The sequence below is a fragment of the Hymenobacter sp. YC55 genome, assembly GCF_029433095.1.
GTDB lineage: Bacteria > Bacteroidota > Bacteroidia > Cytophagales > Hymenobacteraceae > Hymenobacter.
On sequence record NZ_JARNTX010000003.1, the window covers coordinates 287824 to 342021 of the forward strand.

The following is a 54198-nucleotide window of genomic DNA, read 5'->3' on the forward strand; positions in this document are numbered from 1 at the left end:
AAACTGCGGACAGTTGCCCCCTGAAATGAGTACAGAGTCTTATTGACGCAACGGGTAGTAGTGCCTCTTGCTCAGCGTGCTGAATTAGGTGGGGAAGACTGTGCTAGCAGTAGCCATCAGCTGCCATGGATTTCTATTTCCTATTTTCATCTTTGGCCTTTTCTCCAACAAATTCCGCTTCGGCTACTTAGTTTTCGGTGAGAGAAACAGCTTGGTTTGTTTCTTTGCCACCCCGCCCAACACCAGCTTACCCGTTAATTGGAATGACGTTCAGCTTTTCAGCGACTCCCGACTTCGATTTTATCACGCAGTTTGCCCGGTACATCCAAGCGCCAGCGCATAACGACTTGGTAGTCATTCCAGAGCACTTAGGGCAAGGGTATGTACGCAAGCTGCGGTTCGGGCCCGACTTCAAGTTGGTTGTCCACCACTATATTCTTCGTGAAGACCTCATTATTAAACGGCAGGCAGCCGACGATGACAACGGGCTGATTACCATCTTCTTTTACAACAATGAGCAGCCGCTCGACATTGCCTACGCCAACCATCCGCGGGTCCGGTTTTCCCAGCGCGACGATTCAGCCATCCAACTGACGTCCAACGATCTAAGCTCCACTATCTGCTTTCCGGCGCACCGCGCTATTCACTACATGGTGGTGGGCATCCGAGCCCCTCGGTTGAAGGCGCTCTTAGCCGGTAGTGAACCCCACGCGGTGCTGGCTACCCTGACGGCGGAGGGCAGTTCCTTCCTGTTTTTCGAGAACATGACGGCCGAAACCAAGCTGCTGCTGCGCAATATCACGGAAGTGAACCAGCAGGACAGTTTAAGTCATTTCTATACCCAGATCAAGGTGCAGGAGCTGCTGTACCTGCTGTTTCGGAAGTTGGTGCAGCGCGAATCTGCCCCGCACCAGCCCCTCAACAGCGCCGACGCGGAGCGGCTGCTACTCGTGCGCAATCAGTTGCTCGACGACCTAGGCACGCCGCCCGTGTTGCGGGAACTGGCCCTACAGGCCGCCATGAGCGAAACCAAGCTCAAGCAACTCTTCAAGCAAACCTTCGGCAGCTCGGTGTACACCTACTACCAGCAGGCCCGCATGAAGGAAGCCGCCTTCCTGCTCAAGCAGGGCCAGCACTCGGTGGCCGAGGTAGGCTACGAGCTGGGCTTTTCCAATCTAAGCCATTTCAGTCGGCTGTTTGAAAAGCACTACGGCCTCCACCCCAAGCGCTACTCGCAGTCGTAGGGGCATTAATCGAGAAAATTGGGTGGAAACACTTGCTGCCCGTGCTTTTGAGCCAGGGCTTGAATGCGCTGGATGGCGGTTGCATCGAGCACGGGTGGCGGCAGAAACTGACCGGCGACCACCGGCTGGCCAATCTCCTGGAAAAAGGTTTCCAGGCCCGCCGGCACCACGGTGCACAGCAGCCGGGCCGGCTGGGCGCTTTTGTTTTTGAAGCTGTGCACGACGCCCCCCTTCGGAATGCGGATATACGAGCCAGCGGCGGCCACGTACGTGCCGAACTCGGATTTCACTTCCACTTCGCCTTCCACTACAAAAAAGGTTTCTTCGATGTCGGCGTGGGCGTGGGGACCGGGGCCGCCGCCGGGCGGCACCACCATGTCGATGGTGGCGTAGGCGCCCGCCGTGTCGTGGCCGGTGGCCAGGATGCGGTAATTGCTGCCCATTACGGCCAAGGTTTCGCCTTGTTGGGGCCCCAGCGTGACGGGGGATTGTTTGTGCGTTTCCATACGACAATTCGATTTGTATGGAGCAAAGGTGGGGCTGGCGCGGCCCTAGGGCTACTCCAAAAAGGCAGAAAATCAGCTCAATCGGACAAGCGCGGCAGTGCTGTCGTATCGGACTGTTTTTGCGCCGTTTAGCGCTACCATTTGGGGTGGCCGCCGGTCCACCTTTGCAGGGCAAGAGCTACCCCGCGGCAGCCAAGAGCCGGTTGCCTGGTCGCACCGGACGCGGGCCTGGCTTATTGCGGCCCACTAAAACTAGCAACCCCATGCGTAAAGTAGTGTATGACCAGTTCGGCGACGAGCAGGTCCTGGCGGTTCGGGAGCAGCCCACCCCCGCCATCGAGAAAAATCAGCTATTGATTGAAGTAAAGGCCGTTTCCCTCAACCCCCTGGATTGGAAGGTTTACCGGGGCGAGATGAAGCTCATGTCGGGGTCGAAGTTTCCGAAGGGCGTCGGTATCGATTTCTCGGGTGTCGTAGCTCAGGCAGGCCCCGGCGTCACGCGCTTCCGGGTGGGCGACGCCGTGTTTGGTTTGCTGGAGGTCTTCAAGGGTGGCGCCCTGGCCGATTATGTGGCAGTCACCGAGGCTAACCTGGCCTTAAAACCAGCTAGCATCTCGTTTGAGCAAGCGGCGGCCCTGCCCGTAACCGGACTGGCCGCTTTGCAGATTGTCGACCAGCTAGCCGCCGTTGGCAAAGGCGACGAGGTGCTGATCAACGGCGCTACGGGTGGCGTAGGAATGTTCGCGGTGCAACTAGCCAAGCGGCGTGGCGCCCAGGTGACGGCCGTAACCGGTCCGGCAGGAGCTACGGCCGCCGCGGCCTGGGGCGCCGACACGGTGCTCGATTATACCCGGCAGGATGTTGCGCAGCTGCCCCAGCGCTTCAATACCATCATCGACTTGTCAGACAAACTATCCTTCGCCGCCGCCAAAAAGCTGCTTAAGCCCCGCGCCACCTTTGTGAGTACGCTGCCTTCGCCACTGGGCTTGGTGCTGTCGTTTCTGCGTAACCTGTTCTCCACCAAAAAGCACCGGATTCTTATCCTGAAACCCACCACAGAGGGGCTCAACACGCTGGCCACGCTGGCCCAGGACCAGTTGCAAATTCCGGTGGAGAAGGTGTATCCCCTGGTCAACGTCAGGCAGGCTTACCAGGAAACAAGTCAGGGCAAAGTGAAAGGCAAAGCTGTGGTGGTACTTAGCTAAAAGGGGGCGGTGCCGAACAAGGTTTATCCCAAGCTACTCGTTCCGGGCAGCTTGGCGCTCAGCCTTCTTCACCGAAGCTTTATCGGGCTCCATGCACAACTCATTAACACGGCGGGTTTCTTTAAGCTACTATACATAGGTGCTTAGACTGTGCATAACAGTCACTGAGCCACTGCTTGAACTTGTGGTTTCCACCGTAGTTGTGGTCCTGGCTTCCCGAGTGAAGTTGCGGGCCGATTGCTTGAACTACTCGCCGAAATTTATTTCACAACGGTTGCCTCTAATTCCACCTTCAGCGTTTCAAACAAACCCTTCACTTCCAGTAGGGTAGCCGCCGTCTGTATTCCATGGCGAGCTACCCACTCCTGGAAAACCCCGAAGCAGGCGAACAGCTCGGCCGAGGACGTGGTATAAAGGGTTAGCCTGACGATGTTCTGGCATTCGTAGCCTGCCGTACGGATTACCTGCTCGACGTTTTGCTGGGCCTGCCGTAGCTGCGTTTCCATATCGGCGGTGCTGGAGTTGCCCTGCGCGTCGACGGCGGCTTGCCCGGCACAATACAGGGTGCCCATCACGTGCTGCACTTCCACGGCTTGCACGTAGCTGCGCTGCTGCTGCCATTGCCAAGGGTTGATTACTTGCTTTTCCATGTTTGCTGCGTTTTAAAGTACTGCCCCAGATGGTTGGCCGGTGCGGGTAGGAGGGCGTTGCCTTTAGAGGTTAGGCTTGCCGCAGCAAAAGTGCCAACGCACGCCCAAGACTAGGTGTGATTTACATCACTAGTTTCTATTGGGCTCAGCAAAGTGCGCTAGGAAAGTCGGCTCAACGTTTCTCGCGAGACCCCTAGGTAGGAGGCGAGCAGGGTTTTGGAAATTCGCTGCACCAGCCGCGGGTAGTGTTGTAGCAGTTGGTCGTAGCGCTGCTGAACGTTGGTGGTCAGCAGGGAAAGCACGCGTTGCTGGGCAGCAATAGATCCAAACGTCGCTTTTTGCAAGAAGAAGCGTTCCATCTTGGGCAGCCGAGCGCAAAGCGCGTGGTAGTGTTCCAGCGACAAGCAGAACACGACCGTATCCTCCACGCATTGCAACGACAGGGTCGCGGGCGTTTGGGTGTAGTAGGCGCGGAAGTCACTTTCCCACCAGTCCTCCATAGCAAACGATAGAATGTGCTGTTTTCCCGCGTCATCAGTGTAAACCAGCTTCAACAAACCCGACACCACGAAGTAAGCGTACTCGACCGTTTGGTCTTCCTGAATCAGAAACTCGCGTTTTTTGCACTGTTTTTCAGTCAGGTGCGCCAGCACACTCGCAAACTCCCCATCCGTCAGCGAGACGCTCCTTTCTATGTGGGCGCGGAGTTGCTGCTGCATAACTTGCAAGAAATGAGCACTAGAAACTAAACTGGGGAGGGGGTGCGTGGCAAGACTAGCTTCATCAGAATGTCGGTCTGCTCGTCGTCTCCTAGGGTGAACACGTGCTGGCCGAAGGCAACAAAGCCGTTCTTCTCGTAGAAGCGAATGGCGCGCACGTTTTCTTCCCACACGCCCAGCCATAGGTACTCAGCCTGCGCCTGTTGGGCCAAGGCTAGGGCGTGTTCGTAGAGCACCTGCCCGACCCGGTGGCCGTGAAACTCCTGCAAGACGTAGATGCGCTCAATTTCTAGTGTGTGAGCGACTTGCTGCTCTGTTTGGGCCGGGCCAGTGTTGACTTTGAGGTACCCGATGACCCGGCCTGCCATTTCGGCAAAGTAGAAGGCGGAATGCGGCTCCAACAGCGCCGCCGTCAGTTTTTCCTTGGAAAATCCTTCGGCCAAGTACGTTTGCATGTTCTGCTCGGAGTTGCTGGCAGCAAATGTCTCGAAAAACGTTTGGCGGCCGATCTGTTGCAGGCGGTCAAGGTCAGAGAGCCCGACGGGGGTAATGGTGATAGGGGGCATAGCGCTAGTGGTGTGGTGTGCAATAATAGGATTTTAGTTGCTTTGAACTAGCAAGCGGGGGCTTCGCCGATGTGGATCAGCCTCTTGTCGTTAGCCAACTGCCCATGAGCTTACCCGAGCTGTTGCACGCGACGTGCCCCCTGCCCCCGGCCTCGCGGGCGAAGCTACTGGCGCTGGCCGAGTATGTTACGCTCTCGAAAGGCCCGTGCTTGTTTCAGGATGATATCTTGGCCCACTCGGTTTACGTCTTGCAGCACAGCTTAGCGCGGGCCTACGCTCGGCGCGCGGACCGAGAAGTCACGTTTTGGTTTTCGAAAGCCGGGTCCGTGTTGGAGTCATGCGGGGCTACACCGAGCAGGCTGTATGCTGCGAGACAATTGAGCTGCTGGAGGACAGCAGAACGATGTTAAAAATGGGAGGCAAAAAGAAACAGCTTGCCGTCCTTTTACGTCATCTTCGCCTGCATAGCTGCCGTTCTGAGGGCGTAGTCTTAATAACGAAACCAGGGGTCGCCCTTGCTAGCTAACTAGGCCAACCAGCAGGTTCGCTGCCCGGATGTTTGGCCCCGGGAATGGTTAGCTGCATTTTCCACTCTGCTCGCTATTACCGCGGCTGACATAGACAAGCAAAACTCACCACCCGACCCACGCCTACTCTAGTTTATTAGATACTAATCAGGGATATCCGAGTATCGTTTTCAACCAACTGTGGCGCCTAGTTGGAAAGACAGCAGCCTTTATCTACTTAACTCATTTAAGCCAATCCATAAATCACCTATTACCAGGGCCAGCCCCGTGCGCAAAGTGGCTTCCCCTTCTTCGTGCGAAATGTAGTCTCCGTCCGGAGTTACGTAGCCTGGCACAGCATCCTCGGTGTTGCGCGCCCGGTCAGGCAAGTCGAGCGGGAGAGAAGCAAGTGAAAGTACGGGAGCAAAGGCGCAACAGAGCAACATACAAGGTGTGAACTAGAGATAGGGAAGAGCGAGCTTTGTAGTGCTGCAAAGCTCGCTCGCCGATGAGTAAGTAGCCAGGACAGAGAATACGATTTCTTGACTTGTACTTTATAGGTATAATATGATTGTATTTATAAGTAGTTTTTTAGAAAAGGACTTTGGTTACTTCTCCGGTTGACACGAATTGAAGCTGAACAGTACAGTAAGCCCTGTATTGTGACAAAGGCGCTGGCACAATTTCAAAAAGAACGCAATCTGCGTTAGGCTTGGGTCTCGTACTTTCGAAATTGATTACGGACGAGCTTTATGAACCGCGACGAAGCCAGTAGGCTGACTTTATTGTATTTAACTGAAAAAGACGATTGTAGTAGCCCCGCCCTGGATTATCCGCGGATGCTGACTTCGTTGACCGAGTACGCCTCGTGCTGGTATGTGGATTTTCACTACCGACGCGTGACTAGGCCGCCAGCGCACGAAGCTAGTGAAGCGCCAGGCTTTACCATCGATAAGAACACCAAGCAGACGCGCATCATTTCCTGGGAGGAGCTGTTCGAGCTTAATTGTGAACGACATCCTTTTTAAGAGTTTTCACAGCTAGAAACCCACCACAGGTGTTCCGGCTGTGTCAGAAGTAGCGCGGCACAAGGCAAAGCGCACCAGCCCTGTGGTTCCTGCATCAGGAGCAGAGGCCAGCGTTTAGGGGTCCGAATTGAGGTATTCAGAGTCGTAACGCGACTTTAGTACTTTCAACTTACGTTTTCAGCACACCGCATTCGTAGAGCTGACGCACGGACATCTAGGCTTCAGTGAGTAAGCTACCGTTAACTAGTATCTGCTGCAGGATGCGGCCCGCTAGGATCCGCAAGGTTTTGTGGGCTACCGATTTCTAGGTAGCCCAGCGGCTAGTTCACCTATTCGAGAAACAACCTTTTCTACCCCCGGCGCTGCTGTTCAAGCAGCCAGCTTACGGCAGCCGATTCCTGCTCGAAGTGGCGATACTGCAAAGGCAAAGCGCGCACACCCGTTACCACTGCGGCCATTGCCAAGCGGGCAAATACATCCTCGGCCACTATGACGGCGCCATAGCGGTAGCCGCCTTCCTGCACCGTGCGCGGCAGCCACTGTTCTATCATATAGGCTTGTTCTTCGGGCGTGAACGAGGCCATCCGGCGCTGATCGACCAGCAGACAGCCATCCCCGCGCCGGGCTAGCAAGCGGGTCACGTGTCCGAGCAAGGCCTGAAAGGCATCGCGCGGTCGCGACCCAGTGTGATAAGTAAGACGCGCGAAGCCCAGCGGATCGTCGACCGCCCGGCCAACTGCGTTTTCATAATAAACCCGATAACTAGTAGACATAAAAGCAAAGCAACTACTTTAAGTACAACTCGCCAAAATGGCGCCAGTTTTCGTCTGGTTCCGTGTCCCTCCGGATTATGCGGGTGGGGTTGCTGGCTTCTGTCACTCAGCACAATTTAGCGGCCAAGTATTCGATGAACTACTGGTTTTCAACTAGGAGGGCTCACTTTTCTCGTATTGTGGGAGTAAAAGCCTGCCAACTGGCTTTCAGTTAAGGGGCAGGCTAGTAAGAGTTGTAACAGCAGCGCATTCATCGTTGCTGGTCTACTGAGGAAGAACCCTGTTAAGGCGAACCGTGGTGTGCTGTAGACGGCAAGAGAGCCGGAATAGCGTACTTTGGGTTATGGCTGACCTCTTTTCCCCGCCTTCTTCCTTTCCCGTTGACTTGCTGGCCGCTTATCCGCAAGCGGACTTGCTGTGGAGCGTGTTGGAAACTTCGCTGACCGGCCTAGCCCTTTACTCCCCGATATGGGATGCCGAAAACCAACTCGTGGATTTTCGCATTGACTTGTTTAACCCGGCGGCGCAACGTATGCTGCAGCAGCCGGCTCGGCCTAGCGGTACGTATCTACAACATTTTCCCCACACGCTCGAAACGGGGGTGTTTGCTTTTCACTGTAGCGCTTTTCTCTCTGGGCAACCTGCCCGGCTCCAGGTCAATTACCAGGGCGACGGGCTCGATAACTACTTCGACCTGGCCGCTCGCCGCTGTGGCAACGGCCTGCTGGTGAGTTTCACCGATACGGCCAATCAGCCCCGTACAGCAGTCGAGGCAGCGCTGCGTGAAAGCCAAGCCCGGGAGCAAGCCGCCCGCGCCACCGTTGAAACCCAGCGCCAACAACTAACGCAGGTGCTGCAGCAGGCCCCCGTTGCCATTGCCTTGTTGGAGGGGCCCACCTACCGCATTGCCTTGGCCAACCCCGCCGTTCGCCAGATCTGGGCCCGCACCGAGGCGCAGTTGCTCGAGCAGCCCCTGCTCGTGGCCTTACCCGAGCTAGACGGCCAAGGGGTGGACACCCTCCTGGACGGTGTACTGCACTCCGGTCAGCCTTATGTAGGTACGGAACTACCCTTTCAGCTTCAGCGTCAAGGGCGCCTTGATACGGTGTACTTCAACTTTGTTTACCAGCCCCAGCGTAATGCACAGGGCGAGACAACCGGCGTGCTGGTGGTGGCCAGCGACGTGACGGAGACCGTTGCGGCCCGGCACCTCGTCGAAGCGCAGGAACGGGAAACAGCGCAGCTCAACGAAGAGCTGGCGGCCGTAAATGAGGAATTGGCTGCTACCAACGAAGAACTTCAGGCAGCCAACGAGGAATACTTGGCAACCAACGCGAGGTTGGCGCAAACCGAGCAGCAACTGCGCCATCTCAACCAGCACTTAGAGGAGCGGGTGCAGGAACGCACTACGCAGCTACGCCGCCAGCAGGACCGGCTCGCACAGATTCTCGGGCAGGTGCCCGCCGCCCTGGCTACGCTCGAGGGCCCGGCCTTGCGCTACACCTTTTTCAACAATGCCTACCGCAGCCTGACTGGTGGGCGAGCTCAGCTCGGCCTTCCCTTCGCCGAGGTCATGCCCGAGCTGCGAGACCAGGGGGTGCTTGGCTTGCTCGAACAGGTGTACGCCAGCGGCCAGTCCGTAGCCGCCGACGAAGCGCCCATCCGCTTCTATAACCCGACGAGTGGTGAGTTGGTGTTGCAGTATCTGGACTTTCTGTACCAGCCCTTAACCAACGAGGAAGGGCAGACCACTAGTGTCCTGGTGTACAGCGTCGACGTCACCGAACGGGTGCGGGTCCGCCAGCAGGCCCAGGACCTGCAGGCCGAGCTACTGGCCGCGGCCAAGCGCCAGGCCGCCGAGCGCGAAACCTTTTACCAAGTGTTTGCCCATACCCCGGCCAGTATCGCCCTGTTGCGCGGGGCCAACCACCGCTTCGAGTACGTCAACGCGGCTTACCAGCAGCTTTTCCCCGACCGCCAGCTTACCGGCCGAACGGTGGCCGAAGCTTTACCCGAAACCGAAGAAGCGGGCTTTCTGACCCAGCTCGATAATGTATACCGCAGCGGCGATACCTTTTTCGGGCTGGAGCTTCCCATGCACCTTCAACCGCGCGAGGGGCACCCCGACCAGCCAGTGTACTACACCTTCACGTACCAGGCCTACCGCGAAAACGACCAGATTGCCGGCATTTCCATCTTTGCCTACGACGTCACCGACCAAGTACGGACCCGCGAGCAGGGCGAGCAGGAGCGGCGGCAACTGCACCGGTTGTTTATGGAAGCTCCTGCCCCCATTGTCATTATGGCTGGCCCTGACCTGGTGCTTCAATTAGTTAATCCGGCCTACCAGCGCATTTTTCCTGGCCGTGCGCTACTCGGGAAGCCCGTGCTGGAAGCCCTGCCTGAAATCGATGGAACACCCATTCACGAGTATTTGCGGGGCGTGTACGACACCGGCCAAACCTTCGTGGCCCAGGAACTGCCCTTGCAACTGGCCCGCACCGAGGGTGGCCCCTTGGAAGAGCTGTACTTCACCTTCACCTACCAGGCTCGCCGCACCACGCAGGGCAAGGTCGATGGCGTGCTGGTTTTTGCCCACGAAGTCACCGACCAAGTGCAGGCCCGGCGCATAGTAGAGGAAAGCGGTCAGCACGCCTTGGCCCTGGCCCAGGAACTTAGTACCGCCAACGAGCAGTTGCGGCGCACCAACGTGGACCTAGATAACTTCATTTACACGGCCTCCCACGATTTAAAAGCTCCCATCTCCAACATCGAGGGCTTGTTGTATTTGCTGCAGGACGAGCTGCCCGCCGCCGTGTTTGAAGAGGAATACGTGGGTTCCACCCTGACCCGGATGCTGGAAGCGGTGGAGCGCTTCAAACGCACCATCGAGCACCTCACCGACGTGTCTAAACTGCAGAAAGAGTACGCGGCCCCTACCACCTTGGTGAACCTGGCGGCGGTCTTGGCGGACGTGCACCAGGACCTAGCGCCCCTGTTGCAGGAAACAGGCGCAGTGCTGGTGCTCGAAGTGGGCGCGGTGCCCCCAGTCCCGTTTTCTGAAAAGAACCTGCGGTCGGTGGTGTATAACTTGCTTAGCAATGCGCTCAAGTATCGCTCCCCGAATCGAAAGCCCCAGGTGGACGTCCGAGGCTACGAGCGGGCCGGGTACGTTGTGCTGGAAGTCCACGACAATGGCTTGGGCATCGACGCGGACCACGTGCCGCGTTTGTTCGACATGTTTCAGCGCTTTCACAGCCATGTCGAGGGCAGCGGCATCGGGTTGTTCATGGTTAAACGCATGGTTGAAAACGCCGGTGGCCGCATCGAGGTACACAGCCAGCCCGGCGTTGGCACTACCTTTTTGGTGTACTTGCCCCACGCCGTCGGGGCTGCTGCCTAGCAGGGCCCTGCTGAGTAACTTGCCCTTCACGATATGGGCAAACTTGTAGCAAAGAACCTCAAGTAGTTCGGCGCTGATGTGAGCGGGCTGCTTCTCCACGACCAGGCCCACTACCGGCAGCGCGTGGTCCCCGATGGCGTACTTGTCTTAAAAGAAGCTTCCGGAGTCTACTGGTTAGCTTGTTTTAAAGCAGGATTTGACTGTCGGGCAACTACTTTGATTTCCACCAGCAACGACGGCAAATTCAGGGCGGCTACCCCAATCATGGTGCTGGGCACCTGCATCGGGTCAGGGTACACCTCCCGGCCTAGCTTCTGCCGCGCGGCATACCCCGTACTGTTATCGAGTACGAATAGGGTTTCGTCCACCACATCGTTCATGGTCAGGTTGAAGCCCGCCAGCAATTTGCGGGTATTAGCATAGGCTTGACGCATTTGCGTCTCCATGTCGTTGGCCACGAGGCCGTGTTCGTCGTGGCCTACTTGGCCGGATAGCCACACGGTGCCGTCCTGTTTCAAGCCTTGGGCGTAGCCGTACTCCGCTTCCCAGGGCATGCCAAGCGCTTGCGTTTCTTTTGCTTGCGAGTCCATAGTGTTTGTGCTTGCGTTTCGAGTTAAGGCAACTCTCTCTGTGAGCAAAGAGAGAAGCAAAACCGGTGCAGGGTTTCTGCTGCAGGCCGGTTGTAGTTGCCTTCGCAAAATTCCGAGGCGTCGTTTAGGGCTTTGCGTGACCTACCTCACTATTTTCGGCGCCGTAGGTGCTAATTCGACAACCGACTCAAGGTTTCGCGCGCCACGCCCAGATAAGAAGCCAGCAGCGTTTTTGAAATCCGTTGCTTGAGCGGGGGTATTTTTCCAGCAACTGCTCGTAGCGCTCTTGGGTTGAACAAGTAAGCAGTGACACAAGGCGTTGCTGGGCGGCAATGGAATGAAGGGCCAGCTTATGCAGAAAAAAGGTGGCCATTTGCGGAAGCTCAACGCAAAGCGCCTGATAATCTGTTAGCGTCAGGCAGTAGACTGTTGTATCCTCTAGGCACTGCAGAGAAAGGATGGCCGGCGTTTGGGTGTAATAAGCTTGAAAGTCGGTTTCCCACCAGTCTTCCATGGCAAACGAAAGAAAGTGCTGTTTGCCAGCCTCGTCGGTATGCACCAGCTTTAGCAAGCCCGCCACAACCAAGTAATTATGCAGAACTACCTTGCCTTCCTGGACGAGAAATTGGTGCTTTTTAAACTGTTTGCAGGTGAAGCGGGCGAGTACCAGCGCAAATTCTGCGTCGGTGAGCGGGAGCAGTCTTTCGAGGTGGGCTCGTAACAGGTGCTGCATGGTTTTAAAGAAAGTATTACCATTTGGGCTATCTAGGTGAAGTCCCGTGGCCCACTAAGTTGCCTATTCTGCCCAGGTCTACCATATCCGAGCTTACTCGAACGCTCGTGGCAGTCCAAGCCCAGGGTTAGAGCGCAGCCGGGCGTAAACCGCCCCGGATTAAAGAGGAAAAGGCTTCTGCCGCTTGCTGCTCAGTGCAGTGCCCGCCGAGCATCATCACCGAAAGCGCTTCGCCGGCCCCAACCAACCCAACGCAACACCGATGCAGCTCGGCGGGGGGGAGCGGGCTGTGCGGACCGAGCGTGGCCATGAATAATTGAACGTAGCCATCGAGCAACTCTTGGTGGACCGCCCCCATTTCCTCGCTGCCCGATAGCGCCGCCCCTACCGCGTGCCATTCGCCTCCCGTGTCCACCGAGCAATGAATGTAGGCGGTGGCGAGAACGGCAACCGTGTCTTTTAAATTGTGGTGGACGCTCTTAAGAGCCTCCTGCAAGGCATTTACCTGCTGCTCGTCGAGCAATTTATACAAGGCAATAAGCAAGCCTGCCCGGGTGCCAAAGTGTTCGTACGTGATGGGCTTGGAAACGCCAGCTCGTGCTGCCAAGTGACCTAGGGTTAGGCGGTCGGCGCCTTCTTCGCGGATGATAACCAGGGCCATGTCAAGCAATTGGCGGCGGCGGTCGGGTTTCGAGAGCCGGCCGGCAGCTCGCTTAGGTTGCTCTGGGTCCGGAGAGTGATGCATAAGGTAAGGGGGTCGGGGAAGCGCGCAATAAAATAACCTACTTAACGTAAGTTACCAATAGTAACCTACTATTGGTAACTTACGTTAAGTAGGTTAGCTTTGTTAAAAGTAACAAACAAGCACAAGCTATATGATGTCATTAGCCCCCATTCTTTTAATTGGCGGTTCCGGCGCAATTGGTCGGCAGACCGCCCGGTTCCTACGCGCCACTCATCCCGAGGTGCCCCTGCTAATCGGTGGCCGCGACCAAGTGAAGGTTGAACAAGCCGCGGCCGAGATTGGCCACGCACAGGGCGTCGTGCTCGACCTGAAGGCGGAGGACTTAGGGTTGGGCCCGCGCCCCGTTAGCGCCGTCGCCATCTTCTACATGGACCATACCCTCGCTGGGCTGCGTTTTGCGCAAGCGCGTGGGGTGCCGTTTCTAAGTATCTCGACGGGGGTCTTCGAAATTGCTCCCGAAATTGCCACGTATATGCACAAGCCCAACGCCGCCCCGGTGGTGCTCGGCTACGAATGGCTGGTCGGCGCTACCACGGTACCCACGCTTGAACTCGCCACCGCGTTTAGCCGAATTCACGACATCAGCATTGGCGCCCTGGTCGATGAGCACGATACGGGCGGTCCGGCCGTGGCCGCCGACTTCGAGCACCTACACAAGCTGATGCCCGCCGCCCTCACCCGGCGCGAAAACGAGTATATCTGGCGCGCCGACGACGAGGCAAAAGTTGAGTTCCAAGCCATTGACGGCACCCACGTGGCGGCCACCGGCTTCTCTTCTATCGATGTTGTGGGCTTGGCGGCGGCAACCAACGCCCCGAACGTGCAGTTCAACCTGGCGACGGGGGTAAGCTCAACGCGCCGCCGCGGCGAACCGCTGTCAACCGAAATCATCATCGAGCTAACGGGCGAAGACCATGCGGGTCATTCCTTGCGCACCCGGCATGCCGTGATGCATCAAGAAGGGGCGGCGCCGCTTACCGGGCTTGGGGTTGCCATGCTGCTCGAACGGCTTACCGGACTCGATGGAGAACCGCCAACCCCGGCCGGACTTTATTTCCCTTATCAATTGCTGAAACCCGCAACCTATTTAGCTCGCTTCAAGCAGAGTGGCGGCCAGGTCGTGTCCTTGGAAGTGCCCTGACGCAGTGCAAGTACCACCAGCTACAGACAGATGCTTAGTCGTCTAGCTCCGTGGAGAAGGCCACCGCCTGTTGGGCGTCCAGCTCAGTTAGGCGCTCCAGCAAGGCCGCCCGGATTTGGGTGTAGGCTCCCCGCCCGAGCGTGAGCCGCCGCGGGGCCGGGCTCTGGTCCGCGGAAGCCAGCATGGCGTCCACCATTTTCACTGGGTCGCCGGTCACGGCAAAGCTGCCGTCGCTAATGCCGCGTCGTACGTCGCCAGCGGGCGTAGCCTCGTACTCTGCCATGGGGGTTGCGTGCACCAATCCGCCCCCAAAGTTGGTCCGCGCCGGGCCGGGCTCGACCAGTGTAAACTCGATGCCAAACGGCTTGACTTCCTGGGCCACCGCCTCCACAAACCCCTCGATGCCCCACTTGGTAGCGTGGTAATAGCTGAAGTTGGGGTAGGCAATCTGCCCGCCCTCGGAGGAGAGCTGGAGAATGCGCCCGCCGCCCTGGGCCCGCAAATGAGGCAGCACGGCGCGAATCACTTGAATCGAGCCAGTTAGATTGGTCTCAATTTGCTGCCGAATCTGGTCGTCGTCGGCTTCTTCGCCCGCGCCAAACAGGGCGTAAGCGGCGTTGTTGACCACCACGTCGATCCGGTCGAAGTCCGCGAAAGCCTGGTTGATTACCCGTCGCACGGCCGCCGTATCGGTTACGTCGAGGGCAGCAATCCAGAGCTGCTCGCCATACTGCGTTTTCAAGTCATCGAGGGCGTCGGGTTTGCGCAACGTAGCGGCTACCCGCTCGCCGCGAGCTAAGAGCTTTTCGGTCAGCAGGCGGCCGAAGCCGGCTGAAGTCCCGGTGATAAACCATGTTTTCATGTAAAGCAGATGTTGGGCTGTTGGGAAAAGAAGATGTTCCGTTGGTTTTACAAAAGTATCCTGGCCTGCCGCTGGCCGGATAATGTCAATCAAACCAATGCCGACGCCAATCAAACCTGCCGCAGCGAGGAGGGCGTGCAGCCGGCCACTTTGCGAAACATTTGGGCGAAGTGCGTGGGCTCGTCAAAGCCCATGCAGTAGCTGATGCGGCTCACGGGCCAGTCGGTGTGAAGCAGCAACGTGCGGGCCTCCTGCACCAGGCGCTCGGCCAGCAGTTGCGACGTGGGTTTGCCGGTGGCAGCTTTTAGCACCCGATTAAGATAGTTGACGTGCACGGCCAAGTGGTCGGCAAAGTCGGCCGGGGTGCGCAAGGCCAAGCGCCGGGCCGGGGTGACAATGGGGTACTGGCGGGCCAGCAGGGCGTGGAACGCAGCCACTAAGCGTTCGGGGCCGCTGGTAGCGGGCAATTCTTCAATAGGAGTTAGTTTCAGCGCCCCGTGGATGCACGTCATCAAGTAGTGATACAGCAGCTCGTCTTTTGCGGAGTAGTCGGAGTCTTGTTCGGCCAGCATTTGCTCGAACAAGCGCGCAAAGTCGGCGTGTTGCGCGGCCGTAAGGCGGAAAAAGCTGGGCTGGTCGGGCCTGAAAACGGGCCAATCAGCTGGCCGCACAAGCGTGAGAGTGGGCACGAAGGCTTCGGTAAAAACGCAGCAGTAGCCCTGGCAGGTGGCTCCTTCGGGCAGTTCCCAGGCGTAAGGAATTTGCGTGTTGGTAAACACCAGCGCGGGTTCGTTGGGGGCTAGCCCCAGGCGCTGGTGGGCGTAGTGGTAGGTGGAGGGCCCAGTACTGAGCGTGATTTTGAAAAAGTCTTTGCGGCTATAAACGCCCATTAACTCGAAATCGGCGAGGAAGTCTTCCAACCGCCACGCCCGAAAGTGTCCGCCCTTCAACCAATCTGCGCTGGGCGCCTGCAAAACCGAATGGGCATAATAGTCGGCCAACTTCTGCTGGTGAATCATCCGTAATGGCTTCTTGACTTAGGTGCAACTAAGTGGTTGTGATACAAACTACTGCTGGTTGTACGAAAGAGTTGGCGCTTCAGCACAGCTAGCGCAGCCTGGCGGTAGTTAATTTCCTAGTGGCTGCCACCGAGTTTGTCGGGTGTAAAAGCCAATGCCGCTATGCCGCCCATTGAAGCGCCACGCAGCCGAGGGGGCGGCTCGCCGTGTAGCCGGGGTATGCGCTACCCGTCCGATGCCGAAGAGGAAGCTTGGGCCCCGGCGTAAAGCCAGCTGTTAAACACCTTCGTCAACAACGGCATAATTAGCCACGTCATCAGCCCCATCACCGAACTTGTGACAACCAGATTGCCGAGCCACGGTGGCCAGGCCCCAATTAGCGGTTCGAGTAGCTTTGGCACCACCATAATCAGCGGATAAATACCGAGCAGGGTAACCAGGGCAATTTTCCATTTAGGTGGGCCCGATTTTTTTACGCGGGCCGGATCAACAAACCAGCCTTCGAAACCGCTGATGCGTTCTACCCGCGCCGCGCCCACCGTCAGCGCGTCACTCCGGGCTTTCCAGGCCCGACAGAGGGCCGAGGTTTGCCACGCTCGCAACTGCTCGGGGGTAGCAAATTGCAGCACCAGTTGCCACTCCCCATTCGTCGAGTCTGGCGCGGGCCGCAATAGATTGCCGCCCGTAAAGCCCGAAAAAGTGCTGGCAGCCAGCAGAGTGCCCTGGGCAACTTCTATTAAGGCTTGCTCGGCACCCGGTTTAACGTGCCACTTTACCTCGGCGGCGGCTTGCGACGATACTAGTGGAGAGGTCATACGCTTTTCTAAGTACGCGGTAAGCTGATACACTAGGTCGCCAACACAGCCCGAGGGCATTGACCGGTTAATATGCTTGCCTAGGTTGGTGGTTGTGATTTAGTGAAAAGGTGGCGGTGAGCAGGACGGTATGTTGCCAGCGCACGCGCCGCGGTTCATAGCCCGCCCACCAGTTCCAGTACAGCGCCTGCGCCGTAATGCCCGCCCTCGGGGCAAGCTGCACGCCGACCTGGGAGCGGACCTCGTGCAGCCAGCTGCTGGTGCGGTACACAAAGGGCTCGGTGTTGAGCACCAAACTCAGGCGAGAACTGAGCGGGGGCACGATGCCCGCCAAGGTGCGCACCCGGTAGATAGGCTCCCGTTGCTGGTTTTCATAGCGCGTCGGCGTAAACCAGAGACGGTCCAAAGAAAGCTGCCAGCGGGGGTGCAGGCGGCGAGTGGTCAGCTCCTGGCTTACTTGAAACTGCGCAAGCTGCGCGGTGCCCTGCCGGTCGGCGGCCCCCACCACGTACACTAAAAACAGGGTCAGCTGCTGCCGGGGGAAAGCATAACTGACCCGGCCCAGGCCCACCCGCAAAAATGTGCGCGTCAGGTTTTGGTAAGCTACGTAGTTAGGCACCGCCTCCAGCGCCCAGCGGCTGCTATCCGGCTGCCATTTCACGCTCACCCAATTCCAGCTTACTAAGTCTGAATGCTGTTGAGCCCGGCCAGTCCTTGGCAGGAGCGTTAAGCTAAACAAGCTGCTCGTAAGCAAGAAGCGGCGCATATGGCGTTAGCTGGCGAATACTTGGAAGGAACTGAGTTAAACCTACCGGCAACCTGCATGGTGCTGGCATCGGGCCAGCGCATAGGGTTGCCCGGCCGCACGGGTTATAGGCGACAAACCGGCGCCGCAGGTCCAGGTCCGTTAAGAGCAGAGAGACTAGGGGTTGCTTGCAGGCGCCGCCGACTGTGGTAGCGGGGTGCCGAGCAGCTTGTCGAGCGTGATGGGTAGGGAGGTAATGCGCTGGCCGGTGGCGTGGAAAATGGCATTGGCGATGGCCGCTGCCACGCCCGTTATGCCCAGTTCGCCCAGGCCCTTCACCCCCAGGGGGTGGCCGCGGCTGTCGTCTTCTTCTATCAGGATTATGTCGATATCGGCCACGTCGGCGTTGGTGGGCACTAGGGCCTCGCCCAGGCTGTCGTTGAGCCAGTGGCCGGTGCGTTCGTCCATCGCCGTTTGCTCCAGGAGCGCCTGACCCAGGCCCCACACCATACTGCCCATCAGCTGGCTGCGCACCAGCAAGGGGTTAAGGATGCGCCCGCCGGCAAAGGCACCAACCAAGCGTTCCACCTGCACGTGCAGGGTATCGGGGTCGACGCTTACCACGGCAAATTCGGCCCCGAACGCCTCCCGGCCGTAGCGGCTGTGGCCCATGGTGCGCCCGGTAGTCGCTTCTTCCGTAATTGGCGATTCGGGCTGGCGGGCCATGGCGGCGGCCACCGTTTCGCTGGCGCCCCCCGGCCCCATAATACGGCCGTTTTCTACGCGTAGGGTTGCCGGGGCCAGGTTATAAAGTGGGGAGGCTTGGTCGGCTACTACGCGCTTGAGTAGCGTTTTCAGCACTTGCTGGGCGGCTTCCTGAATGGCTGCCCCCCCGCTGAGGGTGGTCATCGAGCCCACGGTCATGCCGCCGTAGGGCAGGCGAGTGTCGCCCCACTCCAGGCGCACCTGTTCCAGGGGCAGCCCCAGGGTTTCGGCCGCCAGCTGGGTGAAGGTCGTAATCATGCCTTGGCCGATTTCGTGGTTGGCCGTCTGCACCACCGCCCGGCCGTCAGCTCCGAGCACGATGCGGGCGCGGGCGGGTAGCTGAAGGGTGGGGTAGATGGCCGTGGCCATGCCGTAGCCGAGTAGCCGGCCGTTTTCGCCGCGCATGCTGCCAACCTGCGGGTTGCGCTGGTGCCACCCCACGCGCTCGGCTCCCTGGGCGTAGCACTCCCGGAGCGCTTTACTCGACCATTCTTTGCCGGTGTCCGGCTCGGTGTCGGCGTAGTTGCGCAGGCGGATTTCCAACGGGTCGAGGCCTACCTGGTAGGCCAAGGTATCGAGCGCGCTTTCGAGGGCAAACTGCCCGTTGGGCGCGCCGGGGCCGCGCATCCAGCCGGGAGCATTGGTGTCGAGCGCCGCAGCTTGCACGTGCAGACCCAGGTTGGGCGTAGCGTATACCTTGGTGGTTGCTTCGCCGATGGGCGCCACAAACTGCCCGGCCGTGCCCTTTGCTAGCAGCGCGTCGTGCAGCACGGCTTGCAGGCGGCCCTCGGCATCGGCCCCCAGCCGGATGCGCTGGTGCATCTCGCCCCGAAAAGGCATCATAGAAAACGTCTGGGCGCGGTCGAGCACCAGCTTCACCGGCCGACCGGTGAGCTTGGCAGCCATGGGAGCCAGCAGCAGGTGCACATTGGCGTTCTTGCTGCCGAAGGCCCCGCCCGTCATCGTCGACACGACCCGCACTTTGTGGTGAAACTCGATGCCGCCCAGCACCTGCGCCACAATGTTGGGCAGTCGTTCCTTCAGCCCGAAGCCGAAGGCCTCGCCGAGAATCACGGCGTCGCCATAACTGAATTGAGTGGGCAGGTGCACGGTGAGGCCTCCGTCTGCCTCCCAGGCCGCTACAATGGCGCCCGGCTCCATGGCATTGTGGTGGTGGGGGGCCGTGTCAAACGTCAGGTCTACTTGGTGCGGCGCGGCGGCAAACGCCTTGTCGGGGTGACCAACCTGCACTTGGCCGGGGTCGCCGGCCCCGACTTTCTTCACGTCTTGGGAGCGGCTGCGGCCTTGCGCTAGCGTAAAGGCGGCGTCCGGGGCCGGCGCGGAATACGTGACGTGCACCAGCGCGGCCGCGTCGCGGGCCGCGGCCAGCGTATCGGCCACCACTACGGCCACCGCCTGTCCGTAGTAGTGCAGCTTGTCGTCCTGCAACGGCAGTAAGTCGCCAATTTCCGCCCCGTTGGTGGCTAGTACCGCGTGCAGGCGGGGCGCATTTTCATGGGTCAGGACGAGGCGCACGCCGGGCACCTTGTTTGCCGCGCTGGCGTCGATGGTCAGAATGCGCCCCGTGGCTTGGGTGCTCGTCACGACCACGGCCGCGTCGAGCACCCCACCCGTTAGGTGGGAAGTGAAATCGCCGGCGTACTGGGCGCGCCCAGTGAGCTTGTCGCGGCCTTCTAGGCGGCGCGGGCTGCCGGGGGCCGGGACTGGGGGCAACTCAAGGCTGGCGGGCACGGGGGAGTTAGATACCATGGAAGAGAAGAGCTTAGCGGATGTGTTTGTCGGATTGCGACTGCGGAGTGCCCGCGGCGGCCTGTTGGCAGGCCCGCACGATGGCGCGGCGGGCCAACGCCAGCTTGAAATTGTTTTCGCCCTGCCCTACGGCCCCGGCCAGCAACTCATCGGCCGCCGCGCCGAATACTTCGGCAGTAGGCAGCTGACCCGCCAGCACGGCCTCGGCCCTAGGTTCGCGCCAGGGCTTGTGCGCCACGCCCCCTAGCGCCACGCGGGCCTCCTGTATGTGCCCGGCTTTGTCTAAGCGCATACCTACCGCCACCGAGACCAGCGCGAAGGCGTAGGAGAGCCGGTCGCGGATTTTGAGGTAGGTGTAGTGTTGCCCGAAGTGGGCCGGAGGTAGGTCGATGGCCGTTACCAACTCGCCGGGTAATAGGTTGTTGTCGCGCCACGGCTCGGCGCCGGGCAAGCGGTGATACTCGGCCATGGGCACTACCCGCTCACCGGCCGGCCCTAGCAGGCGCACCTCGGCGTCGAGCACCCGCAGCGCCACGCCCATATCGGAGGGAAAAGTGGCGATGCAGCTCTCACTGGTGCCCAAAATGGCTAGGCCCCGGTTGTGCCCCCCGATGGCGGCGCAACCGCTGCCGGGCTGGCGTTTGTTGCAGGCGGCGGCCACATCGTAGAAATACGGGCAGCGCGTGCGCTGGTTGAGGTTGCCGCCGTTGGTGGCGGCGTTGCGCAACTGCGCGCTGGCCCCAGCCAGAATAGCGCTGCTCAGCAGCGGGTAGCGCGTTTGCACCCGTGCATCGTACGCCGTGGCAGCATTGGTAACGAGGGCTCCCAGCCGCAGCCCTTGGTCGGGCAGTTCTTCGATGTGTTGATAGGGCAGGCGGTTGATGTCAAGTAGCGCCGCGGGCTGCTCGACGCGGTATTTTAACAGGTCAACCAAATTAGTGCCGCCGGCCAGAAACTGCACTTGCGGGGCGGCACCAGCCTGCACGGCCTCAGCGGCCGAGGCTGCACGTAAGTAGCCGAAGTTTCTCATGGGGTGGGCTGCTGGGTGAGGAGGACGGACAGGATAGCATCGGTGATGTGGGGATAAGCGCCGCAGCGGCACAGGTTGCCACTCATCAATTCGCGCACTTCGTCGCGGGTGCGGGCGTGGCCCTCGTGCAACAGGCCCTGCGCCGAGCACAATTGACCGGGCGTGCAGTAGCCACACTGGTAAGCATCGTACTCCAGAAAGGCTTGCTGTAAAGGGCTGAGCTCGTCGCCCGTCGCTAGGCCCTCCACCGTGGTAACGGTGGCCTCGTCGTGGCTCACGGCCAGCGTCAGGCAACTGACGCGCCGCTCGCCGTTGAGCAGCACGGTGCAGGCGCCGCACTGGCCATGGTCGCACCCTTTCTTGGTACCCATCAGCCCGAGGTGCTCGCGCAGCACGTCGAGCAGGGTGGTGCGCGGCTCGATGGCCAATTGGTGCAGCTGTCCGTTGATAGTTAGATCCACGGGCACCGGCGCGTTACTGTAAGGGAGAGTTTCAAGCATAGACCACTAGGAAAAAAGGTGAGAGAAACCAGCTAACTATTGCCGCGCCAGCGGGTGGCCTAGGTACAGCACTAGCAGCGCCAGCAACAGAAAGGGCACCTCAGCCCCGGCACCCGGCAGGTTGTGGTGCGCGAGCTGCAAGCTGATAATGAGCAGAATACAGGCCGCCGAGGTATAGCCGCCCAGCCAGAACGTGGCCGGTAGCAGCGTAAGCGCGGCCCCGAGCAACACGGCGGCGCCAAGCGCTAGTTGCCCCGGCCGGCTTACGCCTAGCGGTTGCAGCAATTCCACCGCGGCCGAGCGGCCGTGCAGTATGGCCCAGCCCTGCCGGGCACTTAAGGCGGCACTGACTAGCAGCAGCGCGCCAGCCAATAGTTTTAGATACAGAGGCATTGGCGACAGAAAAGCAGGAATGCGGTAGAGAAGGCTTCTTGTACTCTGACTAAGGCACACCTTGGCCACTTTCCTCACCACAATCGAGTACGGCCAGGGCATAGTTGCCTAGTTCCAGTAGCCTTTTTAGGGCGCAGTGGAGCTTATGCAAAACTCTTTTCGATGAGACTGAACACAAGGCAGCGAACCGCTACCCTTTATACTCGCTGGCGTAACCTAGGCATTGGAAGCAAGCCAAAGTACTGGCTATTTAACTGCTTATACCACAGCTGGTTTAGCGGCTTATTGCGCTTTGCTGTTGCGTTATTGCGCTTCTGCAAGCTGAGCGCTAGCCGGGGCCCTATGCCGGGCGTTTGCGGGTAATGTCAACCGGTAGCTGGCCCGTGTGGCGGGCGTAGAGCTGCGTGAAATGAGCATGACTACTGTACCCGACAGCGGCGGCTACCTGCTTCACGCTCAAGTCGGAATTGCGAAGTAGTTCGGTGGCCCGTACCATGCGCTCATTTATTAAAAACTGGCTGGGCGTGAGGCCACTGGTGCGCTTGAAAACGCGGCAAAAGTGGTAAGGACTCAGAAACACCAGCGCGGCTAATTCCTCTAGGCGAACCACGTCCCCGAGATGCGCCTGCACGTAGTCGCGCACCCGCTGTAGCTGAGCGGCCGTGAGCTTGCCCCGGCGGTCGGGCAGCTCATGCGAAAAGGCGCAGTGGCGACGCAGCAGCTGCGCGGCTAGGAGCTGCGTGGCGCTTTCCACAAACAAGCGGTCCAGCCCAGGAGCAGTAGCAACTTCTTGCGCCAGCGTATAACTGAGGTGGTAGAGCAGTCCGTCGGGAATGTTGCAGCCCTCCGCCAACTCCACCCGGGAGGGGTCGAGGCCAGCCGTCTCGGCCGTTCGGGCGAGCAATGTTGGCGGCAGATACAGATGGGCAGTGCGAATGGGGTCGGCGGTGAGGGTCGACCAGTGCATTTCGTACGGCTGGTGGTGCGGGGTGGTGAGCTTTACGGTGCCGGGTCGCGAGGTATAGGTTAGCGTCCGGCCCTGGCTACGCACCTGCATCCGGGTGGAACCCGAGAGCAGCAGCATCAGGCGCAACTGGCTAGGCGGCAGCAGGTTCGAGGGCTCGATGTAGGCCGGTTCGGCAAACAGCTGTACGGCTAGTTGGGGCCAGCGCTGCTCGTGCAGTAAGCTGGTTTGTCGAGGACTGGTTTCAGCGGTAGCATGGTGGGCTTGACGGTGCGACTTGGCCGCTTGGTCGTCGTAGCGAAGCGTGTTGGCATTGCCCGAGAAAGTCATAATACGCTGAATTGCAAAATTTTGTAGTAAGGTTGGGGCTTGCTGGGCAGTGGCCGCTTGTTCTCGCAAGAGTATTCTTCGTTAGCGGGTCTGCTACCCGCAGGTGGTGCGCGTTACAACGAGCAGTATACCAATCGTTTTTCTTAAGCCACGGGATGCGGGCTTCCATATGGCTAGCAACTTCGGCTTTAAAGTAAAGGTTTAGGCTGAATGGGACCGGCAGACGGCGGCAGACGAAAGGTACAAGGGAGCCGGGCAAGGCAGAAAAAACCTCAGCTAGTGCTTGGGTTTGCTTGCTAGTTAAGGGCGGAATAAACCACGTTTGCCACCCGAAACCCTAAATCCCAGAACGAGCGGGGCAGGTATTCCTGGGCATACACCAGGCCGATGAGGCGCTCCTGCGGGTCAACCCAATAGAAGGTATTGAACGCCCCGCTCCAAAAAAAGGAACCCGCGTTGAAGGGAACGGTGCCTTTGTTGCGGGCCGTAATCAGTTGGACCCCCAGACCGAATTGAAAGTTTTCGCCCTCGAAATTAATCGGTAGGTTATCGGCTATCTGGTTGGTAAGCAGGAGTTCAACCGTCTTTTTGCCTATTAGTTGTCGGCCTTCATACCGGCCTTTGTCTAAGAGCAACTGCAGAAAACGGGCGTAATCTTTGGTTGTCGAGGTAAGTCCGGCCCCACCCGACAGACTGGTGTCAGGCCGGGTAGGATAGGCTACGTCATTGCCCTCAAACAGCGGGGCGGCGCGCTTTTGCAGGCCTGCGGGCGTACGCTCGTGTAGGGCCACCAAGCGGCTGGCCTGGGCCGCTGGCACCCGAAAAAAGGTGTCTTGCATGCCCAAGGGCGTAAAAATACGGCGTTGGAAAAAGGCATCCAGCGGCATTCCGCTCCAAATTTCCACTAAGTGGCCGAGTACATCCACGCTTAGCCCATAGGTAAAAGCTTCGCCGGGCTGATGCAGTAGGGGCAGGCGGGCGAGTCGCAGCACGTTTTCGGCCACTACACCCGCGCTGCCTATACCTGTGGCGATGCCCGCCTGGGCGTAAATGGCGTTCAATCGGGCATCGGGAGCGAAGAGGGGATAAGCCAGGCCGGAGGTGTGGCGAAACAGGTCGCGAACTAGAATTTCCCGCTTGGCAGGTATGGTCGTGTACTTGCCCGTCGCTGCGTCAAACTGGTCGAGCACCTGCGGGTTGGCGAAGGCCGGCAGATAGCGCGAAAGGGGTTCATCAAGTAAAAACTTGCCTTCTTCCCACAGCATCAGGGCAGCCAGGCTTGTCACGGCCTTGGTCTGGGAAGCCACTCGAAAGAGGCTATCTGTACGCAAAGGCTGGTGCGTTTCTACATCGGCATAGCCAAAGGCCTTGTTGTAGACCGTTTGACCATCGTGCAACAATAAAATGGTGACGCCTGCTAGTTCGTGGGCGGCCAATAGGTTTTGCACTACCTTATCAACTTGGGGCAAGCGCTCGGGGGCTAAGCCGGACGAGCGTGTAACGGTAGGGGAGGGAGTTAGTTCGGTACTGGTCATCTTCGTGGGGTTAGAAAAAATCAACGCCACAAAAGAAGCGGGCTATCTTTATTTTTGTAGGATGCACCACTAGTTGTATGGTACTAACAAAAATGTAAGTAATGGCCCGAATTAAAGAGAGTTCCACCAATAATGCGAACCGACGCAGCCTCGAGGAATGCAATTTGATATACGCGGCCTCCCTGGTTGGTGGTCGCTGGAAACTGGTCATTATCAATCAGCTGCAAACCGGAAGTATGCGCTTCAGCGCACTGCGCCGGCAGATGCCGGCCATCACGGAGCGCATGCTCACGTTGCAACTGCGCGAACTGGAAGCCGATGGCCTCGTTACCCGCACCGTCTTCGCCGAAGTGCCGCCGCGAGTGGAATACGCCTTGACCAGGAGCGGCACCGAACTGCTGCCCATCTGGCTGCAACTGCACGACTGGGGCGGCCGGCACCGCGCCCTGCGCGAGCAGGAAGTCGAACAGGTAGCTGCAGACCAGTAGCCTTCGCTAAAAAGTCGGTCTTAAAGTTGGAAGGGTGGGCGTGAAAAAGGAATGGCAGCTGGCAGAAAACGATGACCAACGAAAAGAGGCACGCGCTGGCTACTAAGTTCACACGAGGCCTAGTAAGCCATGCTGCATCTTGCGGTTAAGCGAAGCCGCCGTTGACCCCGATGTTCTGGCCCGTTACCCAGCTGCTCTCGTCGCTGGCCAGCAGCAGTGCCACGCGGGCAATGTCGGCGGGCTCCCCGATGCGGTTGAAGGCCGCCATGGCGCCCAAACGGTCAATCACTTCCTGCGGCTTGCCTTTGGTAAAGAGCTCGGTGTTCACGGGTCCGGGAGAGAGGCTATTGACGCGGATGCCCCGCGGGCCCATCTCCTTGGCAAACACGCGCGTCAGCTGCTCCACTGCGCCCTTGCTGGCGCAATAGGTCGCGTAAGTCGGCAGCAGCAGCCGGGTCACGGAGCTAGAGAAATTGATGATGCTACCCCCATCGGCAAGCTGCGTGGCGGCCTCGCGCAGGGTGTTGAAAACGCCTGTTACGTTGATAGCCAGCGTGCGCTGCCAGTCTTCGTCAGGGGTGTCCTGCAGCAAGCTCAGATGCATGATGCCGGCGTTGTTGACCAGCACGTCCACGCGGCCGAAGCGGGCGATGGCGGCGGCAAACAGGCGGCGCACGTCGGCCGCTTGGCTCACGTCGGCTTGCACGGCCAGGGCCTGGCCGCCCGCCTGCTCGATGGCCGCTACTACGGCGGCGGCATCGGCTTGGCTTCCCGCATAATTGACAATGACGTGGGCCCCGGCCCGGGCCGCCGCCTGAGCAATGGCGGCGCCAATGCCGCGCGAAGAGCCGGTGACAAGTACTACTTTATTTGCTAAGTCGGGCACAGAAAATTAGGTTAAGAAGTAAAGAGAATGAACTTGTTGCTAGAACGGGGCCGTAAAGAGGGCGTTTTTCGGGTTCTTGCGATTCATTGTCGGCTTCTTGCGCATTTTCACTTTCTGTGTGTTGCGTAGCCCGTAGGCAACTCGCCGTCCGGGTGCGACAGCAAGTCAGCAAGGAACTCAGGCAGACCAGCCGCCGTCGACGTTCAGGGTGGCACCCGTGATGTAGCCGGCGGCCTCGCTGGCCAGAAAGGCAACCACTTCGCCTACCTCCTGCGCGGTGCCAAAGCGGCCCAGCATGATGGGCTGCAGCAGGCTGGCCCGCGTCGCGGAGTCGGTGGGGGTCATGTCGGTTTCAATCAGGCCGGGCTGAATGATGTTGACCGTAATATGGCGTGGGGCAAGGTCGCGGGCCCACCCGCGGGTGTAAGCCGCCAGCGCCCCCTTCGAGGCCGCGTAGTCGCTGGTGCCGGCGTACGGGGTGCGGATATTCGACCCCGACCCGATGTTGATGATGCGCCCGCCTGCCGATAAATGCTCGACGGCCGCCCGCACGGTCTGGGCAGTGCCGTAGGTATTTACCTGCCACAGATGGGCCAGGGCCTCCTCGTCGGGCGCTACCTCATCGACTGGGCTGTGCACAAACACGCCGGCATTGTTGACCAGAATATCTAACTGCCCAAAGTGGGCTACCACGGCACTGACGGCTTGCCTTATTTCGGTGGGCTTGGCCGTATCGGCTTGCAGCGCAAGTACTTCACCGCCCTCCTGCTCTAGGGCTGTTACCAGTGCTTGCGCTGGTTCCACACCCCGCACATACGTGAACGCCACGCGCACGCCTTCGGCGGCCAAGGCTCGCACCACGCCGGCCCCAATGCCCCGGCTACCACCCGTTACCAGGGCTACTCTGTTCGTTAAACCTCTCATTGTTTTGCAATTAGTATGTGCTGCCTAGGCTCTATTCAACCGGCGCAACAAAGGTCTGGAGGTGGGGTAGGGCAGGCAAGTCCGGAAAAGTTATTCGCGTACCGATAACTTTAGCGCATGGGGCTGTTTTCTTCCCTGTGCCGCACCGGCACCGGTGCCGGTGGCCAACCTACTGCGATGTATCAGAAAAAAATAGAACGCACCCTGGATTGTGGCGTGGTCCTGACCAAGGAAGTGCTGCACGGAAAGTGGAAGTCGACGCTGCTGCACTTTATTGCCCGCGGCGTGCAGCGCCCAAGCGACTTGCAGCGGGCCATACCCAGCGCTACCCGGCGGGTGCTCAACATCCAGCTCAATGAGATGGAGCAGCACGGCCTTATTAGCAAAACCATCTTTCTGCAGCTGCCGCCCAAAGTGGAGTACACCCTCACCAGCCTAGGAGAATCACTGCTACCGGTGATTGACGCCATGGAGCAGTGGGGCAACGACCACCGAAGCATCCTGGAAACGCTGCTTGCGGCCACACCCGGTGCCCCATCCAGCAAAGCTTCTTAGGATTTGCCACTCAAGCTGCCCGGCGGTAAGCCAATGGGGTGAAGCCGGTTTGCTTCTTGAAAAAGTTATTGAAGTAGGTGGAGTAGGCAAAACCTAGGCAGTACGCAATTTCCGCCACGCTCCAATCGGTATGGTGTAGCAACGCTTTGGCTTCGTCGGTAATGCGGTGGGTGATGTGCGCGCTCGTCGGTTTGCCGGTAACTTCTTTCACGGCTTTGTTGAGGTGGTTGACGTGCACGGCCAGCCGGTCGGCAAACTCCTGCGCCGTTTTCAACGCCAGTGTGTGCTCGGGATTTTCAACCGGGAACTGCTGCTCTAGCGTTTCCAAAAACCGGGCAGCTAGGCGGGCTGCCGCGTTGTGATGCGAAAGAAAGGTTGCTGATGGCTGCAGGTGCAGCGCCTCGTGAATGGCGAGTTGCAGATAGTTGCGAATCAGCTCGTCCTTGAACGGGTAGTCAGCTTCCTGCTCGGCCAGCATCTTCTCGAAAATGCTGGTCATAAAGGGGACCTGCGCTTCTGGAAGGCGACACACCGGCGCACTGCCGATTTTAAACAAGGGCGACTGCTGCAGGCTTTCCGAGCGGTCGAGCGAGGCAATAAATTCCTCGGTGAAAAGACTAATGAAGCCGTGGCGGAAGGTCCCCACCATTTCCATGGAGTAGGGAATATGCGGATTGAAAAACAGCAGGTAAGTGCCGTCGAGCTCCCAACTCTGGTGGCCGTAGTGCAGCCGCGCCTTGGTCGTGAGCAGAATGACTTTGTAGCAGTCGCGCCGAGTAAAGCGGGGCTTCGTCAGGCACGGCTGGTCCACCGCATATATCTTGAAGCCTTTCAGCTTCAGGTCCTGGGTGGTCCACCTAACGGGTGAGTTAGCAGTTAACTGTACCATAACCCAAAAGTACGAAAATCAAGTAATGCAAAGCGTTGCCCCCGGCTACTGCCTGGCTGGAGGCAACGCTACGCTGGGTTCTCGCTCACCCGCCGAATAGGGAGCACCTGCATGGGCGTGGCCAGCAGCGGCCGTATACGCTCGACCAATTGGGACTGGGAGGGGGTTGGGTGAGCTGCTACGGCCTCGTCGTTGAACCAAGCAGCCGCTAGCACGAATGCTGCCGGGTCTTCGGCTTGCTGAAAAAGGTGATAATACAAGCAGCCAGGTTCTAGGCGCACCATGTCCACGAGTTCGAGCAAGAGTTGCTGCACGAGCGAGCGGTGTTCGGGCTGGCTTTGGATGGTAACGAGCAGGTGACGTACGGCAGATTTGTCGGAGGCGGGTAGTGGAGCAGGCGGCATTGAAGGAGGTGTTGGTTTGGAAAGAGCAAATAGCCTACCACCCCAAGGCGGGCAAACTCCCGCCGTAGAGTGGTAGGCTAAGGCGTAAATACTTGCGCCTACACAACGGTGAGCACAATTTTGCCCTGAATGTGCCCATGGGCGGCGCGTTCGTGCGCTTGGCGCGCCTGTGCGAGCGGAAATGTGCTGTCGATGACGACGCGCACGGTCCCGGCCGCGAGCAAGCGTCCAAGCTCGGCGAGCTGCGAGCCGTTCGAGCGCACCTGCGTCATCGAAACCGTAATGCCCCGCTGGGCGGCTTCTTCGGCATCAGCGAAGCCTAAAAACACCGGGAACAGTGCCCCGCCCCGCTTGAGCGTGCGCAGAAAACGACCCGTGGAGGGGCCACCAAGGGTATCGAGCACTAGGTCTACCTCCTGCACCACCTCCTCGGCCGGGGTTTTGGTATAATCAATAAACTCGTCGGTCCCTAGCTCGCGCAGCAATGCTTCCTGCCTACCCGAGGCCACCGCAATGACGTACGCCCCTTGCCATTTGGCCACCTGCACCGCCAAGTGGCCCACGCCGCCCGCGGCCCCATTGACAAGTACGCGCTTGCCGCCGAGCGGCACCGGACGATGCGGCTCCGGTTGAAACGGATTAACTTCCGCGTGCCCCAACTCAATAAGATATTGCCATACCGTGAGTCCCGACATCGGAGCTCCCGCCGCTTGCACGTGGGAGATGCCGGCTGGCTTGTGGGCGAGGTCTGTGGCGGGCGCGGCCACATACTCGGCATATGCCCGGCTCTCCTCGAGGCTCGGAAAGCGCACCATACCAAATACTTCCTCGCCGACGGTGAAACCTTGCACATCCGGGGCTACGGCCTCGACAACGCCTGACACATCCGTGCCTAGAATAAGTGGCATGGTCACTGATGGTCGCCACTCCGGCGGCAACGACTTGTACCCGTCGCGCAAATACCAGTCGGGTGGATTAATTCCCACCGCGTGCACACGCACAAGCACTTCCCCCGCCTTGATTTCGGGCTTCGGCGCTTCTTCGTAGCGCAGTACCTCCGGCCCCCCGAATGCGTGCAGACGAACCGCCTTCATAGTGATGGGTGGCGTTGCTGCCTGGGAAAGGTCGGGAATTGAATTGCCTTGCGTTTTTTCTGCTCTTGTTGCCATGGTAATCATGATCGAATGAAGCGTAACGTTGCACTTCTAGGTTGTCGGCGCTGGCCGCTTCAGTCCAGGGCGGCGTGCCCCGGAAATTAGCCTGCCAGCGGCGCATGTAGCTTGGTGCAATTGACTCTACAAAGGTCCTTGTTACCAGTAGAGTCAGAAAATACGATTCAATCCAAAAAGTATGAATATCACGCAAGCGGTACTTTCCCCATTACCAGCAAACAACAACGGTTTTGGATCCGAGGGAGCTTGATTCGGGACATGAGCAGGCAGACTATGGTTAGGGGCACTTGCTTGCTTCCGCAAAACCACTAGGGCGGTTGTCATTCTTTTGGTCCGGGCTACCCATAGTTGCCTTTTCATGTTCTGCAAAAGCTCGGCAAGACCCTCGCTGGCCTAATGCTACCCATCAGCGGCGTTGGGCGGACACCCCCGATGCCGGCGTCTGCTTCTTATTCTCTTGTACTGCTAGCTTTCCGCTAAAGCTGTATCAGCTGGGACATTTGCTATCCCACAATCATTTGCTGGATTTCTTTTCTGAAACCTTCGTCGCCCAAGGCGAGGCGTTGGGCATACAGGGCCTTAGCATCTTCCCCGCACACGTAGCGCAAGGTGTCGGTACCATCGGTGGCCGCTTCGTACACCACTTCCGCAATCTGCTCGGGAGTGGAAACGATGCTGTCGGGATTGTTGATGAGGGCAAAGAATTTCCCCGCCAGTGTGTCGTACGCCGGGTGCGAAACGATAACTGAGCGGTCGGCCATTTCCGTGGAAATAAGGCCGGGTTCGATGTTTTTGATGCCGATACCAAACTCCTTTAATTCAAAAGATAAACTTTCGCTCCAGCCCTCCAGGGCCCATTTGCTGGCATCGTACATAGAGCTTACCGGAAATGCCATCAGCCCGGCCGAGGAAGAGGAAGTGATGAACAGGCCGGCTTTCCTGGCCCGGAAGGCGGGAATAAAGGCTTGGGTAACCCGAACTACGCCCAGGAAGTTGGTTTCCATCTGGCGCACCAGTTGCTCGTCGGTTGTGGCTTCTAAAGCCCCTAGCAGGCTGTAACCGGCATTGTTGAACACCACATCGACGGGGCCCAGGGTCAGTGCTAGTTGGGTGGTGGCTTTAATTTGCTCTAGGTTGGTTACATCCAGGGGCAGCACCCGAACGTTGTCTAGTTCCTGAAGTTCGTTTTCAAGTTCGGGCTTGCGCATCGTGGCAAATACCTGCCAGCCGCGGGCGGCAAACAGTTTGGCAGTGGCTTTACCTAGGCCCGAGGAGGCTCCGGTGATAAAAATGGTCTTGTTCATTTGGCTTATGTTGTTGGTAAGCCAAAAGTGACGGGTAGTCGCTATACATTTGCTATCCGTTTCCTTTAAGAAAGTAACTATATTATGTTTCCCCCCGAAAAGTGCGAACAAGCTCCGGAGCAACACAAAGAAAGAATCTTGGCCCTTAAGGATTCCCTCGAGCTGTTGAGCGGTAAGTGGAAGTTTTGTATCCTGCTGAATTTGTACAATTACGGTACTCTGCGCTTCAAGGACTTGCAGCAAACGTCGGTGGGCATTACGCCCAAGGTGCTGTCGAAAGAGCTGCAGGAATTAGAAGAAAATCAGCTTGTTACGCGCACGGTCAATGCCACCAAGCCCGTTACGGTGTCATACGCCCTCACGCCCCACGCCATCGAAATCCAGCCCGTCATCAATGCCTTAATAGAATTTGGCTTGAAACATCGCACGAAAATTAAGAACAACTGGAGCCAGTTAGCCAACCAGTAGCGCTGCTGGAACGGCCACCCCGTCGATTTTCGTTGAGGCAGGGCCGATAGGCTAGCCACCGATTAGGGCTTGTGCTGCAAGGTGGTTTCACGGCCCCAATCTGAAAGCTGGGCCCGTGAAACGGGTTGGGCGGCTGTTAGGCTTTGATATGCAGTGCCTCAATCTTACTGGTGGCTACGTCAGTTAACATTTTGCAGGCAGTAGATAATACTGCTGCTTGTATTGCGCCAGGGTTACACCGTTATTTCCACGGGGTTGCCGTCGGGGTCGGCCACTATGCTTTCGTAGTACCCGTCGCCGGTGGTGCGTGGCTCGCCGAGTACGGTATAGCCGGCCGCGCGCAGGCGTTCCGTCAGGTGGTCGACAGCTGCTTGGTCGCCGGTGGCGAAAGCTAGGTGCGCGTATCCCGCGCGTAGCTCGTTTTGCGTGGTTGGGGCAACCAAGAGCTCCGGCCGGTGCATGAGCTCGAGCCGGGCTCCGGATACAAAGCGCAGAAAATAAGAGGTGAAGCGTCGGGTGGGGTTGTGGTAGCGGTTCGAGGCCGTAGCCCCAAAGTACGTGGTGTAGAAGTGGCGGGATTGTTCTAAGTCGGTGGTCCAAAGGGCTACGTGTTCGATGGTCATGCGGAACTTGCTGAAAAACGGAGGGAAGATGAAACGACGGCAAGTTGGCTTCATCGGCCCCGGTACCGCTACCCCGCTATTGCCTCATTTCGGCTCTGGATTACCCGAATTCACTACCTTCATCTGTTGCTTGGCCGCTCTTCTTCGCAAAGCATCCGCGCATGATCAAACGGGCAACCTTAGAAGCAGTAGAGCCGACTCCGGGTAGCTCCTTGGCTGCTTTCCGCCACGACGTGGCCAACCCCTGCCCGGTGCATTGGCATTATCATCCCGAATACGAGTTGGTATACGTGCCCCACGGCAGCGGGCAACGGCAAGTGGGTCGTCATGTCGGCCGCTACGACCAGGGCGAGTTGTTGCTGCTTGGGCCCCACGTACCGCACCTAAGTTACGGCTTCGGTCAACGCGCTCCTTTCCGCGAGGTAGTGGTGCAGTTCCGCGCTGACTTGCTTGGCCCCGGGTGGTTGGAAGCGCCCGAACTCGGCCCGGTGCGCAGCTTGCTTCAGCAGGCGCAGGGTGGGCTGGTGTTTGCCGACGCCGTGCGCCGCAGCGTGGGCCCGCAAGTAGAGCAACTACCAGAGTTGCCGCCTTGGGAGCGTCTATTAAGCCTGCTGGCGATTCTGGGGCAGTTAGTTGGCGCCCCCAGCCTGGGCCTCGAAGCGAGTGTACCAGCCCCACCACCCTTGGCTCAGCAGCGACTCAACCGCGTATTGACGCTGCTGGATCAGCGCTTACCCAAACCGGTGTCGGTGGTAGAACTAGCCGACGCGGCGGCTTTGTCGGTGCCCGCGTTCTGCCGGTTTTTCAAAAAGATGACGCAGCGCACGGTAACCGAGTTTATCAACGAGTGGCGGGTGCAGCATGCTTGCCTGCTGCTGCGGGAAGACGTTTCGATAACGGAAGTGGGTTACGCGAGTGGCTTTTTGCACCTCTCCCACTTCAACCGCCTGTTCCGCCGCTCTACCGGCCTGACCCCTTCGGCCTACCGCGCTAGATTAGCTGTGTAAGCAAGTGCCCGTTAGCCATAAAGGTGGCACGCAAAGGCTGACTACGTATAAACCACAATACGTACGGTAGCGCTTGCGTGATAACTACGTATAATCGACCTTTGTAGTCCGTACTTATACTAGCTATCCGTGCTTAATCCTTACGCTTCTTTATCTGTTGAGCAGGCCCGCCGTCTGGCGGTCTATTTTGCGTTGCGTGCTCCAACGCACCTCTTTCTTGCTTCTACTCCTCATCAGCAATTATTGCTGGAAACGTTTCTGCGCGGGGAACTGACAATGGACCAGGTGCTGGTGCATTTAGAAGCGCACGAATACGAGCGGGAGCGGCCGCCAGTCATTGGGCAGGCTTAAGTAAGTTGAGCGACGCTCATAAGCTAGGCAACTGACTAACAACCGAGTACGTGATTGCAAGCGCAGGTTTTTTACTCCCGGTAGGGGTTAGGGCCTTGCTCTCAGCACGTGGCAGCTAACCAAGAATGCCAGTTGTCATCTAGGCGTGCGTGTACTTACAGGTCTTGTCTTTGCCGCGCTATCAAAGGGGAGGCGCGCCGACTTGGACTTTAGCGAGGCTAGTTGATTTTTGGGCACCTGCTCCCACCGGATTAAGTTTCACCGGCGCAACTCGTTGTGTGGCTGGGCGGTGGGAAGGCTAAATACTAGCCGGCCTAGGTTGGTGCTTGCCCTCAGGTTCCTTGATTGTGCGAGTTTTCTTTTCTAGTAGTTGGCTTAAAAGGCTATCGGTTCTTCTTGTTATCTTTATCTCGCAACGGCGAAATGCCTAAGTAGTGGAGGTAGCGATAAATAGTGGCCCGACCAACCCCGAGCATCCGGCTGATTTGAGCTACCGTTCTGTTTTTCTTGACATACAGAATTTCTGCGGCCTGCGCTTTCGAGAGGGCTTCTACCGTTAACCCTTTCGGTCGCCCCGGTGCCCCCACAACCGAGACGGAGACGGTTGCGCGTTCGCGCTGCCGATCCTGCTCGAACTCGGTTAGCACGGCAACCAGGGCAAACAGTCCTTGTCCGGCCGAAGTGGTGGTGTCGAGTTGGTCTTGCAGGCTCACAAAGTGCACGCCTTGCTGGGCAAAACCTTGCAGAAGTTCCAGCACGTCTTTGAGCGTACGCGCCAGCCGGTCCAGCTTACAAACCACTAGGGTATCACCGGCCTGCAAAAGGGCAAGCAGTTGCCGTAAGGCCAGCCGCTCTTTGCCGGTACCCTCGTCCTCTTCTGTTATGTGGGCGCAGCCGTAGGTTCGCAAGGCCTCAAGCTGCGGGGCCAGGGGCTGGTGGGAAGTCGGACGGGCATAACCATACACCATATGGCGGGAGAGAAAAGGAGGGGAACAAGCAATGGGCGGACCTAAAATTCTAGCCTTCCGCCATTCTGATGGGTTTGGCCGAGGTTAATTACCCTGGTCGGTGGCTGTGCTTACCTGCTTTAGCTGCGGACTAGGCGGGGCTTTTGCGCTTTACACGCGGTTAACAGCATAACCTGCACCTCCTGCCTGGGCCATTTCAACCATGGGCTACTTACCAACGGAGCCGGGCAGGTGGAGACGGGCGGCTTTTACTTAGCCATAACAAGGTCGCTGAGTGGTTCTCGATACCTGATGATGCCTCGCTAAGCAAGCACGCAGGCAACTACCGCCGCTATTAAGCTAGCAGGGCGCCAACAACACTCTCTGCTCTTTCGACAGTAAGCAATGAGGTAGCAACCGCTGGCCGAGGGGTAGGACGCCATACTTTCCAAGGAGCTTGGCCCGTTTGCCAAAGCTCCTCGAGCAGGGTGCGGTCACGCAACGTATCCATGGGCTGCCAGAAGCCCGTGTGCCGATACGCGTGCAGTTGCCCCTGCGCGGTTAGCTGCTCGAGCGGCTCTTTTTCCCATACTGTCTGCTCATCGGCAATGTAGTCGAGCACGGCGGGCTCGAGCACAAAGAAGCCGCCGTTGATCCAAGGGGTTTCGCCTCCAAGCGGCTTCTCAGTGAAGTTCTGCACCCGGCTCGACTCGTCGCTCAGGTTGAAGACCCCGAAGCGGCCGGGCTGGCGTACGGCCGTGAGCGTGGCCAGCGCCCCGTGGGCGCGGTGGTGTTTAATGGAAGCCGAGATGTCGACATCGCCCACACCGTCGCCATACGTGAGGCAGAACGTGCTGTCGCCGATGTACTCGCGCACGCGGCGCAGCCGGCCCCCAGTCATGGTTTCCTGGCCGGTGTCAACGAGCGTGACGGTCCAGGGCTCGGCATGCGCGCGGTGTACGTGCAGCTCGTTGTGCTCAAAGCGGAACGTAACGTCGGCCTGGTGCAGGAAGTAGTCGGCAAAGTACTGCTTAATAAGGTGGCCTTTGTAGCCGCAGCAGATTACAAAGTCGGTGATGCCGTGGTGGGCGTAGGTCTTGAGGATGTGCCAGAGGATGGGCTGGCCGCCAATCTCGACCAAAGGCTTGGGGCGCACGGCACTCTCCTCACTAATGCGGGTGCCATAGCCCCCGGCAAAAATAACGGCCTTCATGATGCAAATACGTGTGGTGTGGTAAGCAGAAACAGAACGGAGCAACACACCTTTCTAGCGTAATGATGGCTAGAGAGGCAAAACTAAGTATGGTAGCAATAAAAGAATGATTGTAAATATTCAAGTAATATTCCTTCTAAACAACAAATAGATCAGGAAAAGATAAAATTTAATGTCTGCTTGCCATACAAGGATACCTAGCAAGTAGTACCCACTGCGAGATTGTTCTCGCTTATAGTTTAGGTTGAAACTACTTCTTGACTACCGTGCCACAACGCAATTAAAGCGAGATCTGCTGCGGCTGTTGTCCAAAGCCCCTGCTCCCTGAACTAATTCTAGTCGTTGCAGCCCACTGGCTTCGCATCCAGCATAGCTGGCACAGAAACCAATTCTACATCGGTAAATGTGCGTAAGTACGCTTCGATGAAGGGCTTATGTGCCGCCCCAACAATTAAGAGGGCCCGCCCCCCCGCAATCGGGGCCGTGGCCTCCCGAATAGCCACGGCCATGCGTAAGTTCTGGGCTTCCCAGGCGGCAACCCGTTGGCGTCCTACGCGGCCGATTTTCTCGCTCCCAAGCATCGATAGCCACTGCGCTTCGGCGTCCAACTCGGCAAAGCGCGTTGAATTTTTCCACTTCATCACCGGCATCACTTCGGCAGCGCTGGCCAGCTTCAGGGCTTCTTCTGGTACCGCCCGGAATTCGGGCGTGTTGTGGTTGAACCGATCCACTTGGCTCGGCTCGGCGGCGACTGCTGTTTTGAAGGCAGTGAAATCGGGCTGGGCCACGTCGCTTAGATGGTCTCCGGCCCCGTACACCCGCTCCAATCCGAGGTCCGCCGCCAGGCGAGCAGCCAGCGAAGACATTTCGTTGCGCATAGTGGCAAAAAGGTTGACCTGTTTGGCAAGTGCAGGGGAAATGCCATCAGCCCCGATGCGCTCTGCCACAGGCAACCGTAGCCATTGGACGGCCGCCGACAACGGCTCGGCAGCCGCTACGAACAAGCCGGCTAGACGTCGCCGTTCGGCAGGCGTTAAGTTGCCTTTTTTGCTTAGTTCATGGGCTTGCACCAGGGCCTGAGCCGCCGAAAGATGAAGGTCGGATTGGGCCGTTTTGGCCATTTCCAAGGTCGGACCGGCGTACTGGCTAGCCGTGCCGTGATAGGCCGCGTACGCATCCAGGCCCATGATTTGCTCCCCCGACATAGCCTCGGTTAGAATAAGGTCGGGCTTATAGGCGCGCAGCCGACAAAGGACCGGCTCCAGCCAAGCAACCTGGAAAGACGCCGGGGCCGTGTCGAGATGGCCGAGGCCAAAAATCATTACCTGGGTAGGCGCAATAGCTAGTTTTTGCTTCGCCCCAGCTGGATTAACTGGCTGTTCGCCTTTGGCGGGCAGGTACTGAGAGGAAGAGGTGTTCGGAGGCGTTGTTTTACAGGCAGACACTACCACTAGTACCCCCACTAGTATTCGACTCAAAGAAGCTGCTCTGCCTAAGCACCATCGACCTAGATCAACTGCTTTAAAGAAGCGTAACCGGCTGCGAAGTTGCGTGTTATCTGCACAGGCGACAGAGGGGGAGGGCGTACTATGAAAGTGAGACATCAACACAAGACCTAGGAACAATTTAGAAAGCTTGAACTGCCTTTTTCCCTCAGGACGAGGAAGTAAGCTTGGTGACGCCAAGTGCAGCAAAGCTCCGGGCTAGCAATTAAGCCTTGAAAAGGCATTAATACACTAAGCATATCATCGGGCAGACAGGTTAAACCTGCCGTTTTCTTGCCGGTATACCCAATACAGCAGTTTTCTTTAAGCTAACGACATTGTTATGCACGCCCCCAGTGGACCTCGTCTAGAAGCGTGACTGAAAAGGGCCCGTTAATCATTTGCCGCTGAGCATTCAACGACGTTTTACCTCTCAACGAGCCAACCTACTTTTGCGGGCAGGGCGTTGCCAGGGTGCGAGGGGACGCTAGGTCTAGTGGGGCAAGTGTAGGGCCGCGCCAATCAAGGCTACCATGGCGAGCGTGAGCGCGCAGGCCCGCAGACCGATGACGCTGTCCCAGCGCGTTTGCAGGGCGCGGGCATCGGGCGGGGTGTAGCCCTGGCGCGCTGCCGCAGTTTGGCGCTTATTTACGGGCTGGGCCACAAGTACGTAGGCCGCCAGCTGCGTCAGCAACCCGAGCAGGGCCAGCAGCGCCAAGCAGCCGGGCTGGGTTGCCCATCCGCCAGCAGCAAAAAAGAGTCCTCCGGTACTGAGCAGGGCCGTGCCCCCAATGATGGGCATGCGGGCATCGGCCACGGCGTGCAACTGGCCTAGCACCTGCGTGAGGCTGGCCGCGTCGGCCCGGCGCAGGGCCGGGCGGGCAATAAGGGCAAAGAAAACATCGACGCCGTACACGACGCCGCTACTGAGCAAGGCCAGCGCCACCAGCCCCTGCGGCCATAACGGACTCATAATGCGGGCCGGGCAAGCAGCGCCGGTTGCTGGGTGCCGGCCGGAGTCGTCGGGCGGACGGTGAAAAGGGAAAAGGCCAAGGGCAGCAACAAGCCTATGGCCACGAAATGGGGCATGGCGAGAGCCAGCGAAGCGGTAGGCTGGCTCAGCACGATGGCGGCATCCACACAGGGAACCAGGGCGCCGAGCAGCAACACCCAGGCCAAGGGCCGGTCGTAGCCTAGCGAGGCGAAGACAACCAGCAGCAGGCCCGAGAAGATGTCGCGAATGCCTTTGGCGTAGTGAAAGGCGTAGTGCGTGTCGGTGGCTGGCAGGAACACGCCGAAGCCTTCGGCCCCCAGGCGTGGGGCCAACAGGAAGCGAAGACCGAGGAAAATCATTCCCAGGCCGATGAGCAGACTTAGGCTGCGAGAAAGCGAGCGACGCATACTTGATTGATGATTGGTACGACCCAAAGGTGGGGCCGCGCAGTCCACTCAGTCATTCACCTAAGTGCATAAATGCACAAGGCTACGATTGGCCCGCCAACCAGCTCGCCGTTAGCTTCGGAAAATAGGCTACCAACGCCGTGCTACTGGCCGCACCCCACCCCCCGCGGCTGCACTCGAAGTAGCTGAACTTGCTGCCCATGCGCTGGTCGGAAGCGCTTATTCGAACACGAAGACCGTGGAAAAGGCAGTAATCAATTCAGAAACTGCAATAGACCGTACCCGGCATTGTTAACAACCACATCGAGGGAGCCGAACTGGTTGTGTGCTTGTTGCACGGTGGCCACGCACTGGGCGCGGTCGGTAATATCGAGCGCCAGGGGCAGGAAGGCCGCGCCATACGTGTCGGCTAGGTCTTGTAGGCCGGCTACGTTGCGGGAAGTAGCCGCCACGTTGTCGCCGCGTTTCAAAAAAGCTTCAGCCCAAATTTTCCCGAATCCGCGGGAAGCGCCGGTGATAAAGATTGTCTTTGCCATCTCTGTCTTAGTAAATAAGTGATGGCGCAAAATTCCGGCGCTAACCCACCGCCCAGCTGATACAAAAGGCGGAAGTTGTGATACAGATCAACGTCGGGATATAGCGGATTGGCACCACTGCTCCCACTCAGCGGGGTTCGAGGAATGAGCACTGTGTGAGTGAGCAATAGCATTTGCCTTGAGTTCCTAGCGAGTAAGGCCCCGCCGCTGGTCGATTGATTTCTTGATTAAAGTCAAGAGGAATTCTTGCCAGCTAGGTTCACCTTTGCGAGGCCGCCTTCACAAACAAGTGGTACGTGTTAACCCCCATTGGTTGGCAAGGGGAGGCATTTCAAGCTAAGGCAAGCATTTTATGCAAATCGGAATTGATAGTTTCGCGGCGGCGCTGCTCGACAATGGTACGGGCCGCACCCCTAGCGGCGCAGAAGCAATGGGGCACTTGCTCGACCGTATCGTGCTGGCCGACCAGGTGGGGTTGGATGTATTTGGTATTGGCGAACACCACAAAGCAGAATTCCTCGACTCGGCCCCCGCCGTTATTTTGGCGGCCGCCGCGGCCCGCACCCAGCGCATTCGCCTGACCAGCGCCGTGACCGTGCTCAGCGCCGCCGACCCAGTGCGCGTGTTTCAAGAATTTGCCACGCTGGATTTGATTTCGCAGGGCCGGGCCGAAATGGTGGTGGGGCGTGGCTCGTCCATTGAGGCGTTTCCGCTGTTCGGCTTCGACCTCGATGACTACGACGCTTTGTTCAAGGAAAAGCTGGAGTTGCTGCTCGCCATTCGGGGCAACGAGCAACTGCATTGGAAAGGCAAGTTCCGGCCGGCCCTGCAGGGGCAGGGCATTTACCCCCGACCTGTGCAGCCGCAGCTGCCCATTTGGCTAGGAGTAGGGGGCACGCCGCAGTCGTTTGTGCGGGCCGGTACGCTGGGCCTCCCCCTGATGGTGGCCATCATCGGGGGCGATACGCACCGTTTTCGGCCCTTGGTGGACCTGTACCGGGAAGCGGGCCAGCGGGCCGGGCACGCCCCCGAGCAGCTGCAAGTGGGCTTGCACTCGCTGGGCTACGTAGCCGATACGACCGAGGAGGCAGTAGAGGAATTTTACCCTGGCTACGCCCGTACGTTCACCAACCGGTCGCGGGAGCGGGGCGGCCCGCCCGTGACCCGGGGGCAGTTCAATGCGCAGCTTGGGCCGCTGGGGGCCCTGCTGGTGGGCAATCCGGAGGAAGTGGCGGCCAAGATCCTGCGCCACGGCGAGGCCTTGGGTGGCATCTCGCGAGTCACGTTTCAACTGGACGTCGCCACCCTGCCGCACGCCAAGCTACTGCGGGCCATTGAGCTGCTAGGTTCGCGCGTCGCCCCGTTGCTGCGGGCCTGAACCTTAGGACCTACTCATGAAAAGCAGCGTGCGGCTCCGGCGCAGACCGCCGAGCAAGAGCCGGATGCAGGTCCGCCATTGGGTAGTTGCTGCCAAAATAAACAGCTTAGTAGCAAGGCGTTGCCAACTGCCGCGTCGAGTAGTGAGTTAACCAGTAACAGCTTTCCTTTTACTTGGTCGTGCTGCTCTGAGCAGGCGGCCGCAACCCCTTCTTTCTATGGCTAGTACCATCACCAAAACCATCAACATCCAGGCTAGCCCCGAGCGAGTGTGGGAGTTCATCAACGACTTGTCTAACTGGCCGCAATGGGCTATTCACAACGTGTTCAGCGCCACGCCCGGCGAAAACGGATACTGGAACATGGAAGGCCCCCGTGGCACGCAGCACGTGAAAATGGTGTCGAACCGGGAGCTAGGCATCCTCGACCAAGAGTTTAATGACCCCGTGGAAGGCAACTGGTTGGTGCCGTGCCGGGTGGTGGCCGGCAGCGAAGGCGCCCACTTCATGATGACCTTCACCAAGCCCGTGGTAATGCCCGATGAGCCCTTTTACCAAGCCGTCGAGCTGATTGAGCAGGAAATGGGCAAGCTCAAAGAACTGCTGGAGAAAGGCTAGACTACGTTAGCTGTTTCATAGTCTGGAAAACCATCTGTCCTGCTTGACCTGGCGTCCGCTTGCCGAAGCATCTCGCGTGTTGAGGTTGTACAGTATAAGGTTGCCAAAGCAACGGTCCTGCTGAGCGCAGCCGCCTAGGTAGTTTTCCTTGTTTATAAACAAGGAAAACTACCTAGGCGGCTTTGTCGGGGTGGGAAATGGCTTGTCCGTCGGGGCAGATAACCACCGGCAAGTCGTCGGCCGTGCATTTCGAGGTGCCCACGAGGTAGCCGCTGAAAAAATCCTTGAGCTCGTGGGAGAGGGGCGACCACTGAAAGCCAATGAGCCGCACCCCTACGAAGGCGGGCCGGTAGGTGGCTTGCCAACTCGTCAGCAAGTCGTGCAGCACGGGGTAAAGCAGCTGCTCGGGCGGGTCCCAGGGCTTGAGCAGGTAGTAGTCGAGCTGGGCCGCATTGACGGCCCGAATGGCCACGGCGGTATCGGCGTAGGCAGTTAGCAGCACGCGCTTGGCCTCGGGAAACAGGGCTAGCGCGCGGGTAAGCATTTCCACGCCTTCCACTTCGGGCATGCGCTGGTCGGCCAGCACCAGGGCCAGCGGCTCCACGCGGGTGCGCAACTCAGCGAGCGTTTTGAGCGCTTCCGGGCCTGAATTCGCGCTCAGGATGCGCTACTCCTGCTGAAACTCGCGGCGCAGGTCTTGGCTGATGGCCGCAAGCACCTGCGGGTCATCGTCAACTACCAGGATGGCGGGCTTTTTCATAGCTTACTAAAGGGAAAAAGATTCGTCTTCTGCGGAAGTTGCCGGGCCCTAGCGGGGGTAGGTGATGCCCGTGAGTTGCTCGCTGAGCGTCCAGAGGCGGTCGGCATTCGCCGCATCTACCGCGTAGGCCATGACGCCGGTCATGGGGCGTGGGGTAGGGGAGCTATCCGGCGTGTAGATGGTCGCAATGTCATTGTCTTCGCAGTACACCCCACCTAGGCCGGCTAGCTGCGGGCTGGTAGCGCACCACACGCTGGTAGACGCGCCTTGGGCTACCGTTTTCAGGCCCCGAGCGGGGTCCAGCACGATGTTGCCGGCTTCATCGACGGCGCCCATTTGCCGCAGCTGCTCTGGCGTGACGTACTTGCTTAGCCCCGTGCCGGCAATACTGCCCGGATGCAAAGAGAAAGCTCGAATTCCTGCCGCGTGTCCGCGCTGGTCCAGCCCAAGGGCAAAAAGCACGTTGGCCGTTTTCGATTGGCCGTAGGCCACCCAGGGGTCGTAAGCCTGACGCTCGAAATTCGGGTCATTAAACAAAACCGGCGAGATACGATGCCCCCTCGACGACACCGCCACCACCCGCGCCCCCTGCGCTTGCACCAGCGCCGGCCAGAGACGGCCGGTTAGCTGGAAGTGCCCAAGATGATTGGTCGCCAGCTGCGACTCGTACCCACGAGCATCGCGGGCGAGAGGATTGGCCATGATGCCCGCGCTAAGCACCAGCAAGTGCAACGGCCGGCCACTCGCTAAAAACCGGGCCGCCAAGGCGTCAATAGAAGCCGGGTCGAGCAAATCCAGCGTTTCCAATTCCACGCCAGCTAAGTCCTGTAGGGCAGGAGCCGCTCGGGCACGGTCGCGGGCCGGCACAATAACGTGGGCACCGGCGCCGTGCAACGCCCGCACAGTTTCCAGGCCTAGGCCGGCGTAGCCCCCGGTCACCAGCGCCACCTGGCCGGTGAGGTCGAGCCCCCGGATAACGTCGGTGGCGGTGCTGGCTGCGGTAAAGCCCGACCCTAGGGGTTGCTGCGGAGTGGGCTGATAGCTAGGGGCAAAAGCGAATGAATCCGACATATAGGGAAGTGAAGTATAAGCAACTGATGAGTAGCGTGTTGTAGCTTCTGGTTCCGCCGGAAGCCGCTGATAGCACCTGTGGCGACTTGCCGGAGGCGAACGGCTCGCCGGAAAGGCGGTTGCTGCGTGAGCATGAGGCGCCTAGGCGCCTAGGGGGGCTAGCCAATGGGTAGCCAGGTCGTAAATTCAGTGCGGCCCGGCTCGGAGGCAACTTCCATCCGCCCGCCGTGCTCCTGCACGATGCGCCGGGCAATGTCGAGGCCTAGGCCACTGCCCTCGCCCAAAGGCTTGGTGGTGTAGAAGGGCTCGAACAAATGCGCCAGCACCTCAGGCGTGATACCCACACCGTTGTCCTGCACGCCCACCACCAGGCTGTTGCCGCGCTGCTCAGCGCGCACCGTCAGTTCTCCGCCGGTGGCGGGTAGCGCGTCCAAGGCGTTGTCAATCAAATTGGTCCAGACCTGGTTGAGACTGGCGGGCTGACCTGTTATCAGCGGCAGGTTGGGGGTGTAGGCGCGGGTGAGGTGCACGTTTTTCTCTCGCAGTGCGTGCGCAAACAGGTGGAGCGTACTGTCGAGGCCGGTGGTCACGGCCAGCTTTTCGGGGCCGGTAGCGCGGTCCATGTGCGAGTAGGTTTGCACGTCGCCTACCAGAGTACTAATGCGCCGGGAGGCCTCACTGATGTCGCGGGTGAGGCGCGCAGCCGTGAGGTGTCCGCTGAGCCAGGTGAAGGCGGCGGACCGGGCGTGGGTGGGCATTTGGTTTGCCAGTGGGGCGAGGACCGCCACCCCCAAACCGGCATCGAGCAAGCCCGCAGTTAAACTATAGCCATCAGGACAACCTTGCGTTTCCAGCCAGGCGGCCAGCTCGTCTTCGCGGTCGGCAGCTTCCAAAGCCGATACGGGTGGGGGCAGCTCCGCTGGCAACACGGTCAGTGCCGTAAGGGCCGCCATTGTTTCGGCGGGCGGACAGGTGGCCAGCAGCTCAATCAGTTGGGTTGGAATAACTTGCAAGGCAATGGTAAGCGAAGCCGCCGCCCGGCTAATAGCGGCCGCCGGGTTGTTTAACTCGTGCGAGAGACCGGCCGAGAGCTTGCCTAGGGCGCGCAGCTTGTCGTCGCGCTCCTGCATACGCACCAGGTCACGGGCCCGGTCGTTCATGATGCCCACCAGGCGCTGCACCAGCTCGGGGCTTTCCTGCTCCAGGGTTGGAAAGTGGCGGCTAGGTAGCTCATACAGCACCGTTTCGCCCACGGCCACGCCCTGCGCCGGAAAATACTGGAGCCGGGAATACGGCAGCAGGCCGCCCACGTCGCCGGGCGCCAAGCGGAACCCCCGGGCACTGGCATCGCCCGGCAGTTGGGTGTAGGTGCCGCCTTGCACCACGGCCAGCAGCTTGTCGGCGGGGGCACCGGCTAGCACCACGGTTTCGCCGTCGGCATACTGGCGCAGCTCCCCGGCTTGCCGCAGCCAGTCTAATACCTTGGGCGGTAAGCCTTGAAAGGCGGTGATGTGGTCAAGAGCAGTAGGGTCGGGAGGCAATAGCTGAGCCATGCGCGTGCGAACGAAACGATGGTCAAGTAGCCTAGTACTCCGCAAACTCCTGGTCGGGGTAGCAATACACCCAGTATTCGCCGGGCTCGGCCGACGACACCACCGGGTGCTGGGTGGCGCGGAAGTGCTTGGTTGCGTGCTTGTTCTTGGACTGGTCGCAGCAGCCCACGTGGCCGCACTCCTGGCAGGTGCGCAAGTGCACCCAGGTGTCGCCCAAGGCCACGCACTCGGGGCAGACGTGCTGCGGGGCGGTTTTCAGATGCGCCGGGTCGAGCGCCGAGAGGTGAGAACAGAGAGCAGCCATTGCAAAAGCGTTAAAAGTCAACTAGTAAAAGGCCTAGGCAAGAGCTGCCAAGCACCCGACAAAGGTGCCAGCGTTCCTACCCCTTAAGCATTGATTTTTATCAAGAAAAGACTCTTAATTGGCACTGTGCAGCGCCTGTTAGCATGCCGCCCAGCCAGTTCCAGTAGGGGGCGATTCTTGACAAAAGTCAACGAAACAGGCAGGACGTAGAAAATACTTTTGCCTTCCTGCCTGTCCAAGGGCGCGCGTAAGGCGGCCTACGCATTGCTTACCAGCGGCATACCGGGCGGCGTGGTGGCTGCCGCCGACGAGGCTCGCAGAACGGGCGTCTAGATTTGACGGCGCTCCGCCAGATGGGCAACTAACCCAACTTCTTACCATCTCCTTTTTTTCATGTCAGATACCGTATTAGTGACTGGTGCCACGGGCACCGTCAGCTCCGAAGTGGTGAAGGCCCTGGCCGGCCGGGGCGTCACCGTGCGCGCCGGTGTGCGCTCGGCCGACAAAGCGGCGGATTTGCGAGCACTCGACCCCGCCGTACAACCCGTCGAGCTGGATTACACCCGCCCTGAAACGGTACAAGCCGCTTTCGATGGAGTGAACCGCGTTTTTTTGCTCACGCCTTTTACCGTCGACCAGGTGGCCATCGGCAAGCAGCTGATAGACGCGGCCCGGCAAAGCGGGGTGCAGCAGGTCGTGCTGCTGTCGGGAGCTGGCGCCGATGCGCAGCCCGGCACCCAAATCAACCATTGGCACCGCGCCGTGGAGGTGTACCTCGCGCAAAGTGGCCTGCCCTATACCGTGCTGCGACCTAGTGGCTTTATGCAGAACTTCTTGACGTACAATGGGGACTCCATTCGCCAGCAGAATGCTTTCTACCTGGCTATCGGCGAGGGCCGCGTCAACTACATCGATGTGCGCGACATTGCCGCCGTGGCCGCTACCGTGCTTACCACGCCGGTGAGCGCGCATCAGGACCAAATTTATACCCTCACCGGGCCCACGGCCGTTAGCTCCCAAGAGGTGGCGGCGGCCTTGAGCGCGGCCACCGGGCGCACCATTAGCTACGTGGCAGTGCCCGAAGAAGCCGCTGCCCAAGCCCTAACACAAGCCCCTGACTGGATGCGCACTAGCTTGCTGGAGCTCTACCGCCTCTATAAAAACGATGGCGCCGCCTGGGTAACCCCCACGGTAGCAGAGCTCATTCAGCGCCCGCCGCACAGCATCGGGCAGTTTGCCCAAGACTACCGCGAGCAGTTCGCCGCCTCCTAGCCGAGGCCAGCCGTCGGGTCCGTGCCCCCGCAGCAGCACGATTACCATTCCAATACTTCCTTTCAAGACGTGCTACGCATGAAAAAGCTTACTAGTAAAGTGGCGCTGATTACCGGCGGGACTACCGGCATCGGCTTGGCCACCGCTAAAGAATTTGCCGAACAAGGCGCGCAAGTCATCATCACTGGGCGCCAGCAAAACACTGTGGACGAAGCCGTTCGCCAAGTAGGCAGCCAAGTCTTAGGTCTGGTTTCTGACACCAGCAAACTCAGTCAAGTTGAGTTGCTTCAGGCGCAGGTGAAGGAATTGACTCCGCACCTGGACATCCTGTTCATCAATGCCGGCATCGCCCTGCTTGGCCCCATCAGCGACGTGACGCCCGCCTCCTTCGACGCGACAATGAACACCAATTTCAAAGGCGCTTACTTCACCATTCAGGCGCTGCTGCCACTGCTGCGGCCGGGCGGGTCTATCATTCTCAATACCTCTATCAACGCGCACATCGGCATGGCCGGCGCCAGCGCGTACGCCGCCTCCAAAGCGGCGCTTCTTTCCCTGGCGCGTAACCTGTCTGCCGAGCTGATTCCGCAGAAAATCCGGGTCAATGCCATCAGCCCCGGCCCGATTGCTACGCCGCTGCATTCCACCGAAAAATTTGGCATTACCAACGAGCAATTGCAGCAAATGGGCGACGGCATCCGCAGCCAGATTCCTTTGGGACGCTTCGGCACGCCGGAGGAAATAGCCAAGGCGGCGCTGTTCCTGGCTTCGAGCGATTCTTCGTTCATGCTTGGGGCCGAAATGATAATCGACGGTGGCATGGCCACGCTGTAAGCTATTGAGGTTAAGTGTTTAAACAACTGAGCCTAGCATCTTGTGGACGATGCTAGGCTCAGTTGTTTTTTTAGAATAAGCAGGATAACGGCGTCCTATTCGTCCACTAGCACGGGGGCGCCGGCTGCGGCCTTTAGGGCCACTACTACCCGCTGGTAGGGTCGGGGCTTAGATGCGCTCGGCCAAATAAGCCGCTACTTCGGCTAGGCGGTTCGAGAAGCCCCACTCGTTGTCGTACCACGAGGCCACCGACAGCAACTGGCCCTGCTTAGCCGTCAAGGGGAGGTCGATGAGGGCCGTGTGCGGGTCGGCCACGATGCGGCAGGAAGCCCACTCGTCTTCCAGCACGTCGAGCACGCCCTGCAGCGGCCCTGCCTGGGCAGCGCGCTGGAATGCGGCCTTTACCTCGTCCACGGTACACTCCTTTTCCGTCACTAGGTTTAGCTCCGCGATGCTGCCCGTGCGGGTGGGCACGCGGTAGGCTTTACCCGTGATTTGTAGGTCGGGCCAGATGAATTGCAGAGCCCGCGCCGCCCCCGACGACGAAGGAATAATGTTCTCGGCGGCGGCCCATGAGTCGCGCCGGTCTTTCATAGGCTGGTCGGTCAGCGACTGGCTGTTGGTGTAGGAATGCACGGTCGAAAACAGGCCGTACTGGATACCGAAGTTCTCTAGAATAACCTTGATAGGTGCGGCCAGCGCGTTGGTGGTGCAGCTACCCATGCTGATAATGTGGTGCTGGGCCGGGTCGAACGTTTCCAGGTTGATGCCCTTGAGTAGCACCGCGTCGCAGTCAGCCAGCGTCTTGCTCGGCGCGCTCACCAACACGTACTTGGCCCCCCGGTCGAGGTGGGCCTGCGCGCCGGCCCGGGTGGTCGCCCGGCCAGTGCAATCCACTACTAAGTCCACGCCTAGGGCGGCCCAATCAGGGATTTCAGTGGCCGAATTCAGGTAGGGGATGTCCCGCTCCCCGATTCGTAGCTGGCCAGGGGTGCCCGCCACGGCTTCGGGCCAGCGCCCATAGTTGGTGTCCACGGCAAAGAGGGCCGCCAGGGTGGCCTCGTCCCGAATGTCGGATACCGACACCGGTACAAACAGGCGTTCGGTCAGCGCTACGCGCAGAAACTGCCGCCCAATGCGGCCAAATCCATAGAGGGCAATGGTTTTCATAGAGGAAAACAAAGGAGAAAACAACCAGCCAGAAAAACTGAAAAGATTATAATCCGGGGTCCGGCTTCTCTGTTGGTCGGCAGGAAAGCAGGAGGCCCCCGGCTTTGAAGATCATAATCTAAATACTAATCAAAGTATTCATATGCTAAAAAAGAACCATTTGGAGAAGAAATTACCCTCGGGCGTGTAACCTAACCGGCCTTTTGCTCCGAAATTTCAGCACGCGGCCGGCTGCCCGCCTGCTACTCCGCGGCCTTTACTTGAGGTGGGCGCGCAGCATCCAGGCTGTTTTTTCGTGCTGCTCGAGCAGGGCCAGCACGAAGTCGCTCGTGCCCGCATCTTTATGGGTACTTTGCAGTGCGTCGATGTTGCCCCGGATAAATTCAATGATGCTCTCGTGGTCCCGAAGTAACACCCGAATCAGACTGAGGCTGTCGTTGCCGGCGTCGTCATGCTCGGTCAGGTGGGTGAGTTGCAGGAAGGTTTTCAGCGAAGCCGGCGCGTAATGGCCTAGCTGGCGGATGCGCTCGGCTACTTGGTCGGCCCGCTTGGCGGCCTGCTGGTAAAGTTCTTCGAAGTAGCGGTGCATGCTGTGGAAGTCGGGGCCTTCCAGGTTCCAGTGGGCGCGCAGCGTTTTGGTGGAAAGCACAAACTCGTCGGCCAGCAAGGTGGCTAATTGATGGGCCACAACTTCGCGTTGTTCCGCGGCAATACCAATGGTAGTTTTCATCCGTAAGCGGGATAAGAGGTACAGAATATTTCAAGAAAGGGGAAAGTGAGCCTTCCGGCACTACGGGTAAACAGCGTGCGACCGAACTGCCCACCCCGCTGTTTAAGCCAGGGCAAAGGTGGTGGCTGGCTAGCCCCGATTACCATGACTTTTGTCAAGATTATCGATGAATTACAAGGCTACAGAGGCGTTAGGGTGCGGGCTGCAGTAGTGCGGCTCCGGCTTCTGTTACTAGTCAATTCGGTATGAAATGCTGCTAAATAAGAGCCTGCTTAAGGCCTGTAGAGGCTTGGTAGCGCCAGCCGATGGGTAGGCAAATCAAGCTAGATAAAGGCTCCGCTAAAAGGAAGGCTGCTTAGGAGCGCTGCTGGCGGTGGAGCCACGCAATGGTCGGGCCCTCGTCGATGAAAGCGGCCACCTGATAACTGCTCGTACTGTCCTGCGTGAGAATGGGGAGCACTACGCTTTGATAATGCGCGAGATGAGAGGGATATACCAGGTGGGCCCCGAAAATTGGGGCCATCGTGCCAAACGCCGTGGCAACCAACGGACAAAACTCTTCTGTCAGCCACCGCGCCTGTTGCGCGCAGTTGGGTGGACAGCGCCGGACGTCCAGCAGCCAAAACGGACAGTTGTGCTGCTGCGCCATTTTTAGCAGGTAGCGGTAACCAGCTTCAAAGTCGGCATCGGTGCGCATTTGCTGAATCCAGCGCGCTACCAGCACATTTTCTTGGCGGCGGTACGAAATATCTAGGAACTGTTGCATAAGGTGGTCAATCAAAAACATTCGCTCCGGCTAGGCCGGTTCTGCCAGGCTTTGCCTACGCGGGCTTCGGGCGCAGCGCTATCCGGAGCCCGCGTAGGCAAACCGCTGCGGCAACACTACCCCCGGGCCAAGGCCCGGTTAGGCTCCCGCCCCCACGCCCAGCAGCTGCCGTTCCCATTGTAAGGCCGCGCCGCTGCCGCCACCGTGCTCAAATAAGATTTCGGCCACCCCTTCGGTCGTTTCGGTGCGCGCCCAGTCGCGCTGCAGCTCCGAGAGCACGGCCATCCAGGTCATGGGCACGGCCCCGGCCTGCACCATGCGCTGCACCGCCCGCTCGTGCGACTCCGTGGACACGCCGCCCGAGGCATCAGTCACGATATACACCTCGTAGCCCTCGCCCAGCGCCTGAATGGTGGGCATGGCCAGGCAGATTTCCGTCCACCAGCCCGCCATAATCAGCTTCCGGCGGCCCGCCTGCGCCACCTGCCTTACCACGCGCGCGTCTTCCCACGTGTTGATAGTGGTGCGGTTGATGATTTCTTGCCCGGGAAAAACATCCCGGATGCCCTTGAGCAGCAGGCCGCCGCGCTCTTCCACCACCGTGGTTAGGATGGTAGGCACGCCGAACACCTTCGCTGTTTTGGCCAGGCCCACTGCGTTGTTAACCAGCAGGGTCGGCTCGTGGCTGTGCAGGTTGGCAAACTGAAACGGCTGATGATCAATGAGCAGCAGCATACTGTTTTGGGGGGTCAGCAGAGCATCGTAGCCCGTTTTAGGTGATTGGTTGGCGGTCATGTTACCAAGCGTGTAAGGGTTGGAGAATAAGGTTTGTCAGCAAATCCTCCGACAAAAGTGGCGCTCCGGGCTAGCCTCCGCATTGACTTATGTCAATATCCCATCATAGTTAAATCCTGCTTCGTCGTCCTAGCTGTTGCTTTAATTAGCTTGTCACAAATTCCAATCAAATGGTATGGCCGTGCGAATACCAAGGGGCAATCCCAGGCTTTATGCCGCCTGCAAGACGCCCCACATCATCGACGGTGGAAAAGAGTTGTTAACTCGCCTTTGAGGAAAACACACAAAAGCCAGAGCCGGGTAGTTTGCGTCTGGCGCAACTTACCCGGCTCCGGCTTTTGCACATCAAGTCCAATAGCTGGATCTATTCTGAAACTGCCTATCTATCGACCACAATGGATTCCTGTTGACCGATAATACTTTACCAGGGCAGAAGGCCCGTGGAAGAAGAGGTGGTGCCAGTGGGACCGTCGGCCGGCAGCAGGGCCAGCCGGATGGCTTCCGCGGCCCCCTGCGCGGGAGTGTCGGTACCGGCAAAGTTGTTTAAGTCGGTGGCCGTGTAGCCGGGAGCAGCCGAGTTGACCTTGATGGCGGTGTCGCGCAGCTCGTAGGCTAGCTGCACAGTCAGCATGTTTAGTGCGGCTTTGGACGCCGAGTACCCTAGCAGGCCCCAGTCGTTCTGGCCACTGAGCGTGAGCGAGCCCAGCGGACTGGACACGTTGACGATGCGCCCCGCCGCGGCTTGCTTGACCAGCGGTAAAAACGCCTGCGTGACGGCCAGCGTACCGAGGAAATTGGTGCGAAGCACCTGCTCCACGCTGCGTACGTCGGCAGTGCTTGGAACACCGTCGCCGGTCACGTTGATGCCTGCGTTGTTGACCAGAATATCGAGGTGGCCTTCTTGGCGCTGCAACTGCGCCGCGGCAACATCCAAGGTTGCTTGGTTGATTAGGTCCACTTCTAAGAACACTACTTCGCCTTCCGGCGCTAACTCGGCCGCTGCTTGGTGCCCCTTAGTTGCCTCGCGGGCCCCGAGGTATACCCGGCAACCCGCCCGTAGCAGGCCGCGCACAATCTCCAAGCCGATGCCTTTGTTGCCACCGGTCACCAGCGCAATTTTCTTGTTTTCCATGTTGTCTAGGGGTTTGCCTCCCGGCAGCGGGAGGAGAGTAAGTACCCCACAAAGGTTGAGCAGGAAAGCCGTGGGCAGACTTCGCCAATCAAGCCATTTGTTTTAGATTTCAAACACGGCTTGGCTTCGGAACTCGCTTGGCGTTTGGGCCACGTGGCGCTTGAAAAAAGTAGAGAAGTGCGCGACATCAGCAAAGCCCAGACTATCGCCGATTTCCGAAATGCTCCAGGTGGTTTGCTTCAGCAGTATTTTGGCTTCCTGCGCCAGTCGGCGGCTAAGGAGTGTAGTGGTCGTGTGGCCCGTCGTTTCTTTGAGCACGCGGTTGAGGTGATTGACGTGCACGGCTAACTGGTTGGCATAATCGATGGCGGTGCGCAGGCGCAACGGGGGCTGCGGACTGTGGCGCGGAAACTGCTGCTCCAGCAAGTCGGTGAACTGCATGGCAACCCGTTCGGCCGCGCTGTGCGTGGCCAGCGGGGCGGGGGCCGGCTGCAGCTTCTGCACCAAGTGAATCAACTCCCACAAATAGGTGCGCAGCAGGTCATGCTTGTAGGCGTAGCGCGACGAAAGTTCGTGCGCCATCTTCTCGAAAACCGCTTCGAGTGCCGCGCACTCCGCCTCCGATACCTCCCACACGGGGTAGGCGCCGGGCTGGAATATCGGCAGCTCGGCCAGCACCACCCCCGTTCGGGCGGGCAGCAGAAACGCATCGTCGAAAAGGCAGCAGTAGCCTTCCGGCGCTTCGGTGAGGGGCAGCCACCGGTACGGCACGCGCGGCGTAACCAGAAACAAGGTGTTGAGGCCGCGGTGCGGAGCTTGGTCGGCATACTCCACTTGGCTGTGCCCGCGGCAGAGCGTGATTTTATGGTAGGCTCGTCGGCTGAACGACATCGGGGGCGCCTCGCGCAGGTCCGCTAACGGGAAGACGTTGAAATGTCCTACGCCCTGCGCCATATCGGGCGGCGGCAAGACGCCCGCCGCCGACTCAGAAGACGGCGCGCACGCGGCATAGAAAGCGGCTAGGGATTTTGGTTCCATACGAGCAATTGTACGAATCAAACGGGTAAGTAGGCAGCATTTCTACTTGTAGGTCGCAGAAGGTGCCTACAGTTGGCGGCGGATGCGGCTGAGGGTTTCGGCTGTGAGGCCTAGGTAAGAAGCTACCATGTGCTGCGGAATGCGCTGCGCCAGGCCCGGATATTTTTGCAGAAACTCGCGGTACTTTTCCTCGGCCGAATAGCTGATTGCCGAGTGCACCCGACTTTGCGAGGCCATAAAGCTGCGGAGCACCAGGGCTTTAACTACCTGGTCGAACGCCGGAACTTCGCGGCGCAGCCGCTCAAAATCGTCGTTTTTCAGCACTATCACCGTCGAATCCTCCGTAGCCTCGATATGATAGCGGGAGGGCTGACCGGAAAGCAGACTTTCCTGGTCGCTGGCCCACCAGTTTTCCACCGCAAACCCGATGATGTGCTCCAGGCCTTTGGCATCGACCGAATAGGTGCGCAGGCAGCCGCTGGCCACGAAGGCATTGGCCTGCCACACGTCACCGGCCTGAAGTAGGTACTGCCGCTTGCGCAGTGTGCGCACAACACTCACCGCTTTTATCTGCTCGATTTCGGCCAGGGTGAAGAATGCTTTACTCTGCAGATACTGCTCAAACACGGCAAACATGGACGGAGGCTAGGATGGTACCAAGCGCAAAAGAAAGACTTTTTGCTTGGCTCCATCCTAGCCCCCGTTGCTGTTGGTTGAACAACGGCCTACCAAGGTAGCCGCCAGAGACTACCCTTACCCTACGGTAGCAAGAGCACCGAGCCCGTGGTGCGCCGGGCTTCCAAGTCCGCGTGGGCCCGGGCGGCTTCGGCAAGGGGGTAATTCTGCGTCGTCAGCTCCCCAAACCAACCTTGTTGGAGGGCAGCGTATACATCCGCCGCGGCCTGCTCCAGCGCCGCTTGGGTGGGCAGGTAGGTGCCCAGCACGGGCGAAACAACGGTAAGCTGCCGTTGGGCGAGCACGGCGGGCGTCAGCGGTTGGGGCCGTCCCGACGACGAACCGTAGAGCACGAGCGTACCACCGGGCTTTACTACGGGCACGGAGGCGTTAAACGTTGCTTGTCCCACGCCATCATACACCACATCAACCCCCTGCCCGGCCGTGATTTTCAGCACGCGCGCCGCCAAGTCTTCTTGGTCGAGGGCAACGGCGTAGTCCAGGTAGGGCTGCACCGCGGCCAGCTTCGCGGCCGTGCCCACCGTGCCGATAACGGTGGCACCCAGCGCCCGGGCCCAGCGCGCCGTGAGTGAGCCCACGCCGCCGCCCGCGGCGTGTACCAGCACCACGCTGCCGGCCTGCACCGGATAAATACGCCGCAGCAAGGCCCACGCCATCAGCCCCTTGGTTGTCACGGCGGCCGCTTGAGCTAAGGAGATATCATCGGGTATACGCACCAGGCCGTTGGTGGGCATCAGCCGTACTTCGGCGTAGGCCCCCACCACAAAGTGATACGCAACCCGGTCGCCCACTCGGAAGCTGGTCACGTCTGGTCCGACGGCCTCAATGGTGCCCGCCGCCTCGACACCGGGCACGAAGGGAAAGGAGGCCACCGCGAAGCTGCCGTTGCGGAAG

58 protein-coding genes (1 of these 58 only partly in view) are annotated in these 54198 nt (G+C 59.2%); 14 read left to right on the forward strand and 44 right to left on the reverse strand.

The window, feature by feature from the left end:
• Positions 1–263: 263 nt before the first annotated feature.
• The gene (locus tag P1X16_RS21535) at positions 264–1244 is read left to right on the forward strand and encodes an AraC family transcriptional regulator (protein WP_277233658.1); all 981 of its coding nucleotides are present in this window, start codon (positions 264–266) and stop codon (positions 1242–1244) included.
• A 5-nt stretch (positions 1245–1249) separates the two neighbouring features.
• Here P1X16_RS21535 and P1X16_RS21540 read toward each other — a convergent pair whose 3' ends face one another.
• Positions 1250–1750, reverse strand: coding sequence for a cupin domain-containing protein (locus tag P1X16_RS21540; RefSeq protein WP_277233660.1), 501 nt, complete (start codon positions 1748–1750; stop codon positions 1250–1252).
• 263 nt (positions 1751–2013) lie between these two features.
• On the opposite strand from P1X16_RS21540, the gene P1X16_RS21545 reads away from it, so the two are divergent.
• Positions 2014–2955, forward strand: a complete 942-nt coding sequence (locus P1X16_RS21545) for an NAD(P)-dependent alcohol dehydrogenase (protein WP_277233662.1) — start codon at positions 2014–2016, stop codon at positions 2953–2955.
• A 260-nt stretch (positions 2956–3215) separates the two neighbouring features.
• Here P1X16_RS21545 and P1X16_RS21550 read toward each other — a convergent pair whose 3' ends face one another.
• The 4 genes from P1X16_RS21550 to P1X16_RS21565 form a co-directional block, all read right to left on the reverse strand.
• Positions 3216–3605: a RidA family protein gene (locus P1X16_RS21550; protein WP_277233664.1), complete on the reverse strand. Its 390-nt coding sequence runs from the start codon at positions 3603–3605 to the stop codon at positions 3216–3218.
• A gap of 158 nt (positions 3606–3763) precedes the next feature.
• On the reverse strand, positions 3764–4324 hold the full coding sequence (locus P1X16_RS21555) for a Crp/Fnr family transcriptional regulator (protein ID WP_277233666.1): 561 nt from the start codon (positions 4322–4324) through the stop codon (positions 3764–3766).
• A gap of 26 nt (positions 4325–4350) precedes the next feature.
• Positions 4351–4890 carry an N-acetyltransferase gene (locus P1X16_RS21560; RefSeq protein ID WP_277233667.1) on the reverse strand — a complete coding sequence of 180 codons (540 nt, stop codon included), beginning with the start codon at positions 4888–4890 and terminating at the stop codon, positions 4351–4353.
• 736 nt (positions 4891–5626) lie between these two features.
• Positions 5627–5842, reverse strand: coding sequence for a hypothetical protein (locus tag P1X16_RS21565; protein WP_277233669.1), 216 nt, complete (start codon positions 5840–5842; stop codon positions 5627–5629).
• Between the two features lie 306 nt (positions 5843–6148).
• Here P1X16_RS21565 and P1X16_RS21570 point away from each other — a divergent pair, with 306 nt between their 5' ends.
• Positions 6149–6424 (forward strand): hypothetical protein, encoded by a 276-nt coding sequence (locus tag P1X16_RS21570; protein ID WP_277233670.1) that lies wholly within the window; start codon positions 6149–6151, stop codon positions 6422–6424.
• Between the two features lie 350 nt (positions 6425–6774).
• On the opposite strand, the gene P1X16_RS21575 is transcribed toward P1X16_RS21570, so the two are convergent.
• On the reverse strand, positions 6775–7197 hold the full coding sequence (locus P1X16_RS21575; protein WP_277233671.1) for a hypothetical protein: 423 nt from the start codon (positions 7195–7197) through the stop codon (positions 6775–6777).
• Positions 7198–7540: 343 nt separating this feature from the next.
• On the opposite strand from P1X16_RS21575, the gene P1X16_RS21580 reads away from it, so the two are divergent.
• Complete coding sequence (locus tag P1X16_RS21580) at positions 7541–10600, forward strand: PAS domain-containing protein (protein WP_277233672.1); 3060 nt, start codon at positions 7541–7543, stop codon at positions 10598–10600.
• A 167-nt stretch (positions 10601–10767) separates the two neighbouring features.
• Here P1X16_RS21580 and P1X16_RS21585 read toward each other — a convergent pair whose 3' ends face one another.
• The 3 genes from P1X16_RS21585 to P1X16_RS21595 form a co-directional block, all read right to left on the reverse strand.
• Complete coding sequence (locus tag P1X16_RS21585; protein WP_277233674.1) at positions 10768–11190, reverse strand: Rid family hydrolase; 423 nt, start codon at positions 11188–11190, stop codon at positions 10768–10770.
• Positions 11191–11377: 187 nt separating this feature from the next.
• On the reverse strand, positions 11378–11923 hold the full coding sequence (locus P1X16_RS21590; RefSeq protein WP_277233675.1) for a Crp/Fnr family transcriptional regulator: 546 nt from the start codon (positions 11921–11923) through the stop codon (positions 11378–11380).
• A gap of 127 nt (positions 11924–12050) precedes the next feature.
• Complete coding sequence (locus P1X16_RS21595) at positions 12051–12668, reverse strand: TetR/AcrR family transcriptional regulator (protein ID WP_277233676.1); 618 nt, start codon at positions 12666–12668, stop codon at positions 12051–12053.
• Between the two features lie 130 nt (positions 12669–12798).
• Between P1X16_RS21595 and P1X16_RS21600 the strand changes: the two genes are divergently transcribed.
• On the forward strand, positions 12799–13809 hold the full coding sequence (locus P1X16_RS21600; protein WP_277233677.1) for a hypothetical protein: 1011 nt from the start codon (positions 12799–12801) through the stop codon (positions 13807–13809).
• A gap of 34 nt (positions 13810–13843) precedes the next feature.
• On the opposite strand, the gene P1X16_RS21605 is transcribed toward P1X16_RS21600, so the two are convergent.
• The 10 genes from P1X16_RS21605 to P1X16_RS21650 all read right to left on the reverse strand — a co-directional run bounded on the left by P1X16_RS21605 (position 13844) and on the right by P1X16_RS21650 (position 24537).
• A complete protein-coding gene (locus tag P1X16_RS21605; protein WP_277233679.1) occupies positions 13844–14671 on the reverse strand; it encodes an SDR family oxidoreductase in 828 nt (275 codons plus the stop codon).
• A 110-nt stretch (positions 14672–14781) separates the two neighbouring features.
• Positions 14782–15690, reverse strand: a complete 909-nt coding sequence (locus P1X16_RS21610) for an AraC family transcriptional regulator (RefSeq protein ID WP_277233681.1) — start codon at positions 15688–15690, stop codon at positions 14782–14784.
• Between the two features lie 224 nt (positions 15691–15914).
• Complete coding sequence (locus P1X16_RS21615; RefSeq protein WP_277233683.1) at positions 15915–16505, reverse strand: antibiotic biosynthesis monooxygenase; 591 nt, start codon at positions 16503–16505, stop codon at positions 15915–15917.
• A 67-nt stretch (positions 16506–16572) separates the two neighbouring features.
• On the reverse strand, positions 16573–17271 hold the full coding sequence (locus tag P1X16_RS21620; RefSeq protein WP_277233685.1) for a hypothetical protein: 699 nt from the start codon (positions 17269–17271) through the stop codon (positions 16573–16575).
• A 156-nt stretch (positions 17272–17427) separates the two neighbouring features.
• Entirely contained in the window at positions 17428–19785 is a 2358-nt protein-coding gene (locus P1X16_RS21625; protein ID WP_277233687.1) for a xanthine dehydrogenase family protein molybdopterin-binding subunit, read from the reverse strand.
• A 13-nt stretch (positions 19786–19798) separates the two neighbouring features.
• The gene (locus tag P1X16_RS21630) at positions 19799–20815 is read right to left on the reverse strand and encodes a xanthine dehydrogenase family protein subunit M (RefSeq protein WP_277233689.1); all 1017 of its coding nucleotides are present in this window, start codon (positions 20813–20815) and stop codon (positions 19799–19801) included.
• Entirely contained in the window at positions 20812–21315 is a 504-nt protein-coding gene (locus P1X16_RS21635; protein ID WP_277233691.1) for a (2Fe-2S)-binding protein, read from the reverse strand. Before P1X16_RS21635 ends, P1X16_RS21630 begins: the two co-directional genes overlap by 4 nt.
• Positions 21316–21351: 36 nt before the next feature.
• A complete protein-coding gene (locus tag P1X16_RS21640; protein ID WP_277233692.1) occupies positions 21352–21708 on the reverse strand; it encodes a hypothetical protein in 357 nt (118 codons plus the stop codon).
• A 340-nt stretch (positions 21709–22048) separates the two neighbouring features.
• Positions 22049–23002, reverse strand: coding sequence for an AraC family transcriptional regulator (locus tag P1X16_RS21645; protein WP_277233694.1), 954 nt, complete (start codon positions 23000–23002; stop codon positions 22049–22051).
• A 296-nt stretch (positions 23003–23298) separates the two neighbouring features.
• Positions 23299–24537, reverse strand: a complete 1239-nt coding sequence (locus tag P1X16_RS21650) for a serine hydrolase domain-containing protein (RefSeq protein ID WP_277233696.1) — start codon at positions 24535–24537, stop codon at positions 23299–23301.
• A gap of 164 nt (positions 24538–24701) precedes the next feature.
• Here P1X16_RS21650 and P1X16_RS21655 point away from each other — a divergent pair, with 164 nt between their 5' ends.
• Positions 24702–25025 carry a helix-turn-helix domain-containing protein gene (locus P1X16_RS21655; protein ID WP_277233698.1) on the forward strand — a complete coding sequence of 108 codons (324 nt, stop codon included), beginning with the start codon at positions 24702–24704 and terminating at the stop codon, positions 25023–25025.
• 145 nt (positions 25026–25170) lie between these two features.
• Here P1X16_RS21655 and P1X16_RS21660 read toward each other — a convergent pair whose 3' ends face one another.
• Positions 25171–25911 carry an SDR family oxidoreductase gene (locus tag P1X16_RS21660; RefSeq protein ID WP_277233699.1) on the reverse strand — a complete coding sequence of 247 codons (741 nt, stop codon included), beginning with the start codon at positions 25909–25911 and terminating at the stop codon, positions 25171–25173.
• A gap of 177 nt (positions 25912–26088) precedes the next feature.
• Positions 26089–26835 carry an SDR family oxidoreductase gene (locus P1X16_RS21665; RefSeq protein WP_277233701.1) on the reverse strand — a complete coding sequence of 249 codons (747 nt, stop codon included), beginning with the start codon at positions 26833–26835 and terminating at the stop codon, positions 26089–26091.
• A 117-nt stretch (positions 26836–26952) separates the two neighbouring features.
• Between P1X16_RS21665 and P1X16_RS21670 the strand changes: the two genes are divergently transcribed.
• The gene (locus tag P1X16_RS21670) at positions 26953–27390 is read left to right on the forward strand and encodes a helix-turn-helix domain-containing protein (RefSeq protein WP_277233703.1); all 438 of its coding nucleotides are present in this window, start codon (positions 26953–26955) and stop codon (positions 27388–27390) included.
• Positions 27391–27400: 10 nt separating this feature from the next.
• On the opposite strand, the gene P1X16_RS21675 is transcribed toward P1X16_RS21670, so the two are convergent.
• From P1X16_RS21675 to P1X16_RS21690, 4 genes are all read right to left on the reverse strand, one after another.
• The gene (locus tag P1X16_RS21675; protein WP_277233704.1) at positions 27401–28279 is read right to left on the reverse strand and encodes a helix-turn-helix transcriptional regulator; all 879 of its coding nucleotides are present in this window, start codon (positions 28277–28279) and stop codon (positions 27401–27403) included.
• Between the two features lie 68 nt (positions 28280–28347).
• Entirely contained in the window at positions 28348–28683 is a 336-nt protein-coding gene (locus tag P1X16_RS21680) for an antibiotic biosynthesis monooxygenase (protein WP_277233705.1), read from the reverse strand.
• 98 nt (positions 28684–28781) lie between these two features.
• Positions 28782–29852 (reverse strand): NADP-dependent oxidoreductase, encoded by a 1071-nt coding sequence (locus tag P1X16_RS21685; protein ID WP_277233707.1) that lies wholly within the window; start codon positions 29850–29852, stop codon positions 28782–28784.
• A 506-nt stretch (positions 29853–30358) separates the two neighbouring features.
• Positions 30359–31159 carry an SDR family oxidoreductase gene (locus tag P1X16_RS21690; protein WP_277233709.1) on the reverse strand — a complete coding sequence of 267 codons (801 nt, stop codon included), beginning with the start codon at positions 31157–31159 and terminating at the stop codon, positions 30359–30361.
• Positions 31160–31243: 84 nt separating this feature from the next.
• Here P1X16_RS21690 and P1X16_RS21695 point away from each other — a divergent pair, with 84 nt between their 5' ends.
• Positions 31244–31627: a helix-turn-helix domain-containing protein gene (locus tag P1X16_RS21695; RefSeq protein ID WP_277233711.1), complete on the forward strand. Its 384-nt coding sequence runs from the start codon at positions 31244–31246 to the stop codon at positions 31625–31627.
• Between the two features lie 233 nt (positions 31628–31860).
• Here the strand turns inward: P1X16_RS21695 and P1X16_RS21700 are convergent, their stop codons facing one another.
• Positions 31861–32250 (reverse strand): VOC family protein, encoded by a 390-nt coding sequence (locus tag P1X16_RS21700; RefSeq protein WP_277233713.1) that lies wholly within the window; start codon positions 32248–32250, stop codon positions 31861–31863.
• A gap of 161 nt (positions 32251–32411) precedes the next feature.
• On the opposite strand from P1X16_RS21700, the gene P1X16_RS21705 reads away from it, so the two are divergent.
• Positions 32412–33257: an AraC family transcriptional regulator gene (locus P1X16_RS21705; RefSeq protein ID WP_277233715.1), complete on the forward strand. Its 846-nt coding sequence runs from the start codon at positions 32412–32414 to the stop codon at positions 33255–33257.
• A gap of 129 nt (positions 33258–33386) precedes the next feature.
• Complete coding sequence (locus tag P1X16_RS21710; protein ID WP_277233717.1) at positions 33387–33608, forward strand: hypothetical protein; 222 nt, start codon at positions 33387–33389, stop codon at positions 33606–33608.
• A gap of 383 nt (positions 33609–33991) precedes the next feature.
• Here the strand turns inward: P1X16_RS21710 and P1X16_RS21715 are convergent, their stop codons facing one another.
• From P1X16_RS21715 to P1X16_RS21740, 6 genes are all read right to left on the reverse strand, one after another.
• Positions 33992–34576 carry a recombinase family protein gene (locus P1X16_RS21715; RefSeq protein ID WP_277233718.1) on the reverse strand — a complete coding sequence of 195 codons (585 nt, stop codon included), beginning with the start codon at positions 34574–34576 and terminating at the stop codon, positions 33992–33994.
• 334 nt (positions 34577–34910) lie between these two features.
• Positions 34911–35768, reverse strand: a complete 858-nt coding sequence (gene rfbF / locus P1X16_RS21720; protein WP_277233720.1) for a glucose-1-phosphate cytidylyltransferase — start codon at positions 35766–35768, stop codon at positions 34911–34913.
• Positions 35769–36103: 335 nt separating this feature from the next.
• Positions 36104–37246: a DUF5694 domain-containing protein gene (locus tag P1X16_RS21725; RefSeq protein WP_277233722.1), complete on the reverse strand. Its 1143-nt coding sequence runs from the start codon at positions 37244–37246 to the stop codon at positions 36104–36106.
• Between the two features lie 499 nt (positions 37247–37745).
• A complete protein-coding gene (locus tag P1X16_RS21730) occupies positions 37746–38225 on the reverse strand; it encodes a DUF1772 domain-containing protein (RefSeq protein WP_277233724.1) in 480 nt (159 codons plus the stop codon).
• A complete protein-coding gene (locus P1X16_RS21735; protein ID WP_277233726.1) occupies positions 38222–38653 on the reverse strand; it encodes a DUF4267 domain-containing protein in 432 nt (143 codons plus the stop codon). Before P1X16_RS21735 ends, P1X16_RS21730 begins: the two co-directional genes overlap by 4 nt.
• A gap of 254 nt (positions 38654–38907) precedes the next feature.
• Entirely contained in the window at positions 38908–39189 is a 282-nt protein-coding gene (locus P1X16_RS21740) for an SDR family NAD(P)-dependent oxidoreductase (RefSeq protein WP_277233728.1), read from the reverse strand.
• A 352-nt stretch (positions 39190–39541) separates the two neighbouring features.
• On the opposite strand from P1X16_RS21740, the gene P1X16_RS21745 reads away from it, so the two are divergent.
• Together P1X16_RS21745 and P1X16_RS21750 are read left to right on the forward strand one after the other, a co-directional pair.
• Positions 39542–40567 carry an Atu2307/SP_0267 family LLM class monooxygenase gene (locus P1X16_RS21745; protein WP_277233729.1) on the forward strand — a complete coding sequence of 342 codons (1026 nt, stop codon included), beginning with the start codon at positions 39542–39544 and terminating at the stop codon, positions 40565–40567.
• A gap of 217 nt (positions 40568–40784) precedes the next feature.
• Positions 40785–41183, forward strand: coding sequence for an SRPBCC family protein (locus P1X16_RS21750; RefSeq protein WP_277233731.1), 399 nt, complete (start codon positions 40785–40787; stop codon positions 41181–41183).
• A 172-nt stretch (positions 41184–41355) separates the two neighbouring features.
• Here P1X16_RS21750 and P1X16_RS21755 read toward each other — a convergent pair whose 3' ends face one another.
• The 4 genes from P1X16_RS21755 to P1X16_RS21770 form a co-directional block, all read right to left on the reverse strand.
• Positions 41356–41847: a response regulator gene (locus tag P1X16_RS21755; protein WP_346771261.1), complete on the reverse strand. Its 492-nt coding sequence runs from the start codon at positions 41845–41847 to the stop codon at positions 41356–41358.
• Between the two features lie 144 nt (positions 41848–41991).
• Positions 41992–43014 (reverse strand): oxidoreductase, encoded by a 1023-nt coding sequence (locus P1X16_RS21760; protein ID WP_277233733.1) that lies wholly within the window; start codon positions 43012–43014, stop codon positions 41992–41994.
• Positions 43015–43172: 158 nt separating this feature from the next.
• Positions 43173–44567 carry an ATP-binding protein gene (locus P1X16_RS21765; protein ID WP_277233734.1) on the reverse strand — a complete coding sequence of 465 codons (1395 nt, stop codon included), beginning with the start codon at positions 44565–44567 and terminating at the stop codon, positions 43173–43175.
• A gap of 31 nt (positions 44568–44598) precedes the next feature.
• Positions 44599–44871 carry a UBP-type zinc finger domain-containing protein gene (locus P1X16_RS21770; protein WP_277233736.1) on the reverse strand — a complete coding sequence of 91 codons (273 nt, stop codon included), beginning with the start codon at positions 44869–44871 and terminating at the stop codon, positions 44599–44601.
• Positions 44872–45264: 393 nt separating this feature from the next.
• On the opposite strand from P1X16_RS21770, the gene P1X16_RS21775 reads away from it, so the two are divergent.
• Positions 45265–46143: an SDR family oxidoreductase gene (locus tag P1X16_RS21775; protein ID WP_277233737.1), complete on the forward strand. Its 879-nt coding sequence runs from the start codon at positions 45265–45267 to the stop codon at positions 46141–46143.
• Positions 46144–46221: 78 nt separating this feature from the next.
• Positions 46222–46977, forward strand: a complete 756-nt coding sequence (locus P1X16_RS21780; RefSeq protein ID WP_277233739.1) for an SDR family oxidoreductase — start codon at positions 46222–46224, stop codon at positions 46975–46977.
• 168 nt (positions 46978–47145) lie between these two features.
• Here the strand turns inward: P1X16_RS21780 and P1X16_RS21785 are convergent, their stop codons facing one another.
• The 8 genes from P1X16_RS21785 to P1X16_RS21820 all read right to left on the reverse strand — a co-directional run.
• On the reverse strand, positions 47146–48147 hold the full coding sequence (locus P1X16_RS21785) for a glyceraldehyde 3-phosphate dehydrogenase NAD-binding domain-containing protein (RefSeq protein WP_277233741.1): 1002 nt from the start codon (positions 48145–48147) through the stop codon (positions 47146–47148).
• Between the two features lie 256 nt (positions 48148–48403).
• Entirely contained in the window at positions 48404–48877 is a 474-nt protein-coding gene (locus tag P1X16_RS21790) for a DNA starvation/stationary phase protection protein (protein WP_277233743.1), read from the reverse strand.
• 355 nt (positions 48878–49232) lie between these two features.
• A complete protein-coding gene (locus P1X16_RS21795; RefSeq protein ID WP_277233744.1) occupies positions 49233–49643 on the reverse strand; it encodes a hypothetical protein in 411 nt (136 codons plus the stop codon).
• 138 nt (positions 49644–49781) lie between these two features.
• Positions 49782–50438: a hydrolase gene (locus P1X16_RS21800; protein WP_277233746.1), complete on the reverse strand. Its 657-nt coding sequence runs from the start codon at positions 50436–50438 to the stop codon at positions 49782–49784.
• A gap of 421 nt (positions 50439–50859) precedes the next feature.
• Positions 50860–51570 (reverse strand): SDR family oxidoreductase, encoded by a 711-nt coding sequence (locus P1X16_RS21805; protein ID WP_277233748.1) that lies wholly within the window; start codon positions 51568–51570, stop codon positions 50860–50862.
• 102 nt (positions 51571–51672) lie between these two features.
• Positions 51673–52608 (reverse strand): helix-turn-helix domain-containing protein, encoded by a 936-nt coding sequence (locus P1X16_RS21810; protein ID WP_277233750.1) that lies wholly within the window; start codon positions 52606–52608, stop codon positions 51673–51675.
• Between the two features lie 66 nt (positions 52609–52674).
• Positions 52675–53244 carry a Crp/Fnr family transcriptional regulator gene (locus tag P1X16_RS21815; RefSeq protein WP_277233752.1) on the reverse strand — a complete coding sequence of 190 codons (570 nt, stop codon included), beginning with the start codon at positions 53242–53244 and terminating at the stop codon, positions 52675–52677.
• A 122-nt stretch (positions 53245–53366) separates the two neighbouring features.
• Positions 53367–54198, reverse strand: the 3' portion of a protein-coding gene (locus tag P1X16_RS21820) for a quinone oxidoreductase (RefSeq protein WP_277233755.1). It continues 161 nt past the right edge of the window; only the last 832 of its 993 coding nucleotides appear in the window; its start codon lies beyond the right edge, outside the window; its stop codon occupies positions 53367–53369.

What these genes read in the sequence shown, in the direction of transcription:
- P1X16_RS21770 (WP_277233736.1), bottom strand. Translation starts at nt 44,871, where the DNA reads ATGGCTGCTCTCTGTTCTCACCTCTCGGCGCTCGACCCGGCGCATCTG.
- P1X16_RS21705 (WP_277233715.1), top strand. Translation starts at nt 32,412, where the DNA reads ATGATCAAACGGGCAACCTTAGAAGCAGTAGAGCCGACTCCGGGTAGC.
- P1X16_RS21745 (WP_277233729.1), top strand. Translation starts at nt 39,542, where the DNA reads ATGCAAATCGGAATTGATAGTTTCGCGGCGGCGCTGCTCGACAATGGT.
- P1X16_RS21610 (WP_277233681.1), bottom strand. Translation starts at nt 15,690, where the DNA reads ATGATTCACCAGCAGAAGTTGGCCGACTATTATGCCCATTCGGTTTTG.
- P1X16_RS21670 (WP_277233703.1), top strand. Translation starts at nt 26,953, where the DNA reads ATGGGGCTGTTTTCTTCCCTGTGCCGCACCGGCACCGGTGCCGGTGGC.
- P1X16_RS21570 (WP_277233670.1), top strand. Translation starts at nt 6,149, where the DNA reads ATGAACCGCGACGAAGCCAGTAGGCTGACTTTATTGTATTTAACTGAA.
- P1X16_RS21730 (WP_277233724.1), bottom strand. Translation starts at nt 38,225, where the DNA reads ATGAGTCCGTTATGGCCGCAGGGGCTGGTGGCGCTGGCCTTGCTCAGT.
- P1X16_RS21800 (WP_277233746.1), bottom strand. Translation starts at nt 50,438, where the DNA reads ATGACCGCCAACCAATCACCTAAAACGGGCTACGATGCTCTGCTGACC.
- P1X16_RS21765 (WP_277233734.1), bottom strand. Translation starts at nt 44,567, where the DNA reads ATGGCTCAGCTATTGCCTCCCGACCCTACTGCTCTTGACCACATCACC.
- P1X16_RS21575 (WP_277233671.1), bottom strand. Translation starts at nt 7,197, where the DNA reads ATGTCTACTAGTTATCGGGTTTATTATGAAAACGCAGTTGGCCGGGCG.
- P1X16_RS21815 (WP_277233752.1), bottom strand. Translation starts at nt 53,244, where the DNA reads ATGTTTGCCGTGTTTGAGCAGTATCTGCAGAGTAAAGCATTCTTCACC.
- P1X16_RS21760 (WP_277233733.1), bottom strand. Translation starts at nt 43,014, where the DNA reads ATGTCGGATTCATTCGCTTTTGCCCCTAGCTATCAGCCCACTCCGCAG.
- P1X16_RS21810 (WP_277233750.1), bottom strand. Translation starts at nt 52,608, where the DNA reads ATGGAACCAAAATCCCTAGCCGCTTTCTATGCCGCGTGCGCGCCGTCT.
- P1X16_RS21775 (WP_277233737.1), top strand. Translation starts at nt 45,265, where the DNA reads ATGTCAGATACCGTATTAGTGACTGGTGCCACGGGCACCGTCAGCTCC.
- P1X16_RS21700 (WP_277233713.1), bottom strand. Translation starts at nt 32,250, where the DNA reads ATGACCATCGAACACGTAGCCCTTTGGACCACCGACTTAGAACAATCC.
- P1X16_RS21535 (WP_277233658.1), top strand. Translation starts at nt 264, where the DNA reads ATGACGTTCAGCTTTTCAGCGACTCCCGACTTCGATTTTATCACGCAG.
- P1X16_RS21590 (WP_277233675.1), bottom strand. Translation starts at nt 11,923, where the DNA reads ATGCAGCACCTGTTACGAGCCCACCTCGAAAGACTGCTCCCGCTCACC.
- P1X16_RS21585 (WP_277233674.1), bottom strand. Translation starts at nt 11,190, where the DNA reads ATGGACTCGCAAGCAAAAGAAACGCAAGCGCTTGGCATGCCCTGGGAA.
- P1X16_RS21680 (WP_277233705.1), bottom strand. Translation starts at nt 28,683, where the DNA reads ATGCCGCCTGCTCCACTACCCGCCTCCGACAAATCTGCCGTACGTCAC.
- P1X16_RS21605 (WP_277233679.1), bottom strand. Translation starts at nt 14,671, where the DNA reads ATGAAAACATGGTTTATCACCGGGACTTCAGCCGGCTTCGGCCGCCTG.
- P1X16_RS21625 (WP_277233687.1), bottom strand. Translation starts at nt 19,785, where the DNA reads ATGGTATCTAACTCCCCCGTGCCCGCCAGCCTTGAGTTGCCCCCAGTC.
- P1X16_RS21630 (WP_277233689.1), bottom strand. Translation starts at nt 20,815, where the DNA reads ATGAGAAACTTCGGCTACTTACGTGCAGCCTCGGCCGCTGAGGCCGTG.
- P1X16_RS21560 (WP_277233667.1), bottom strand. Translation starts at nt 4,890, where the DNA reads ATGCCCCCTATCACCATTACCCCCGTCGGGCTCTCTGACCTTGACCGC.
- P1X16_RS21735 (WP_277233726.1), bottom strand. Translation starts at nt 38,653, where the DNA reads ATGCGTCGCTCGCTTTCTCGCAGCCTAAGTCTGCTCATCGGCCTGGGA.
- P1X16_RS21615 (WP_277233683.1), bottom strand. Translation starts at nt 16,505, where the DNA reads ATGACCTCTCCACTAGTATCGTCGCAAGCCGCCGCCGAGGTAAAGTGG.
- P1X16_RS21675 (WP_277233704.1), bottom strand. Translation starts at nt 28,279, where the DNA reads ATGGTACAGTTAACTGCTAACTCACCCGTTAGGTGGACCACCCAGGAC.
- P1X16_RS21650 (WP_277233696.1), bottom strand. Translation starts at nt 24,537, where the DNA reads ATGACCAGTACCGAACTAACTCCCTCCCCTACCGTTACACGCTCGTCC.
- P1X16_RS21715 (WP_277233718.1), bottom strand. Translation starts at nt 34,576, where the DNA reads ATGGTGTATGGTTATGCCCGTCCGACTTCCCACCAGCCCCTGGCCCCG.
- P1X16_RS21690 (WP_277233709.1), bottom strand. Translation starts at nt 31,159, where the DNA reads ATGAACAAGACCATTTTTATCACCGGAGCCTCCTCGGGCCTAGGTAAA.
- P1X16_RS21790 (WP_277233743.1), bottom strand. Translation starts at nt 48,877, where the DNA reads ATGAAAACTACCATTGGTATTGCCGCGGAACAACGCGAAGTTGTGGCC.
- P1X16_RS21555 (WP_277233666.1), bottom strand. Translation starts at nt 4,324, where the DNA reads ATGCAGCAGCAACTCCGCGCCCACATAGAAAGGAGCGTCTCGCTGACG.
- P1X16_RS21550 (WP_277233664.1), bottom strand. Translation starts at nt 3,605, where the DNA reads ATGGAAAAGCAAGTAATCAACCCTTGGCAATGGCAGCAGCAGCGCAGC.
- P1X16_RS21685 (WP_277233707.1), bottom strand. Translation starts at nt 29,852, where the DNA reads ATGGCAACAAGAGCAGAAAAAACGCAAGGCAATTCAATTCCCGACCTT.
- P1X16_RS21780 (WP_277233739.1), top strand. Translation starts at nt 46,222, where the DNA reads ATGAAAAAGCTTACTAGTAAAGTGGCGCTGATTACCGGCGGGACTACC.
- P1X16_RS21645 (WP_277233694.1), bottom strand. Translation starts at nt 23,002, where the DNA reads ATGACTTTCTCGGGCAATGCCAACACGCTTCGCTACGACGACCAAGCG.
- P1X16_RS21620 (WP_277233685.1), bottom strand. Translation starts at nt 17,271, where the DNA reads ATGCGCCGCTTCTTGCTTACGAGCAGCTTGTTTAGCTTAACGCTCCTG.
- P1X16_RS21665 (WP_277233701.1), bottom strand. Translation starts at nt 26,835, where the DNA reads ATGAGAGGTTTAACGAACAGAGTAGCCCTGGTAACGGGTGGTAGCCGG.
- P1X16_RS21545 (WP_277233662.1), top strand. Translation starts at nt 2,014, where the DNA reads ATGCGTAAAGTAGTGTATGACCAGTTCGGCGACGAGCAGGTCCTGGCG.
- P1X16_RS21740 (WP_277233728.1), bottom strand. Translation starts at nt 39,189, where the DNA reads ATGGCAAAGACAATCTTTATCACCGGCGCTTCCCGCGGATTCGGGAAA.
- P1X16_RS21600 (WP_277233677.1), top strand. Translation starts at nt 12,799, where the DNA reads ATGATGTCATTAGCCCCCATTCTTTTAATTGGCGGTTCCGGCGCAATT.
- P1X16_RS21795 (WP_277233744.1), bottom strand. Translation starts at nt 49,643, where the DNA reads ATGCAACAGTTCCTAGATATTTCGTACCGCCGCCAAGAAAATGTGCTG.
- P1X16_RS21565 (WP_277233669.1), bottom strand. Translation starts at nt 5,842, where the DNA reads ATGTTGCTCTGTTGCGCCTTTGCTCCCGTACTTTCACTTGCTTCTCTC.
- P1X16_RS21540 (WP_277233660.1), bottom strand. Translation starts at nt 1,750, where the DNA reads ATGGAAACGCACAAACAATCCCCCGTCACGCTGGGGCCCCAACAAGGC.
- P1X16_RS21635 (WP_277233691.1), bottom strand. Translation starts at nt 21,315, where the DNA reads ATGCTTGAAACTCTCCCTTACAGTAACGCGCCGGTGCCCGTGGATCTA.
- P1X16_RS21805 (WP_277233748.1), bottom strand. Translation starts at nt 51,570, where the DNA reads ATGGAAAACAAGAAAATTGCGCTGGTGACCGGTGGCAACAAAGGCATC.
- P1X16_RS21580 (WP_277233672.1), top strand. Translation starts at nt 7,541, where the DNA reads ATGGCTGACCTCTTTTCCCCGCCTTCTTCCTTTCCCGTTGACTTGCTG.
- P1X16_RS21785 (WP_277233741.1), bottom strand. Translation starts at nt 48,147, where the DNA reads ATGAAAACCATTGCCCTCTATGGATTTGGCCGCATTGGGCGGCAGTTT.
- P1X16_RS21595 (WP_277233676.1), bottom strand. Translation starts at nt 12,668, where the DNA reads ATGCATCACTCTCCGGACCCAGAGCAACCTAAGCGAGCTGCCGGCCGG.
- P1X16_RS21695 (WP_277233711.1), top strand. Translation starts at nt 31,244, where the DNA reads ATGTTTCCCCCCGAAAAGTGCGAACAAGCTCCGGAGCAACACAAAGAA.
- rfbF (WP_277233720.1), bottom strand. Translation starts at nt 35,768, where the DNA reads ATGAAGGCCGTTATTTTTGCCGGGGGCTATGGCACCCGCATTAGTGAG.
- P1X16_RS21640 (WP_277233692.1), bottom strand. Translation starts at nt 21,708, where the DNA reads ATGCCTCTGTATCTAAAACTATTGGCTGGCGCGCTGCTGCTAGTCAGT.
- P1X16_RS21750 (WP_277233731.1), top strand. Translation starts at nt 40,785, where the DNA reads ATGGCTAGTACCATCACCAAAACCATCAACATCCAGGCTAGCCCCGAG.